Annotated in this window: 47 protein-coding genes, 1 tRNA gene and 1 riboswitch (2 of these 49 cut by a window edge); of the genes, 22 read left to right on the top strand and 26 right to left on the bottom strand. The window is 63.7% G+C overall.

Features of this window, described 5'->3' with window-relative positions:
* Positions 1-929 carry the 3' portion of a ubiquinone biosynthesis hydroxylase gene (locus ACQR1W_RS11010; protein ID WP_434850789.1) on the top strand. It extends 292 nt beyond the left edge of the window, so the window shows 929 of its 1,221 coding nt (coding positions 293-1,221); its start codon lies beyond the left edge, outside the window; it ends in the stop codon at positions 927-929.
* Between the two features lie 3 nt (positions 930-932).
* On the opposite strand, the gene ACQR1W_RS11005 is transcribed toward ACQR1W_RS11010, so the two are convergent.
* The 3 genes from ACQR1W_RS11005 to ACQR1W_RS10995 form a co-directional block, all read right to left on the bottom strand.
* Positions 933-1,865: an alpha/beta hydrolase gene (locus ACQR1W_RS11005; protein WP_434850788.1), complete on the bottom strand. Its 933-nt coding sequence runs from the start codon at positions 1,863-1,865 to the stop codon at positions 933-935.
* A gap of 2 nt (positions 1,866-1,867) precedes the next feature.
* On the bottom strand, positions 1,868-2,062 hold the full coding sequence (locus ACQR1W_RS11000) for a Trm112 family protein (protein WP_434850787.1): 195 nt from the start codon (positions 2,060-2,062) through the stop codon (positions 1,868-1,870).
* 64 nt (positions 2,063-2,126) lie between these two features.
* Entirely contained in the window at positions 2,127-2,669 is a 543-nt protein-coding gene (locus tag ACQR1W_RS10995; protein WP_434850786.1) for a TetR/AcrR family transcriptional regulator, read from the bottom strand.
* A 93-nt stretch (positions 2,670-2,762) separates the two neighbouring features.
* On the opposite strand from ACQR1W_RS10995, the gene ACQR1W_RS10990 reads away from it, so the two are divergent.
* The 3 genes from ACQR1W_RS10990 (at position 2,763) to ACQR1W_RS10980 (ending at position 4,514) form a co-directional block, all read left to right on the top strand.
* The gene (locus ACQR1W_RS10990) at positions 2,763-3,113 is read left to right on the top strand and encodes a hypothetical protein (protein ID WP_434850785.1); all 351 of its coding nucleotides are present in this window, start codon (positions 2,763-2,765) and stop codon (positions 3,111-3,113) included.
* Between the two features lie 216 nt (positions 3,114-3,329).
* Entirely contained in the window at positions 3,330-3,671 is a 342-nt protein-coding gene (locus ACQR1W_RS10985) for a cupredoxin domain-containing protein (RefSeq protein WP_434850784.1), read from the top strand.
* A 9-nt stretch (positions 3,672-3,680) separates the two neighbouring features.
* Entirely contained in the window at positions 3,681-4,514 is an 834-nt protein-coding gene (locus ACQR1W_RS10980) for an FTR1 family iron permease (protein WP_434850783.1), read from the top strand.
* On the opposite strand, the gene ACQR1W_RS10975 is transcribed toward ACQR1W_RS10980, so the two are convergent.
* Both ACQR1W_RS10975 and trxA read right to left on the bottom strand, forming a co-directional pair.
* Entirely contained in the window at positions 4,515-5,189 is a 675-nt protein-coding gene (locus tag ACQR1W_RS10975) for an LON peptidase substrate-binding domain-containing protein (RefSeq protein ID WP_434850782.1), read from the bottom strand.
* Positions 5,190-5,232: 43 nt separating this feature from the next.
* The gene (trxA, locus tag ACQR1W_RS10970; RefSeq protein ID WP_434850781.1) at positions 5,233-6,153 is read right to left on the bottom strand and encodes a thioredoxin; all 921 of its coding nucleotides are present in this window, start codon (positions 6,151-6,153) and stop codon (positions 5,233-5,235) included.
* A gap of 207 nt (positions 6,154-6,360) precedes the next feature.
* Between trxA and ACQR1W_RS10965 the strand changes: the two genes are divergently transcribed.
* Both ACQR1W_RS10965 and ACQR1W_RS10960 read left to right on the top strand, forming a co-directional pair.
* Positions 6,361-6,831 (top strand): SRPBCC family protein, encoded by a 471-nt coding sequence (locus ACQR1W_RS10965; RefSeq protein WP_434850780.1) that lies wholly within the window; start codon positions 6,361-6,363, stop codon positions 6,829-6,831.
* A gap of 215 nt (positions 6,832-7,046) precedes the next feature.
* A tRNA-Gly gene (locus ACQR1W_RS10960) sits at positions 7,047-7,121 on the top strand.
* 42 nt (positions 7,122-7,163) lie between these two features.
* Here the strand turns inward: ACQR1W_RS10960 and ACQR1W_RS10955 are convergent.
* The 6 genes from ACQR1W_RS10955 to ACQR1W_RS10930 all read right to left on the bottom strand — a co-directional run bounded on the left by ACQR1W_RS10955 (position 7,164) and on the right by ACQR1W_RS10930 (position 14,045).
* Positions 7,164-8,564, bottom strand: coding sequence for a caspase family protein (locus ACQR1W_RS10955; RefSeq protein ID WP_434850779.1), 1,401 nt, complete (start codon positions 8,562-8,564; stop codon positions 7,164-7,166).
* 80 nt (positions 8,565-8,644) lie between these two features.
* The gene (gene pncB / locus ACQR1W_RS10950) at positions 8,645-9,949 is read right to left on the bottom strand and encodes a nicotinate phosphoribosyltransferase (RefSeq protein ID WP_434850778.1); all 1,305 of its coding nucleotides are present in this window, start codon (positions 9,947-9,949) and stop codon (positions 8,645-8,647) included.
* A gap of 62 nt (positions 9,950-10,011) precedes the next feature.
* Positions 10,012-11,349 (bottom strand): amidase, encoded by a 1,338-nt coding sequence (locus tag ACQR1W_RS10945; RefSeq protein WP_434850777.1) that lies wholly within the window; start codon positions 11,347-11,349, stop codon positions 10,012-10,014.
* A 69-nt stretch (positions 11,350-11,418) separates the two neighbouring features.
* Positions 11,419-12,387 (bottom strand): ABC transporter substrate-binding protein, encoded by a 969-nt coding sequence (locus tag ACQR1W_RS10940; protein ID WP_434850776.1) that lies wholly within the window; start codon positions 12,385-12,387, stop codon positions 11,419-11,421.
* 27 nt (positions 12,388-12,414) lie between these two features.
* The gene (locus ACQR1W_RS10935) at positions 12,415-13,266 is read right to left on the bottom strand and encodes an ABC transporter permease (RefSeq protein ID WP_434850775.1); all 852 of its coding nucleotides are present in this window, start codon (positions 13,264-13,266) and stop codon (positions 12,415-12,417) included.
* Complete coding sequence (locus ACQR1W_RS10930; RefSeq protein ID WP_434850774.1) at positions 13,263-14,045, bottom strand: ABC transporter ATP-binding protein; 783 nt, start codon at positions 14,043-14,045, stop codon at positions 13,263-13,265. Before ACQR1W_RS10930 ends, ACQR1W_RS10935 begins: the two co-directional genes overlap by 4 nt.
* A gap of 406 nt (positions 14,046-14,451) precedes the next feature.
* Between ACQR1W_RS10930 and ACQR1W_RS10925 the strand changes: the two genes are divergently transcribed.
* Positions 14,452-15,729 (top strand): PQQ-dependent sugar dehydrogenase, encoded by a 1,278-nt coding sequence (locus ACQR1W_RS10925; RefSeq protein WP_434850773.1) that lies wholly within the window; start codon positions 14,452-14,454, stop codon positions 15,727-15,729.
* Between the two features lie 300 nt (positions 15,730-16,029).
* Positions 16,030-16,617 (top strand): c-type cytochrome, encoded by a 588-nt coding sequence (locus tag ACQR1W_RS10920; protein ID WP_434850772.1) that lies wholly within the window; start codon positions 16,030-16,032, stop codon positions 16,615-16,617.
* Between the two features lie 56 nt (positions 16,618-16,673).
* Here the strand turns inward: ACQR1W_RS10920 and panE are convergent, their stop codons facing one another.
* The 5 genes from panE to ACQR1W_RS10895 all read right to left on the bottom strand — a co-directional run bounded on the left by panE (position 16,674) and on the right by ACQR1W_RS10895 (position 21,264).
* Complete coding sequence (panE, locus tag ACQR1W_RS10915) at positions 16,674-17,597, bottom strand: 2-dehydropantoate 2-reductase (RefSeq protein WP_434850771.1); 924 nt, start codon at positions 17,595-17,597, stop codon at positions 16,674-16,676.
* A gap of 110 nt (positions 17,598-17,707) precedes the next feature.
* Positions 17,708-18,445: an SDR family oxidoreductase gene (locus ACQR1W_RS10910; protein ID WP_434850770.1), complete on the bottom strand. Its 738-nt coding sequence runs from the start codon at positions 18,443-18,445 to the stop codon at positions 17,708-17,710.
* A 104-nt stretch (positions 18,446-18,549) separates the two neighbouring features.
* Positions 18,550-19,158, bottom strand: a complete 609-nt coding sequence (locus ACQR1W_RS10905; protein WP_434850769.1) for a 2-hydroxychromene-2-carboxylate isomerase — start codon at positions 19,156-19,158, stop codon at positions 18,550-18,552.
* 105 nt (positions 19,159-19,263) lie between these two features.
* Positions 19,264-20,562: an MATE family efflux transporter gene (locus ACQR1W_RS10900; RefSeq protein ID WP_434851144.1), complete on the bottom strand. Its 1,299-nt coding sequence runs from the start codon at positions 20,560-20,562 to the stop codon at positions 19,264-19,266.
* 126 nt (positions 20,563-20,688) lie between these two features.
* Positions 20,689-21,264, bottom strand: coding sequence for a DUF2239 family protein (locus ACQR1W_RS10895; protein WP_434850768.1), 576 nt, complete (start codon positions 21,262-21,264; stop codon positions 20,689-20,691).
* A 183-nt stretch (positions 21,265-21,447) separates the two neighbouring features.
* Here ACQR1W_RS10895 and ACQR1W_RS10890 point away from each other — a divergent pair, with 183 nt between their 5' ends.
* Positions 21,448-22,113, top strand: a complete 666-nt coding sequence (locus ACQR1W_RS10890; protein ID WP_008971585.1) for a glutathione S-transferase family protein — start codon at positions 21,448-21,450, stop codon at positions 22,111-22,113.
* 43 nt (positions 22,114-22,156) lie between these two features.
* Here the strand turns inward: ACQR1W_RS10890 and ggt are convergent, their stop codons facing one another.
* On the bottom strand, positions 22,157-23,911 hold the full coding sequence (gene ggt, locus ACQR1W_RS10885) for a gamma-glutamyltransferase (protein ID WP_434850767.1): 1,755 nt from the start codon (positions 23,909-23,911) through the stop codon (positions 22,157-22,159).
* Between the two features lie 101 nt (positions 23,912-24,012).
* Between ggt and ACQR1W_RS10880 the strand changes: the two genes are divergently transcribed.
* Positions 24,013-25,416: an MFS transporter gene (locus tag ACQR1W_RS10880; RefSeq protein ID WP_434850766.1), complete on the top strand. Its 1,404-nt coding sequence runs from the start codon at positions 24,013-24,015 to the stop codon at positions 25,414-25,416.
* A gap of 118 nt (positions 25,417-25,534) precedes the next feature.
* Here ACQR1W_RS10880 and purH read toward each other — a convergent pair whose 3' ends face one another.
* From purH to ACQR1W_RS10865, 3 genes are all read right to left on the bottom strand, one after another.
* A complete protein-coding gene (purH, locus tag ACQR1W_RS10875; RefSeq protein WP_434850765.1) occupies positions 25,535-27,127 on the bottom strand; it encodes a bifunctional phosphoribosylaminoimidazolecarboxamide formyltransferase/IMP cyclohydrolase in 1,593 nt (530 codons plus the stop codon).
* A gap of 38 nt (positions 27,128-27,165) precedes the next feature.
* Positions 27,166-27,246, bottom strand: a riboswitch (ZMP/ZTP riboswitch).
* A 66-nt stretch (positions 27,247-27,312) separates the two neighbouring features.
* Positions 27,313-29,004 (bottom strand): heparinase II/III family protein, encoded by a 1,692-nt coding sequence (locus ACQR1W_RS10870; protein ID WP_434851143.1) that lies wholly within the window; start codon positions 29,002-29,004, stop codon positions 27,313-27,315.
* Between the two features lie 263 nt (positions 29,005-29,267).
* Positions 29,268-30,617, bottom strand: coding sequence for an RsmB/NOP family class I SAM-dependent RNA methyltransferase (locus tag ACQR1W_RS10865; RefSeq protein WP_434850764.1), 1,350 nt, complete (start codon positions 30,615-30,617; stop codon positions 29,268-29,270).
* 184 nt (positions 30,618-30,801) lie between these two features.
* Here ACQR1W_RS10865 and ACQR1W_RS10860 point away from each other — a divergent pair, with 184 nt between their 5' ends.
* Positions 30,802-31,020: a DUF1674 domain-containing protein gene (locus ACQR1W_RS10860; protein WP_434850763.1), complete on the top strand. Its 219-nt coding sequence runs from the start codon at positions 30,802-30,804 to the stop codon at positions 31,018-31,020.
* A gap of 34 nt (positions 31,021-31,054) precedes the next feature.
* Here the strand turns inward: ACQR1W_RS10860 and ACQR1W_RS10855 are convergent, their stop codons facing one another.
* Positions 31,055-31,567 (bottom strand): L,D-transpeptidase, encoded by a 513-nt coding sequence (locus ACQR1W_RS10855; protein ID WP_434850762.1) that lies wholly within the window; start codon positions 31,565-31,567, stop codon positions 31,055-31,057.
* Between the two features lie 133 nt (positions 31,568-31,700).
* A complete protein-coding gene (gene acs, locus ACQR1W_RS10850; RefSeq protein WP_434850761.1) occupies positions 31,701-33,653 on the bottom strand; it encodes an acetate--CoA ligase in 1,953 nt (650 codons plus the stop codon).
* A 405-nt stretch (positions 33,654-34,058) separates the two neighbouring features.
* Between acs and ACQR1W_RS10845 the strand changes: the two genes are divergently transcribed.
* A complete protein-coding gene (locus ACQR1W_RS10845) occupies positions 34,059-35,237 on the top strand; it encodes a DNA topoisomerase IB (RefSeq protein WP_434850760.1) in 1,179 nt (392 codons plus the stop codon).
* A 1,054-nt stretch (positions 35,238-36,291) separates the two neighbouring features.
* Here ACQR1W_RS10845 and bamA read toward each other — a convergent pair.
* On the bottom strand, positions 36,292-38,808 hold the full coding sequence (gene bamA / locus ACQR1W_RS10840; protein WP_434850759.1) for an outer membrane protein assembly factor BamA: 2,517 nt from the start codon (positions 38,806-38,808) through the stop codon (positions 36,292-36,294).
* Between the two features lie 987 nt (positions 38,809-39,795).
* On the opposite strand from bamA, the gene ACQR1W_RS10835 reads away from it, so the two are divergent.
* The 4 genes from ACQR1W_RS10835 (at position 39,796) to ACQR1W_RS10820 (ending at position 45,414) form a co-directional block, all read left to right on the top strand.
* Positions 39,796-41,010 carry an aminotransferase class I/II-fold pyridoxal phosphate-dependent enzyme gene (locus ACQR1W_RS10835; protein WP_434850758.1) on the top strand — a complete coding sequence of 405 codons (1,215 nt, stop codon included), beginning with the start codon at positions 39,796-39,798 and terminating at the stop codon, positions 41,008-41,010.
* Between the two features lie 13 nt (positions 41,011-41,023).
* On the top strand, positions 41,024-43,486 hold the full coding sequence (locus ACQR1W_RS10830) for a DNA translocase FtsK (protein WP_434850757.1): 2,463 nt from the start codon (positions 41,024-41,026) through the stop codon (positions 43,484-43,486).
* A gap of 179 nt (positions 43,487-43,665) precedes the next feature.
* Complete coding sequence (locus ACQR1W_RS10825; protein ID WP_434851142.1) at positions 43,666-44,448, top strand: outer membrane lipoprotein carrier protein LolA; 783 nt, start codon at positions 43,666-43,668, stop codon at positions 44,446-44,448.
* 150 nt (positions 44,449-44,598) lie between these two features.
* On the top strand, positions 44,599-45,414 hold the full coding sequence (locus tag ACQR1W_RS10820; protein ID WP_434850756.1) for an exodeoxyribonuclease III: 816 nt from the start codon (positions 44,599-44,601) through the stop codon (positions 45,412-45,414).
* On the opposite strand, the gene ACQR1W_RS10815 is transcribed toward ACQR1W_RS10820, so the two are convergent.
* Positions 45,411-46,019 (bottom strand): cytochrome b, encoded by a 609-nt coding sequence (locus tag ACQR1W_RS10815; RefSeq protein ID WP_008969294.1) that lies wholly within the window; start codon positions 46,017-46,019, stop codon positions 45,411-45,413. The genes ACQR1W_RS10820 and ACQR1W_RS10815 overlap by 4 nt on opposite strands.
* Before the next feature lie 143 nt (positions 46,020-46,162).
* Between ACQR1W_RS10815 and ACQR1W_RS10810 the strand changes: the two genes are divergently transcribed.
* The 6 genes from ACQR1W_RS10810 to ACQR1W_RS10785 all read left to right on the top strand — a co-directional run bounded on the left by ACQR1W_RS10810 (position 46,163) and on the right by ACQR1W_RS10785 (position 55,018).
* Complete coding sequence (locus tag ACQR1W_RS10810; RefSeq protein WP_434850755.1) at positions 46,163-47,227, top strand: AI-2E family transporter; 1,065 nt, start codon at positions 46,163-46,165, stop codon at positions 47,225-47,227.
* Positions 47,228-47,363: 136 nt separating this feature from the next.
* Positions 47,364-48,023 carry an ABC transporter ATP-binding protein gene (locus ACQR1W_RS10805; RefSeq protein WP_434851141.1) on the top strand — a complete coding sequence of 220 codons (660 nt, stop codon included), beginning with the start codon at positions 47,364-47,366 and terminating at the stop codon, positions 48,021-48,023.
* Positions 48,020-50,383, top strand: coding sequence for an ABC transporter permease (locus ACQR1W_RS10800; protein WP_434850754.1), 2,364 nt, complete (start codon positions 48,020-48,022; stop codon positions 50,381-50,383). The genes ACQR1W_RS10805 and ACQR1W_RS10800 overlap by 4 nt, the downstream gene beginning before the upstream one ends.
* A 2-nt stretch (positions 50,384-50,385) precedes the next feature.
* Complete coding sequence (locus ACQR1W_RS10795) at positions 50,386-51,600, top strand: efflux RND transporter periplasmic adaptor subunit (RefSeq protein ID WP_434851140.1); 1,215 nt, start codon at positions 50,386-50,388, stop codon at positions 51,598-51,600.
* Between the two features lie 33 nt (positions 51,601-51,633).
* Entirely contained in the window at positions 51,634-54,216 is a 2,583-nt protein-coding gene (locus ACQR1W_RS10790) for a cation-translocating P-type ATPase (RefSeq protein ID WP_434850753.1), read from the top strand.
* A 214-nt stretch (positions 54,217-54,430) separates the two neighbouring features.
* Complete coding sequence (locus ACQR1W_RS10785; RefSeq protein ID WP_434850752.1) at positions 54,431-55,018, top strand: tetratricopeptide repeat protein; 588 nt, start codon at positions 54,431-54,433, stop codon at positions 55,016-55,018.
* A 45-nt stretch (positions 55,019-55,063) separates the two neighbouring features.
* Here the strand turns inward: ACQR1W_RS10785 and ACQR1W_RS10780 are convergent, their stop codons facing one another.
* Both ACQR1W_RS10780 and ACQR1W_RS10775 read right to left on the bottom strand, forming a co-directional pair.
* Positions 55,064-55,387: a DUF3240 family protein gene (locus tag ACQR1W_RS10780; RefSeq protein WP_434850751.1), complete on the bottom strand. Its 324-nt coding sequence runs from the start codon at positions 55,385-55,387 to the stop codon at positions 55,064-55,066.
* Positions 55,384-57,297, bottom strand: partial view of an efflux RND transporter permease subunit gene (locus ACQR1W_RS10775; RefSeq protein ID WP_434850750.1) — the 3' portion only. It continues 1,164 nt past the right edge of the window; only the last 1,914 of its 3,078 coding nucleotides appear in the window; its start codon lies off the right edge, out of view; it ends in the stop codon at positions 55,384-55,386. Before ACQR1W_RS10775 ends, ACQR1W_RS10780 begins: the two co-directional genes overlap by 4 nt.

Below are 57,297 nucleotides of genomic sequence, written 5' to 3'. Positions count from 1 at the left end.
TTGGCGGCCAGGTCGAGCCCGGCGAGCCCTTCGCCCATATGGTCGAGAACAGGCGTCTGATCGATGCCTTGGTGGCCCGCGCGGAAGCCGAGGGCATCGTGCTCAAACCGACCGCGGTGACGAATTTTACCACCCAGGACGACGGCATCGAGGTGGTGCTGGCCGATGGCAGCCAGATTGCCGCCAGCCTCCTGGTCGCCGCCGACGGAGCGCGATCGCGCTTACGCGAGCGCGCCGGCATCGTCACCCATGGCTGGGACTACAATCAATCCGGCATCGTCGTGACCGTGGGTCACGAGCGCGACCATAACGGGCGCGCGGAGGAGCATTTCCTGCCCGCGGGCCCGTTCGCGATGCTGCCCCTCACGGGCAAGCGCTCCTCGCTGGTCTGGACCGAACGCCGCACTGAGGCCCAGCGTCTCGTCGCCTTGAGCGCCGACGAATTCCACTCCGAGCTGGAAAAGCGCGCCGGCCTGCATCTCGGCGAATTGAAGGTGCTGGACCAGCCGCGGGCGTTTCCGCTGTCCTATTTCGTGGCGCGCTCCTTCATCGCGCCGCGGCTGGCGCTGGTCGGCGATGCCGCGCATGTGATCCATCCGATCGCCGGCCAGGGTCTCAATATGGGCCTGAAGGATGTCGCGGCGCTGGCCGAAGTGGTGGTCGATGCGGCCAGGCTCGGCATCGATCCGGGCCAGGTCGACGTGCTCGAGCGTTACCAGCGCTGGCGGCGCTTCGATACGATGGCGATGGGGCTTGCGACCAACTCGCTCAATTTCCTGTTCTCCAACAAGTCGACGCTGTTGCGCACGGTGCGCGACATCGGGCTCGGCCTGGTCGACCGCACGCCGCCGTTGAAGGAGCTGTTCATCCGTCAGGCCGCCGGCCTGACCGGCGAGATCCCGCGGCTTCTCAAGGGCGAGGCGCTGTGAGGGCTAACGCGCGTCAGCACCGGCGATGAAGGCGGCAACCGCATCCACCATATCGGGGTCCAGCGGCCGGTCGGGATCGCCATAGGATTTCAGGTTGGCATCGTCATCCGCGACGTCGACCAGCACGTGGTTCATCTCGGGCAGCCAGAGCGTCTTGGCGGCTGGAGCGGCGGCCGAGAGCGCGAGAAGGTCGACCCGGGCGAGCTGGAGGTCGCGGCCACCGCCGACGATCAAAGTGGGGATGATGATCTGCTTCAGCGGATCGATCGGATCCTCGGTGAAGGCGGACGCGATGCTCGGCTGCATGGCCGGAGGGATCGGCAGCGCCTGCGGCGGCGGATCGACGATCTGGCCGGCCATGATGCCGTCGATCGCCTTCGCGACCTCCGCGAACTTGTCCGGCGGCAGCTTCTTCTCCAGCTGCGCCTTGAGGAGATCGCCCTGCCGCCGCGCCGTGGCCGCGAGCAGCACCAACCGGTCGACCGGCACGCGGCGGACGGTCAGGATCGCAACCAGCCCGCCTTCGCTGTGGCCGACCAGCACGACGCGGGCAAACTTGCCGCGCAGGAACGTCACCAGCGAGGCCGCATCGTCGACATAGTCCTTGAAGCGGAAATCCTCCGGCCGGCCGAATTCAGCCTTCCAGCCGCGCGCCCCGCGCTTGTCGTAGCGCAGGCTGGCGATGCCGCGGGCGGCGAGTTGTTCGGCGAGCTTCTTCAACGTCGCGGGCTTGAGCTGCGGCCCGTTGCCGTCGCGATCGATCGAGCCGGAACCGGCGATCAGGAGCGCGACAGGCGGCCGGTCGACACCGGACGGCATCGTCAGCACCGCATCCAGCGCGCCGACCCGGATGTTGCTCTCTTCGGCGGATGCAAACGGGGCCAGCGTGATCGAGACGAGCAGCGCGAACGCCGGCAGGCATGCACGGATGCGCATGGTCAGTCGATCTTTCGCGCTTCCTCGGGCAGCATGATCGGAATGCCGTCGCGAATGGGATAAGCGAGCCTGGCAGAGCGCGAGATCAACTCCTGCCTGGCCGCATCATATTCCAGCGGCCCCTTGGTCATCGGGCACACCAGGATCTCCAGGAGTTTTGGATCGACCGTGGGTTCGGGGCGCTCAGACGCTGTCATAAGGAGAATCTCTTCAGGCTGCTTCTGCGCCTGTGTAGCACAGGCGCAAGGCCACTGTCGTCCATCACGGCTTGGCAAGCGCGATGCGGATGAGCTCCGTGATGACAACCTCATGTCGGGCTTTTGGAAGCTGCTGGTCCGAAAACGCGAACCCGAGAAACGTCCAGTAAAGAATCTGCGCGCGCGTCTGTGCAAGCTCCGGCGCAAACCCCTCGGAGGCGAGCAGGCTCGCGACATAGTCGAGGCGCCGCCGGTCGATCGCCTGCACGGCGTTGCGGGCAAGCGGGTCGGAAGCAGCCCAGCTCCGCACCGCCCGCTCCAGCGCCAGCCTGGTCGAGAACGTGCGGCGCAGCAGGACCGCAATGAGAGGCTCCGCGGCGGCGCTCGATTCCACGCCCATGATGATCCGTTCGGCCGCAATCTCGCGCCAATATTTCAGGAGCTCGGCGTGGAATGTGCCCACGTCGGCGAAATGCCAGTAGAAGCTGCCCCGTGACACCCCCAACGCCTTCGCCAGCGGCTCGGCCTTGAGCGCAGTGAATCCCTTGCTCGTCAGAACCTTCAGGCCCTGATCGAGCCAATCCCGGGCGGACAGCTGATCAATCATCCGACTTCCATACACCAGTGTATTGACACGGGCCACCCCGTCGGACACGATCCATACATAACTGTATGGTCCACAAGACCTTGGAGAGAGCCGATGCGCGACGTCTTGTTGCAATGTGCCGGCGTGGCCGCGATCGCCGCCGCGCTGATCCACGGCGTGCTGGGCGAGACAAAAATTTTCCCGCGCCTGACGATCGCGCCAGAGCGCTTGCGCACCCTGTTGCGCGTGGTCTGGCAGGCCAGCACCGTCGCGTGGATCGGCGGCGGCGTGCTGCTCATCGCCGCGCCAAGCATGGCCTCGGATGTTGCGCGGCATTGGACCGTGGTCACGCTGGCTGTCGTGTTCGCCCTCGCTGCGATTGGCAACGCGCTTGCCACCCGCGGCCGGCACTTCGGCTGGCTGATGCTCACCGGCGTCGTCATGCTTGCGGCTGCGGGCTATTGACGAGCCCAGCCCAGCTGCTGCGGCAGGTTGCCGCGTCTCACATGGCTGACCGTGCCGGTTCGCCTGGAATCATTCCAGTTTAGAGCGAGTCTCTTTGCGGCTTGAGCGTCTCCCCGCTTAGCTGCACCTCTTATGAGGTGGTGATGGCGCAAGTCGAACCCGACTGCGCTGCATATGTCCCATTGTGATTTGGCTCAAGAGGGGGAGAGCTGATCGATGTTGACTGTGAGCTTGCGGAAACTGACCCTTGCAGTGGTCTCGAATGCCGTCCTGACGCTGGTACCGGTTCATGCGGAAGACGCGGAAATTCAATTCGCCTATGCCAACGGGCAGTTCGAGCCGAAGGAAGCGACTGCGCCGGCCGACAAATCATTCGTGATCCGTGTCAAGAACATGGAAGCCAAGGCGATGGAGTTCGAAAGCAAGGCGCTGAAGGTCGAGAAAGTGGTCGCGGCCAAGAGCGAAGCCGTCCTCAAGGTGCGCGCGATGAAGCCGGGCCGCTATGAATTCTACGACGAGTTCAACGAGAAGGCCCGCGGCATCGTGAACGTTCAATAGGTCGCCAACATGCTCGCCGCGCTGATCATCGTCTTCCGCGAAGTGTTCGAGGCTGGTCTGATCGTCGGCATCGTACTCGCAGTGACCAGCACAGTGCCGCACCGACTGCGCTGGATCGGCGGCGGTCTTCTTGCGGGCATTGCCGGGGCCTGCATCGTCGCTGCTTTCGCCGGCGCGTTGTCGCAGCTGTTCGAGGGCATGGGGCAGGAGCTGTTCAACGCGGCCATTCTGGGCACCGCTGTTGTCATGCTGACCTGGCATAATGTCTGGATGGCCCGTCATGGTCGCGAGATGGCCAACGACCTGCGTGCGGTCGGGCAGGCGGTCGCGGAGGGATCCAGGCCGCTCATCGCGCTCGCGATCGTGGTCGCAGTGGCCGTGCTGCGCGAGGGCAGCGAGGTCGCGCTGTTTCTCTACGGTGTTGCTGCGTCCGGCGACAATTCAGGGCCGGCGCTGCTCGGTGGCGGTGCGCTCGGCCTGGCGTTAGGCATGGCGGTGTGTCTTGCGACCTATTTCGGCCTGATGCGGATTCCGCCGAAGGCGCTGTTTGCCACGACGACGTGGCTGATCACTTTGTTGGCGGCGGGCATGGCCGCACAGGCGGTCGCCTTTCTAGCACGTGCCAATTGGCTGACCAGCCTCGACCAGATCGTGTGGGATTCGAGCTCGGTTCTACCCGAAGACAGCCTGCTCGGCCGCACCCTGCACACCTTGATCGGCTATACCGATCAGCCGACCGCAATGCAGCTGATCGTCTATCTTGCCGTGATCGCGCTGACGTTCATTCTGATGCGACTGACGGCACCGTCGACGCCACCGGCTCGTGCCGTTGCGGCCGAATGATCATTGCAGCGGCGGATCGCCGGAGGTTCGCTTCTTGGCCAGATCCATCTCGGTAACGGCGATCAGGATCTCCGCCCGGGTTTTGAGATCGGGCGCTTCCAGCATCGCCTGCTTTTCCGCCGAACCATAAGGCGACATCATCGCCAGCGCATTGACCAGCGCCTCGTTCGGTGCCGCTTCGATCCCTTCCCAATCGGCCTTGAGATTATTGGCCTTCAGGAAGTCGGTGAGCACGGCAAGCAGGGCCTCGCGATCGACCTCCTCCTCACCCTTGCGGGCGGTGAAATCGTCGATGAACGGAAAGTAGTCGACCTTGCATTGCCGATACGGCGTCAGCACGGTCATCTCCTCGACCACCTTGAAGCGCGAGACACCGGTGAGTTCGAGGATATAGCGACCATCGCCGGTTTCGGCCAATTGGGTAATGCGACCGACACAGCCGACCTGGAACAACACCGGCCGTGCCTCGCTCGGCGAGTGAGTCACGTCAGGCTGAATCATGCCGATCAGGCGATGGCCGTCGCGGAACGCATCGTCGACCATCGCCAGATAGCGCGGCTCAAAAATGTTGAGCGGCATCTGGCCGCGCGGCAACAGCAGCGCGCCCGCGAGCGGGAAGACCGGAATGATTTCCGGCAGCTCGGCGGGACCGAGATATTCCGCATTGATCGGCATGAGCTGCCTCGTGTCGGCTATGCGCTGCCTGGCGCTGTTCGCTTTACGAAAACAGGATGGTCGACAGCCGCTTGCGGCCCTCGATAGTGGCCTCGTCCGCGCCACCCCAGGCCTCGAAGAACTGTACGAGCTGCTTGCGCGCACCATCCTCGTTCCATTTGCGATCACGCTTGACGATTTCGAGCAGCTGGTCGGTGGCTTCCTTGCGCTTGCCGGCGGCGTTCAACGCGGTCGCGAGATCGAAACGCGCCTGGTGGTCGAGCGGATCAGCGGCGACCTTCTGCTCGAGCTCACCGACCGGTCCGAGTGACTGCGCCTGTTCGGCCAGCTCGACCGCGGCTTGCACCGCAGAAACTGCAGCGTCATTGCGCTTGGACTCCGGCACCATCGCGAGCGTCTGCTTCGCCTGCTCGATCGCGCCGGTCTCGACATAGCACTTCGCAAGTCCGGCCAGAGCCGGGATGTTGGTGGCATCGATCGACAAGACCTCGGCGTAGATTTGCGCCGCGCCGGCCGGATCGCCTTCGGCGAGCACGGCCTCCGCCTCCTTGATGATCTCGCCGATGTCGGGCTCGCCGACTCCGGGTACGCCCTTGGTGAGCTTCTCGATGAAGGCGCTGACCTGGCTTTCGGGAACGGCGCCCATGAATCCATCCGCCGGTCGGCCACCGACAAAGGCGATGACAGCTGGAATCGATTGGATCCCCATCTGGCCCGGAATCGCCGGATGCTCGTCGATGTTCATCTTGACCAGCTTGACCTTGCCCTTGGCGGCCCGAACGGCCTTCTCCAGAATGGGGGTCAGCTGGCGGCAGGGACCGCACCACGGCGCCCAGAAATCGATCAGCACCGGCTGGCGCTTCGACTCCTCGATGACGTCCTTCACAAAAGTCTGGGTGGTGGTTTCCTTGATCAGATCCGGCACCTGCGGCGTCGCTCCGCCGCCCTGCTCTACAATCGTCACGGGATCCTCGTCCGAAAAGCTGAAAGGGAAAGCGGGCCAGAACGGCCTGCCGTTGCGCCTCAATACACGGTTTCCGACACCTTAAGTGGCGGCCGACCGGGAAATTTCAATCGGTTCCCGCAACTTGCATGGCCGGTCGGAGACCGGGTGGCCGGCGAGGAGCAGGACGACCGATCATGGGCTGCCATGTCACCCTGGAGAGCCCCGATGCCTAAAGCCTATTACAGCACCGTGTTCACGCAATCCGCGCCCCAGATCTGGCAAATCATCCGCGATTTCAACAACTACCCGGTCTGGATCGATGGCGCCGGGTCCAGCGAGATCGAGGACGGCAAATCCGGCGATACCGTTGGAGCGATCCGACATGCGAGCTATCGCGACCGGCACATTCGTCAACGCCTGCTCGCGCTCTCCGACGTCGAGCGGTTTCAAACTTACGAATTCTGCGGTCCGGCGTCCCTGCCCATCAGCGAATTCCAGGCGACGTTGCGGGTGACGCCGATCATCGATGGGGACCGCGCCTTCGTCGAGTGGTGGGCGACATTCGATTGCGAGCCAAGCGCGCGTGAGGCACTGGCTGCGACGCTTCGGACCTGGTTCGGCGAATGGCTGGAATCGCTCCGGCGGACCTTGACACACCCAAGCCCAAAGAATCCGACACCAGGGCATCGCGGTTGATCCGCAGGCCAGTCGCCGCCCCGGCGGGCGGGTCAAGGACGTCAAACGCGCCAGCGCGATCGGAATCGGCCCAATATCACCCTGCTCCGGCCGATTCGGCTTGGAACCGGCAAATATTGTTCGATTTCAAGTGTCGCAGACCTGTTGCATTCCGCGGCGGCATTTGGCATAGGTCTCCCCGTTGCCGCCGGGACCGGCTGCAGCACTTTCCGGATGCGGGTGTAGCTCAGTGGTAGAGCACGACCTTGCCAAGGTCGGGGTCGAGGGTTCGAACCCCTTCGCCCGCTCCAAAGCCCCGCCTCGATCTTTCGGCTGATCTTTCCAAGCAAGCTTCAGTGCTCATCCCAGTCCGCGAAGGCGCGGTCGCCTGATGCGCCTTTGCCGATCGCCAGGATGCCGCGCCGGCTGTTGTCGTAGACGAGCGGAATGTCGATCCACGACCGCTGCTGCAAGAGCTGCAGATTGCGCTGCCGATCGGCATCGACATTCGACAAGCCGACCAGAAAGCTCCCGTTCGTCACCTTCACCGCCAGCCCGGCGAGCGGGGTACCGCGCGCCTGCTCGCTGGACTTCATCAGCATGCCCGGCACATTCCCGATCCCGCCGCCTGCAAAGTCCGGCGGCACGGAAAAGGTCAGCTCGGCGAGGTGGCTCGCCGGCATCGACGGGTCGCTGTTTCGACGCAAGACCAGGACCAGCCTCAGCTTCCGCTCGGGGATTTCGATGTCGGCGCGCAGCACGCGATTGGCGGCCTGCGTGCTGCTGGCCTTGGACTCCTCCGTACGCCAGACCACGGTGCCTTCATAATGCTTGCCTTTTGGATCCGTGACGTCCTCATCATAGAGCACCGCTCGTTCCCGCGGCAGCGTACTCGGTGGGCTCGCAACGGCGGTGCTGGCGCGCGCAGCTGGTGCGGCGGCGACAAATACGAAACGGCCGCTGATCGGTGAGAACTGCACGAACGGCTGCTGTGCACCGGCTGTCCTGCGCTTCACCGCCAAGCCGAGTTCGTTGAAGACGGTTAAGACATCGGCACCCGGGCGCTGGATCGTTTGCGCCAAGGTCATCGCGAACAGATTGTTTGCATCCGACGTGGCCGGCACAGCCATATCCGGCTGCGCGGCAAAGGACACCAACGTGTTCGCAGGCGTATGGACCGGCGCCAAGCCTGGCTCGAGCCCATCCAGGCCATGGCCCTCGAACGGATTGCTGTGGCAGGCATCGAGCACAAGAATATTCAGCCGGCTTGCCGAGCTCTCCAGCTGCTGCAGCAGGAGCCCGACATGCAACGTCTGGGACTCGAGATCAGCTTCCTTGCTCACCGCGGCATCGACCGGCACCAGGAAGCTCGAGCCGTGAAATTGCACGGCATGGCCCGCATAATAGACGAAGGCGACATCCGCGTCGGCACTGTCGCGGCCGAACTGTTGGATGGCGCGATCCAGACCCGATCGATCGAGATCAACCAGCGCCGCGCCTCCGGACAGCGTGAAACCGACCGTCTGCAGCGCGGCAGCGACGATCCGAACGTCCTCCAACGAACTGCCCAGTGGCGTCGCATGCTGATAGGCCGCATTGCCGATGACGAGCGCCACGCGCTTGTCGGCCATCGCCGGACCGGCCGGTACGAACAGGGTGACGAAAATCAGGAACGCGATGGTGCACCAACCGGTGAGCTCGCCGAGGTGCCGCAACGCACGCATCCGTCTCGTGAGCCCAACATATGCGCGCATGCACCGCCCCTGCTTCCCAGAACGGTTACATTGTAGGGACGGCGCAACCTTGGCGCAATCGGCGCACGCGACGCGCGGCCTCAGACGACCACCGGCATCCGCACCCGCCCTTCATCGCCGAACACACGCAGGTAGCGGGCGATCTCAGTGGGATCGCCGGTCGCCTTCTCCGGATTATCGGAGAGTTTCACGGCCGGCCGGCCGTCAACCGAGGTGACCTTGCAGACCAGAGAGATCGGGTCGAGATCGACCGAGCCATCCGGCGAGCAGCCGACGAAATCATTGGTGAGGTTGGTGCCCCAACCGAAGGACAGCCGGACCCGGCCGGCAAAGCGCTGATGAATCGCCTCGATCGACTCGACATCCATCGCATCGGAGAACACCAGCAGCTTCTGCTTGGGATCGCGGCCCTTGGCCTTCCACCAGGCGACGATCTCCTCGCCGGCTTCGATCGGCGGCGCGCTGTCGGGACGAAAGCCGGTCCAGTCGGCGACCCAGTCCGGCGCATCGCGCAGGAAGGCCTTGGTGCCGAACGCGTCGGGCAGCGCGATCAGCAGATTGCCGGCATAGGTCTGCCGCCATTGGTCGAGGATGCGATAGGGCGCAAAGCGCAACTCATGGTCGTCCTTGGCGAGCGCCGCGGCCACCATCGGCAACTCATGAGCATTGGTGCCGATCGCTTCGAGATCGTTGTCCATGGCGAGCAGCACGTTCGACGTGCCGGTGAAGGAAGAGCCAAGACCTTCCTTGACCGCTTCGACGCACCAGCGCTGCCACAGAAACCCATGACGCCGGCGCGTGCCAAAGTCGGACAACCGCAACCCTTCGATTTTCCGCAGCCGCTCGACCTTGGTCCACAGCTTGGCCTTGGCGCGGGCGAACAACACGTCGAGCGCGAACCGCCGCTGGCCTTTCATCGCCTGCCGCGAACGCAACTCGTTGACGATGGCAAGCGCCGGGATCTCCCACATCGTGGTGTGGGTCCATGGCCCGTGGAAATGCAGCTCGTATTGGCCGTCCGCCTTGCGCAGCTCATATTCGGGCAGCCGAAACTCGGCGAGCCAGGCGATGAACTCCGGCGAGAACATATGGGTCTTGCCGTAGAACGTATTACCGGCGAGCCAGATCAGCTCTTTCTTGCTGAAACGGATGGTGCGGGCATGATCGAGCTGGGCCCGCAACTCGCCCTCATCAATGATGTCGGCGAGCCGTACCCGCTTGGTCCGGTTGATGACCGAAAAGGTCACCTTCTGAGTCGGGTAAAACTCCCGAATCATCTGTAGCATCAATAGCTTGTAGAAATCGGTATCGAGCAGGCTGCGCACGATCGGGTCGAGGCGCCAGCCGTGATTGTAGGTTCTGCTCGCAATATCTGTAACGGTCATTGCGGCGTTGTACCGCGGCTCCGGAACGGCAGCCAGTAGGTTTCGCCGAGGGGACCGATGCGCTAACCCGCGACCGGCGGCAGGCCGGGATCGAAGGCCAAGACCGCTTCGACCCATTTGGCAGCGCCAAGAACCCTGACATCATCGCGGTACCGCCCGGTGACCTGAACCCCGAGCGGCAGGCCGTTCCTGCCGAAGCCAGCGGGCAGCGACACTGCGGGTGCGCCGACGAAGGTCCAAGGCGCGCAGTACTCGGCATCACCGGTCCACTGCAGCCCGCGCGGTGCCTCGCCGAAAGCAGGCAGCGTCAGCACTGCATCGAAGCCGTTCAGTTCGGCGGTCAAGGCAGCCCGCCGCTGCTCCTGCGCCGCTTTCGCGGCCAGATACTCCATGGCGGATCTGCTCTTGCCGCTCTCGACATGAGATTTCATCACATCGCTGACCCGATCGGGATAGCGCGCGATGAGACCATCGAAGATTACGGTCGCCTCGCTCAGCATAATGGTGTTGATCGCGCTCCAGTTGATCGCATCGAGTGCGGCCAGTTCGAGCTCTTCCAGCACCGCACCGGCGCTGCGCAGCTTGTTGATGACCGCTTCGAACAGCGCCCGCTGCTCGGGCTCCGCGCGCTCCCATTTCGCAAAGCGCACGACCGCGAGCCGCGGCTTGTCCAGCTGTGCAACGGCGCTATCGATCTCGAATGGCGGCAGCGGCCGGCCATGCAAATCGGCGTCGCTGGTGCCGGCGAGCAGCGAGAGCGCCAACGCGACGTCATCGACCCGGCGCGCGAAAAAGCCGACATGGTCGAGCGATGGGCTCAACGGGTGCACGCCGACGCGCGGGATCGCGCCGAAGCTCGGCTTGAGACCGACCACGCCATTGAAGGCGGCAGGGCGGATCACCGAACCCAAGGTCTGTGATCCCAGCGCCAGCGGCACGAGCCCTGCCGCGACCGCCGCCGCCGAACCGGACGAGGATCCGCCCGGCGTGTGCTCCGGATTCCAGGGATTGACGGTCGGACCGGGATGCCGCCAGGCAAATTCGGTCGAAACCGTCTTGCCGAAAATCGTGGCGCCGAGATTACGCAGACGCTCGACCACCCAGGCGTCCGCTGCGGGAATATGATCCCGGTAGATCGGCGAACCGTTGGTGGTCGGCATGTCGTGGGTTGCGATGATGTCCTTGATCGCGACCGGAATTCCGCCAAGCGGCCCACTGCGCGGCGCGACATCCGTCGGCAGATATTCGAACGCTTTCAGCCGCGGCTCGACCGCTTTGGTTCGCGCCAGGCAGTCTGCTGCATATGCGGCAGCAGCCGATGGATCCACCTTGAACTGACGCAGGAGGTCGAGAACGCCGGCACCGGCCTTGGGCGCGGGCAAAGAGCTGGGCTCGGTCATGCCAATTTCCACCGGACGTTCGAGATGGCGCAGCATCGCACATCACGATGTGCCGCCAAGCAAGTCTCCTTACTTCATCGACAACGCCGGTTCGATATATTTCCGCACCACGAAGCTCTTGTAGTCGGGCTGACCGGCGAGATTGCCGAGCGCAATTTGCGTGTCCATCGAGACCTTCAGCGCGTCGGCCGTGATGTCGACACTCGGCGGATAGACGCCGTCGGCCAGCATGCGCTTGACCGCGGCTTCCACCACCGCCGGCTCCAGCGACGGGAACTCCTTCTTGGCGATCTCCACCGTCTTGGCTTCGTTGGTGGCCATGAAGCGCATCGCCATCTCCATCGCATTGACGACACGCTGCGCCACATCAGGGTCGACGTCGTTGCGCGCGGTCACCGCTGAGAAAGCATAGGCGCCATAGGCCTTCGGGAAGCCGAACACGACCTTCATGCCCTTGGCGACGACCTGGTCGAGGCCCGGCTCATACATCACGGCGACATTGGCCTGCTTGGCGATGAACGGGCCAGGCTCGGTGCCGATCGCGACCGGGATCATCTCGACGTCGGTCTTGGCGTCCATGCCGTTCTCCTTCAACAGCTTCATGAACAACGAGGTCGAGGTGGTCGGCATCAAGCCGGTGACGACCTTCTGGCCCTTGATGTCCTTGATACTGTCGAACTTGAAATCCGGCGTGGTGGCGATCCACACCGCCGCGCCATTGACGACGTTGGCGATGATGCCGACCGGAGCACCTTTGGAAGCCGCGATCGCGGTCCATTCCGGGCCGTGGATCGAGAATTGCGCGCTGCCGGAGATGACGGCTGAGAGCGCGACCGTCGGCGCACCGGCGGTTTCCTTGGTCAGGTCCAGCCCCTGCTGGGTGAAGAAGCCTTCGTCGATCGCGACATAGAGCGGAAGGTAGAGCATCGATTGGAACGCCTGGCTCAGCACCACCTTCTTGTTGTCGGCGGCCGCCGGCGAGGTCAGCAGCAGCAACATCACAGCAGCCGCTCCAGCGGCACGCGTCAGCAACGACATCGACGTACTCCATTCATTTCTGATAATTCAAACCTGCACCTGCTGCGTCGTACTCGCCTGCTTCCACGGCAGGCTGGTGCGTTCGATCAAATCGATCACGTAGTAGAGCAGGAAACCCACAATCATCAGCGTGAACAACCCGACCCAGACCGTATTGAGGTCGTAAAGGCTCGAAGCGGTGTAGATCAGATGTCCGAGCCCGCGCTGCGACGAGATGAACTCGCCAACCACGGCACCGACCAGTCCGAAGCCGATATTGATGCGGAAAGTCGCGATGATCGCCGGCAAGGTCGACGGCACCACAGCTTTGAAAAATACCTGGTGCTTGTCGGCGCCCATCGAGATCATCAGCGACTGCAGATCGGGATCGGCATCCTTGGCGGCCTGATAGGCCGCGATCAGCGCAACGATCGCGGTGAGCGACACCGACAGCGCCACCTTCGAGACAAGACCGGTTCCGAACCATAGCACCACAATCGGCGCCAGCGCGATCTTGGGCACGCTGTTGATGGCGACGATGAACGGCTCGACGAGGCGGGCGACGAACACGGAGTACCAGAGCGCCAGACCCAGCAGTGAGCCGATGATCGTTCCGATCACAAAGCCGAGCAGGGCTTCGAACAACGTGGTCCAGGTGTCGGAGATCAGCTCGCCGCTGAAAAGCATGCGGAAGGCATTTTGGAAGATGCCAAGCGGCGAGCCGACCAGGAACGCCGATACAACGCCGAGGCGAACGCCAACCTCCCACACGACAAAGAAAGCGATCACCGCCAGCGCCTGCAGGAAGGCGCGGCCAAGCGCTGTATCGAAGGTGGCGCGGCGGCGCGCACGCGCACGCGATTTCACCGCCGAAGGGGCACTGGGGAGAGTCAAGGTCACGCTGTCTTCTCGGTCTGGATGTCGAGCTCTGCGCAGAGTTGATGGAAATAGTCGGAGAAACGGTGGTCAGCGCGCGCCGCGATCGGTGAATGCGCCGCAATGTCGATGTCGTGTACGACCTTGACCCGCGCCGGCCGTCCGCTGAGCACGACCACCCGCTTCGACAGCGCCACCGCCTCGTCGATATCGTGTGTCACCAGGATGACGGTCTTGTGATAGGTCTCGACCGCCTCCTTCAGCACGCCCTCGAGATACAGCCTGGTCTGGTAGTCGAGCGCCGAGAACGGCTCGTCGAGCAGCAAGATGTCGGGATCCATGATCAGCGTGCGGATCAAGGCCACCCGCTGCCGCATGCCGCCTGACAACGTCTTGGGATAGACGTTCTCGAAGCCGGTGAGACCGAAGGATTTCAAATACTGCCGCGCCTTGGCTTCTGCGGCGTCGCGGCCGACGCCGCGCGTCTCCAGGCCGAGCAGCACGTTGCCGAGCACGGTGCGCCACGGAAACAGCAAGTCCTTCTGCATCATGTAGCCGACGCGTCCACGCAGGCTTCCGATCGGCTCGCCGTGATGCTGCATGGTGCCGGCATCGGCCTCGATCAGACCGGCGATGATGTTGAAGATCGTGGTCTTGCCGCAGCCCGATGGACCGATGATGCTGACGAAGTCGCGCTGGTGGATATCAAAGGAGAGATCGTCCAGCACACGAACTTCTCCGGCCTTGCCGTAGAAGGACTTGCTGACGTTGCGGACGCTGAGCTGAATGGCGGTTGCGGACATGCCGCCCGTTACGCAACTTACATGCCAGAGACGAATCCGCGATGATTCCCTCGTCGGGACTGACCGTTTGGCGGAAAATGCATCTTCGCATGGAGAGCGCTGGCGTCTCTTTGGGCAGACCGATCAGATCGGCGCCCACGCGTCGTGTGAAGAGCGCGTGATCGCGATATCTGACCCGCAGGTTGCGATTTAGTTTTTTGCGATGCGAAGCCGTTGATGCTGGCGCTTTGCACACGGTCTCAAATTCCGTCGTGCAAAAGCTGAAGTGGAAGCGCGTCGCTTCTCACTCGCCGAAGATGTGCTAACATTTTGTCGTCGCACCGCTTGAGGTGACGACCAACGAACGGCTCGAAACGTCCGACGAATAAATGCGCAGCCTTCAGAGCTGCTTGATGGGAGTGAAGCGATGATATCGGGTTTCCACCGAAGCATTCTTGCGTTTGCCACGATTGGTCTTCTCGCCGGAACAAGCATTGCCGGCGCGCAGCAGGCGGCCGACCAGAACCGCGGGCTGAAGAAATACGAATCCGGAACCAAGGAATTCTGGACCCATCCGCCAGATGACTGGTTCCTCGGCGACGAGACCGAGGCGCAGAAGGGGTTGGCCCCGCCGTCCGGGCCGCCGACCGGCGCGTCCGAGGCAGAACTCGCCAGCATCGTCAAGAAGATCAAACTGCCGGATGGCTTCAAGATCGAAGTCTGGGCGCCGGGCGTGCTGGCCGCGCGCCAGATGGCCTGGGGCGACAAGGGCACCCTGTTCGTCGGCTCGTTCGGCCTCGGTAACGTCTATGCGATCACCGACAAAGGCGGCAAGCGCGAGGTCAAGACAGTCCTGAAGGGACTGAACATGCCGACCGGCGTCGCCTTCCAGGACGGCGCGCTGTATGTCATCGCGGTCGACAAGCTGATCAAATATGAGAATGCCGAAGCCAATCTCGACAATCTCGGGCAGGGCAAGGTCGTCTATGACGACATGCCCTCTTATGCCGCGCATGGCTGGAAATATATCGCGGTCGACAAGGACGGCTGGTTCTACATCCCGTTCGGCCCGCCCTTCAACATCGGCATTCCGCCGACCAGCGTGTCGCAGATCCGCCGTGTCGATCCGCGCACCGGAAATGCCGAGATCTGGGCGCTCGGCGTACGCAACAGCGTCGGCGGCGATGTCGATCCGCGCACCGGCAAATATTGGTTCACCGAAAACGCCCGTGACTGGGTCAGCGACGATCTGCCGAGCGACAAGCTCAACATGATCGCCAAGATCGGCGAGCATTTCGGCTATCCCTATTGCCACCAGGGTGACATGCCGGATCCGAAATTCGCCATGGGCCATCAATGCTCGGAGTTCACCCCGCCCGCGCTCAATCTCGGTGGTCACGTCGCGCCGCTCGGCATGAAGTTCTACACCGGCGACCAGTTCCCGGCCGAGTACAAGAACAACATCCTGATCGCCGAGCACGGCTCCTGGAACCGTCACAAGTACCAGGGCGCACGCATCATGCGGGTCACCGCCGATCCTGACGGCAAGAACGCCAAGCAGGACGTGTTCGCGTCGGGCTGGATCGAAGGCGACCAGGGCTATCTCGGCCGTCCCGCTGACATCGTCCTCGCCAAGGACGGATCGATCCTGGTGGCGGATGACTGGGCCGGTGCGATCTATCGCATCAGCTACGAGAAGAAGTGATCGCTAGAGCATGATCCGGAAAAGTGGAAACGGGTTTTCCGAAAGGATCATGCTCAATCAAAGAGATGAGATCATGATGCAATTTTTTCTAATCGCATCATGATCGAGAGATGAGGGGGCTGCGGCTGCCTTACGGCGGCCGCAGCCTTTTGTTTCTAACGTCAATCATCAAGCCTCATCGCCGGGCGCGAGCCGGCGATCCATCGAACAGCCGCATCACCATCGATGGATGCCCAACGAGCCCGGGTCGTAGCCGGGACAGCTTCCAGGGCATGAGCCGCGGAGAGGAAACAACAAGAGATGTATAAGACCAGCCTCGGAATCCTGCTCGCTGCTGCGGCCTTGCTGAGCGAGTTCTCCGTCACCCATGCTGCCGATCTCGAGGCGGGCAAGGCGAAGGCCGAGCTCTGCGTCGGTTGTCACGGCGAGAACGGCCTCTCCCAGACCGAGAACATTCCGTCGCTTGCGGGCCAGCAGGACCAGTTCATCCAGTGGCAGCTCGTGTTCTTTCGCGCCGGTACGCGCAAGAACGAAGCGATGCAGCCGATCATCGAACAGCTCAACAACGAGGATATCCGCAATCTCGGCGCCTATTTCGCCTCCCTCACCCCGCCAAAGGCGCCGCCGGATGACAATCCTGAGCTGTCGCAGAAGGGCGCTCAGGCGGCCGCGGGTCGTCGCTGCGCCTCATGCCATACCGACAGCTATGCCGGTACCAAGGGAGTCGCGCGCATCGCCGATCAACGGGAGGAATATCTGGTCAAGGCGCTGCATGATTATAAGAGTGGCCAGCGCGTCGGCGGCAGCCAGGCGGCGATGACGGACGTCGCCTATCCCTTGAGCAACGAAGAGATCGAAGCGCTCGCGCATTATCTCGCGCATTTGTAGTGCGATACGAAGCCGCTGTTCCGGCGAACGCCGGACCACGGAGACGGCATGGATCGTCAGCCGCCCCGCTGTGCCTCGTACACCTTCAGATGCGTGTAGGCGATGCGCAGCTTTGGCACCGGCACTTTCGCCGCATCGGCGCGCGTGACGAGATCGCCGATCACGTGGTCGGCCTCGACCGGAAGCCCGGCCCTGAGATCGCGGAACATCGACGCCGTCATCGGCGATCCCTCGGTGGTCAGCATACCGGACACACGCTGGAAAAATGGACCACCCGGTGCGTAGCCGGCAGCGGCCGCCACCGAGCTGCATTCGTCAAGCATCCCCAACAAAAACTCCTTACCATCGGGCGCGGCGAGGATGACTCCGACCGGAGCGCGCATCAGCGTGGTCGACGCGGCGAGCGAGGCCAGGAACACCCATTTCTCCCACATCTCCTGCATGATGTTTTCGCTCGCGGACGCATTGAAATTGCCGCGTTTGAAGACGTCGAAAATGGCCTGTACACGGTCTGACGATCCGCCGGCGCGCTCCCCGAAGGTAAGCGATTGCATTGGCTGCAGCTGCACCACTTCGCGCTTGTCGTTCAACGTCACGGCAATCGCGCAGAGCCCGCCGAGCACGGGCTCGCGGCCGAATTTCGCATCGAGCACATCGAGGTGGCGCATGCCGTTGAGCAGGGGAATGATCGCGGTCTGCGGCCCGACCGCCGGAGCGAACGAGGCGACCGCGTCCTGCAGATCGTAGGCCTTGCAGCTCAACAGCACGACGTCGAAGTGCTCCTTGAGCGCATCGGCCTGCACGGTCGGAGGATTGGGCAAGGTGACGTCGCCGGTCGGGCTCCGGATCACGAGACCGGCCGAGGCCAGCTCGGCGGCGCGTCGTGGCCGCACCAGGAAAGTAATATCGCCGCCGGCCTGCAACAGGCGGCCGCCGAAATAGCCGCCGATGGCGCCGGCGCCGACCACGAGAATACGCATGGGTGTGTCCTTCTCTCAGGAGCCCCGCATAATGCAGAGGCGAATAAGGAATGGCGAGTAGCGAATCAGGATGGTCCCTATTCGCTATTCGCTACTCCCTGTTCGCCCCTCTACCACTTTTCGCCAAACGGCCGGATCTCCATCTCGAACGTCCAGGCGCTCTTCGGCTGCTGATAGAGCTGCCAATACGCACCGGCCACGGAGGCCGGCGGCATCAACAGATCAGGATTGTCGAGCGCGGCCTCGCCCCAGATCTGCGCCCGTCGTTCACGCACCCAGGCGGTGTCGACCCCGGAATCGATGATCAGATGCGCGACATGGATGTTCTTCGGCATCAATTCGCGCGCCATCGACTGCGCCACTGCGCGCAGACCGAACTTGGCCGATGCGAATGCCGCATATCCCGAGCCGCCGCGCAAGGACGCGGTGGCGCCGGTGAAGAAGATGTTGCCCTGCCCGCGCGGCAGCATCAGCCGTGCGGCTTCCCGCCCGGTCACGAAGCCGGCCCAGCAGGCCATTTCCCAGACTTTGCGGAACACCCGGTCCGTCGTTTCCAGGATCGGAAAATTGACATTGGCCCCGACGTTGAAGATCACGACCTCCAGCGGAGCATGCTTGTCGGCGTCGTTGAGGAACGCGATCGTCTCCTCTTCCTTCCGCGCATCGAGCGAGCGGCCGAAGATGGTGCCGCCGGCGGCTTCGACCTCTTTCACGAGCGGTTCGAGCTTCTCGCCATTGCGGCGCCCGGCAAACACGGTGAAGCCTTCCGCGGCGAATTTCTTGACGATCTCGGCGCCGATATAGTCGCCGGCACCGACCACGGCGGCGGTTGCGTTGCGCTTTTGCATGTCGTGCTCCTGTCATTCAGGGGCGCTCGTCAGAGCGAACCCGGAACCTCCTGCCTCACCTCGGGATTCCGGGTTCATCGCTCCGCGGTGCCCGGAACGACGGCTCACTTCTCCAGAATCATCTCCTCGACGTCGCGCAGCTGCTCCTTGCCGAAGAACATTTCGTCGCCGACGAAGAAGGTGGGCGATCCGAAGGCGCCGCGCTCGACCGCCCGCTGGGTGTTCTCGAGCAGCGTCGCCTTGACCTGTGGCTCCTGCGCGCGCGCAAACAGCTTTGCGCCATCGAGCCCGGACGAGGTGATCGCTGAGATCGCGACCTCCGGATCATCCATCTTCTTTGGCTCCCGCCACATGTGGAAGAACGCCGCATCCACATAGGGACCGAACACGCCTTCGAGCTGCGCGGCAATGGCCGCCCGCATCAGGTTCAGCGTGTTGACCGGAAAGAACGGATTGAAGACATAGGGCTCGACTTGAAAGCGCTTCACGAACCGGCGCGTTTCGATCTCGTGGAACTCACGCTTGTTCTTGATCCCGGCGAGCGTCTCCGCGGGGGATCTGTTGTTGGTGGCCTTGAAGATGCCGCCGAGCAGCACGGGCACGTACTCAAACCTGGTGCCGATCCGCCGCTCGACGGCGGGAATCGCCAAATGGCTGAGATAGGCGTTGGGGCTGCCGAAATCGAACAGGAACTGCGGCGCGGACGGGCTCATGGACGGTTTCCCCAGACCTGGATGTTGGGCCCATCTTGGTCCAGCCGCAGCCTGACGTCCAGCGTTTTATGATGGTCATCATATTGATGACCATCTGCGGGCAGGTCAGACCAGACGGGTGATGGTGCGTTTCCGCCAGACGAGAAAATAGAAGCTCATTTGCAGCACGAACATCGCACTGAAGGTGATCGGATACGCCAGCCACACGCCGTCGAGACCCAGCAGGGAGTTCAGCACGACCGCCGACGGGACCTCGATCAGGGCAATGGAGAGCATGGAGATCAACAGCGGCATCCACACAGTGCCGCTAGCGCGCATGGCGGCCGAGAATGCCGTTGCCATTCCGAACAGCACCGAGCTCCACAGCACGATGTGCAGCGAGCGTTGCGCGAGTTCGATCACGGGCGGGTCCGTGATGAAAAAGCCCATCAGCGTGCGTGAAAACAGATAGGCAATGGCGACCAGGCCACCGGTCAGCACCACGTTCATCTCAAGCCCGGTGCGCACGATGCGGCCGATCTCTCCGGCGCTACCGCGGCCGATCGCCTGGGCGCCGAAAATCGAGACCGAAATCGCGATCGAGATCGCCGGAAACTGCACGTAGGCCAGGACCTGATTGACGGCACCGTAGGCCGCGGTCGCGTCCGAGCCGTGACTGTTGACCAGCCCAAGCAACACCATCTCGGCAAGCGACATCACGATCATATTCATGGCAGCAGGAATGCCGAGCCGCAGCACGAGCCGTAGCAGGCTCGGATCCACCGACATTCCGCGCCGGAAACTCGCATCAAAGGCCAGGGGATGCTTGCGCCGCCGCAGACGGGTGTCGAGCCAGATCAGCGTGAGCAAGCTCGAGATCGCGGACGCGCAGGCCGCGCTCGCCACCCCGAGCTGCGGCAGCCCAAACGGGCCGCGGATCAGCATGGGCGTGAGTGCAAGCCCTATGACGGTCGACACCGCTAGCGCGATCAGAGGCGTCATCGTGTCACCGACACCCCGCATCAGGGCCGTGATCAGGATGAAAGTAAAGGTCAGCGGCATTGCGATCATCATGATGCGCGCGTAAGTGACGGCCGCATCGAGAATGTTCGCGGGCGTCGCAAGCGCAACCAACAGCGGCCTCGCGAACAGCCCGCCGAGCACTGCGATCAGCGCCGCGAGCACCAGGGACACGCTCAACGTGGTGCCGGCGATCGTCTTCACCTTGGCGGTTTCGCCCGCGCCCCAGGCCTGCCCGATCAGCACGCCGGCGCCCGCGCCCAGGCCGATGACGAAGGAGATGAAGAAGAACATCGCGGGAAAGAACACCGACACGGCCGCCAGCGCGTCGACGCCGATCATCTGCCCGAGATAGACGTTGTTGATGGTGCCGAACAGCGCCTGCAGGATGTTGCTGAGCATCATCGGCGCGAGAAAGACCAGAAAAGATTTCCGGAGCGAAGGAGGATTCGACACAAAGATATCCTGCAGATGAATTGAAAATGCCACGGTGAAATCAAGTCGGCCGGATCGGCAATCGAGCGTGCAACCTTAGGACGCGAGATCCCGATAAGCGAGAGTGATGGCGTGATCGCGGACATCGGATGGCCAATCCGCGATCAGCTCGCCGAAACGGCGGCGATCGTCAGCAAAGAGAGCGCGGGACGCCTCCTCAAAATGGGGGAAGTTCCCGGCCATGGCCGACATGAAATGATAAGCCGCCTCTCGCGCTTGACGCGCGCGATCCCGGTCGCCATTGGCGCGTCGCGCCTCATCGACCAGCTTGCGCAGAGCCACGGACGCGCCGCCCGGCTGCGCGTTCAGCCATTCCCAATGACGGGGCAGCAAGGTCACCTCCCGGGCAACCACGCCGAGCTTTGGCCGGCCGCGGCCGCGCGGCTCAACGGCTGCGGGCTCGGATGGCTCGACCGACTTCACAGGCAGGCGCGAGGTGATCTCGGCATCGCTGCCGCGAAGATCGAGATCGATCGAACGGCCGGTCCGGTCGTCGAAAATCAGGATCGGCGCGGGCGTCGCTCCAATGCGTTTGACGCTGAGGGCGACCTCGCCGAGCGGACCTGTGGCCAGGCGGCGGGGCCCTTGGAAGGCGGTAAAGGTCTCGTCCATTGGGTGCACCTCGTCTGAAGCACCGTGCTTCTAGATCGGCTAGGCATCTATTTACGCCCGGATAAAATATATGTCAATATTACCCGGGTGATTATTCGACAGAGGATCAGGACAAACCCGATCGTCGAATTGCGCTCCGCCTGCTACGGAGTTGCGACACACCTGAAGGCCGGGGGAATCACGATGCTCATCGTTCACCACCTCAACAATTCCCGTTCGCAGCGCGTGCTGTGGCTGCTCGAAGAGCTCGGCGTGCCCTACGAGATCATCCGCTACGAGCGCCAGCCCGACATGCGGGCACCGAAGGAGCTGCGCGCGATCCATCCCCTTGGGAAGTCGCCGGTCATTACGGACGGGGGCAATACAGTCGCGGAATCCGGCGCGATCATCGAATATCTGGTCGATACCTATGGCGATGGCCGCTTCAGTCCACCGCCGAAGACCCCGGAACGGCTGCGCTATAGCTACTGGATGCATTATGCCGAAGGCTCGGCCATGCCGCTGCTGCTGTTGAAGCTGCTGTTCAACGTGATGCCCAAGCGCGCCCCGGCGCTGCTGCGTCCGCTGGTGCGCAAGGTGGCGAACCAGGCGCTGACAACGCTGGTCAATCCGCAACTCAAGCAGCACATGGCATTCTGGGAAAGCGAGCTGCAGAAGAGCGAGTGGTTCGCCGGCAACGAGTTCACGGCCGCCGACATCCAGATGAGCTTTCCGCTGCAGGCTGCCGCGGCCCGCGGTGGCCTCGAGCAGGGACATCCACGGGCAATGGATTTTCTCACCCGCATCGAGGCGCGCCCGGCCTACCAGCGAGCGCTGGAGAAGGGCGGCCCTTATACGGTGGGCAGGTAGCTCCGCGGCGCTGGGGTGTAAGCCGGCCCGCGGGGCGTCATCGCTACCGGCCGGCAGCGGTTGCGCCGCGGCTCCGGGGATCCGGCGCACCTATCAGCCCGTCGGCCGTCACCAGGATCGAGTTGGCGGAGGTATAGCCGAGCCCCTCCACGACCCGGTGACCTTTCGCCTTCAGTTCCGCCACCACGTCGGCAGGGAAGCCGTACTCCATGCGCACCTCGTCCGGCATCCATTGGTGATGCAAGCGCGGCGCGGCAACAGCAGCGGCGACATCCATGTGATAGTCGAGCACGTCGACAATCACCTGCAGCACGGTCGTGATGATGCGGCTGCCGCCGGGCGAGCCCGTCACCAGCACGGGCTTGCCGTCCTTCAGCACGATGGTCGGCGACATCGATGACAGCGGCCGTTTGCCCGGCCCCGGCAGATTAGCCTCAAACCCCACCAGGCCGAACGCATTGGAAGCGCCGGGCGCTGCGGTGAAATCGTCAAGTTCGTTGTTGAGCAGCACGCCCGTGCCGTCCGCCACGAGGCCGACGCCGTAGGGGAAGTTCAGCGTGTAGGTGTTGCTGACCGCATTGCCGTCATTGTCGACCACCGAGAAATGCGTGGTGTTGCTGCCTTCGCGGAGCGGCGTGACCTTGAGGGCGTCGGCCGGCGTCGCACGATCAGGATCGATGCTGGCGCGCAGCTTCGCGGCATAGTCCTTCGACAGCATCACTGGGACCGGCGCATTGATGAAAGCGGGATCGCCGAGATAGCGGGCGCGATCGGCATAGGCCCGTTTCATCGCCTCGATCAGAACATGCAGGGAGGCCGCCGAACCCTGTTTCAATTGATCGAGCTGAAAACCTTCGAGGATGTTGAGGGTCTCGATCAGGACCGTGCCGCCGGAGGACGACAGCGGCATTGAGGCGATGTCGTAGCCGCGATAGGTCCCTCGGACAGGTTTGCGGATCAGCGGCTGGTAGGATTTCAGATCGTCGGCCGTCATGATGCCGCCGGCGTCCTGCACCCCTTTCGCCAGTTTCTCGGCAACCGTTCCTTCGTAGAAACCACGCGGTCCCTGTTCGGCAAGCGCCGTCAACGTTGCAGCCAGATCGGTCTGGACGAGCTTTTGGCCTTCGTGCAGAGGCGCGCCATCGGCCGTCGCAAAGATCTTGGCCGACGCCGGCCATTTCCGGAGCCGCAAATAATATGTCGGCAGCGTATCTGCGACGTGATCCTCGATCGTGATGCCCTCGCGCGCGAGCACGATGGCAGGATGGACGAGCTGCGCCAGCGTGAATTTGCCCGAGCCATATTTGTCCAACGCAAGCGCCAGGCCCGCGACGGTTCCGGGCACACCGATCGACATCGCTGAATCGCGCGACTTTGCATTGTCAGGCTTGCCGTCAGCGCCGAGGAACATCTCGCGCGTGGCGCTGCCCGGCGCGGTTTCGCGATAGTCGATCGCGATGTCTTCGCCGCGGTCCTTCAGATGGATGACCATGAAACCGCCGCCGCCGATATTGCCAGCAACGGGATAGGTCACCGCCAGCGCGAATCCGGTCGCCACCGCCGCATCGACGGCATTGCCGCCAAGCGCAAGCACGCCCTGGCCGACCCGAGCTGCGATCTTTTCCTGCGCCACCACCATGCCGTGCGCAGGCGGTTCTGCTGGGGCGGTCGCGCCCGGCAGCAGCGGCGCAGGCAGGCTGTAATCCCGAGCATCCAGCGCTGCCGCGGGCACTATCCCCGCGAGGAGCAGGCCGATGCCCGCAAGGACTGTTCGTCGATTGATTGTGAAAGGAATCATCAAAATTCCGCCGCGGCTGACATCCAGTGAACGCCGCGAATGCTATAGGCCCTGAGACCGGGCGCAAAACGCGAGGTCGTGATCGTGAAGGACATTTTGGAATGGCTGTGACCACGATTTCGTCAGGCGAGGATACCGTGCGGCGCGCCTATCCGCCGCGCACCGCCGTCATCAGCTGGATCTTCTTCGATTGGGCCGCACAGCCCTATTTCACACTGATCACAACCTTCGTCTTTGCGCCTTATTTCGCCGCCCATGTCGCACCCAATGCCGCAAGCGGGCAGGCAATGTGGGGCTTTGCCACCGCCGCCGCCGGCATCGTCATCGCAATTCTGTCACCCGTGCTCGGCGCCATCGCCGACGCCACCGGCCGGCGCAAGCCGTGGATCGCGGCCTTTGGCGCCATGCTCGTGGTCGGCTCCGCCCTGATGTGGATCGGCCGGCCGCACGCGCCGGAGCTGATCACGCCGCTCCTGGTCGCTTATGTGATCGCAACGATCGGCGTCGAATTCGCGACCGTGTTCAACAATGCGATGATGCCGACCTTGGTGCCCCCAGAGCGGATCGGACGCCTTTCGGGCACCGGCTGGGCCACCGGCTATATCGGCGGAATCTTTTCCCTCATCCTCGTGCTCGGGTTTCTCGCCGCCAATCCCGACAGCGGCCGGACCCTGTTCGGCTTCACGCCGCTGTTCGGCCTCGATCCGGTCAGCCATCAGGGTGATCGCATCTCGGGCCCCCTCACCGGCATCTGGTTCATCGTCTTCGTGCTGCCGATGTTCCTGTTCACGCCGGATTATCCCGCGCGCCACCGGCTCGGTGCAGCGCTGCGCGAGGGGCTGGCCGAGCTGCGGGAAACGCTGGGTTCGCTGCCGAAGCAGCGTCCGCTCGCGCTGTTCCTGATCGCGAACATGATCTACACCGACGGCCTGGTATCGCTGTTCGCCTTCGGCGGGATCTACGCCGCCGGCACCTTTGGCTGGAACACGATCCAGATCGGCACCTTCGGTATCATCCTGGCGATTGCAGGCACGTTCGGCGGCTGGATGGGCGGCAAGCTCGACGATGCGTTCGGCCCGAAGAGCGTCATCATGGGCAGCATGACGTTGCTGCTCGCGGCCATCGTCGCCATCCTCTCGGTCAGCAAGGATTCGATCTTGTTCATCCCGGTTGCGCCACCCGAGCCGGGCGGCGCGCTGTTCGCATCCGCGCCCGAGCGCGCCTATCTCCTTTTGGGCTGCGTGATCGGCGCCTGCGGGGCGCCGCTGCAGGCGGCGTCGCGTTCGCTTCTGATCCGGATGGCGCCGAAGGAGCGCATCGCGCAATATTTCGGACTGTTCGCACTGACGGGAAAGGTGACGTCGTTCATCGGCCCGCTGCTGATCGGCATCGTGACCGCGGCGACCGCCAGCCAAAAGGCGGGCATGGCGGTCCTGGTGATGTTCTTCGCGATCGGATTGGTGCTGCTGGCGCGGGTGAACCCCGCCGGTCATGCCCGGGCTTGACCCGCCTGCGGGGCCGAAGCCCCTTCGGCGCGGCGGAGGCTCGGGCGTGCATCCCACTTGGCAAGGACTTGATCCGAGACGATGGATTGCCGGGTCAACCCCGGCAAATGACGACGGCTCAATGCCGGAAATGCCTGACGCCGCTGAACACCATTGCGATGCCGTGCTCGTCGGCCGCCTTGATCACCTCGTCGTCCCGCATCGAGCCGCCAGGCTGGATCACGGCGGTCGCACCGGCCTCGATACAGGCGAGCATGCCGTCGGCAAACGGGAAGAAGGCGTCTGAGGCCACGACCGAGCCCTTGGTCAAGGGCTCTGCAAGCTTCAGCTCGCTGGCTGCATCGAGCGCCTTGCGCGCGGCAATGCGCGCGGAGTCGACCCGGCTCATCTGACCTGCGCCGATGCCGACCGTGGCGGAGTCCTTGGCGTAGACGATGGTGTTGGACTTCACGTGCTTGGCGACGCGGAAGGCGAAGCACAGGTCGCGCATTTCAGGCTCGGTCGGCGCGCGCTTGGTGACGACCTTCAGCTGCATATCGTCGACCACGGCATTGTCGCGGCTCTGGACCAGAAGGCCGCCAGCGACCGTCTTCGCGGTCAGTCCAGGCGCGCGCGGATCCGGCAGGCCGCCGGCCAACAGCAATCGCAGATTTTTCCGACCGGCGATGATCGCAATGGCCTCCTCAGTGGCGTCGGGCGCGATGATGACCTCGGTGAAGATGCCGGTGATGGCCCCGGCCGTCTCCGCATCCAGCTTCCGGTTCAGCGCGATGATGCCGCCATAAGCCGAGGTGGAATCGCAGGCCAAAGCCTTTTGATAGGCGCTAACAAGGTCGGAGCCCTCGGCGACACCACACGGATTGGCGTGCTTGACGATGACACAGGCCGCCGTGCGCGCCGGATCGAACTCCGCGATGCATTCATAGGCGGCGTCGGTGTCGTTGATGTTATTGTAGGACAGCTCCTTGCCCTGGAGTTGTCGCGCAGTGGCGACACCGGGTCGGCGGCCGGGCAGAGCGTAGAAGGCGGCGTTTTGATGCGGGTTCTCGCCATAGCGAAGCGCCTGGATCAGCCGCCCGCCAAAGGCTCGATAATCCGGCGCGTCGTTTTGAATCGTAGCGTTGAACCAGTTGGAAATCGCGGCGTCATAGGCGGCCGTCCGCGCATAAGCCTTCGCCGCCAGCTTCCGCCGTAACAGCAGCGTGGTCTGGCCGTCATGCCTGGCGAGATCATCGAGTACCGCCTGATAATCGTTCACATCGACAACGACAGTGACATCGTCGTGGTTCTTGGCCGCTGCGCGGATCATCGCGGGACCGCCAATGTCGATGTTCTCGATGCAGTCGGTGAAGTCGGCGCCCTTCTCGACCGTGGCCTCGAACGGATAGAGATTGACGACCAGAAGATCGATCGGCGCGATGTCGTGCGTCTTCATCGCATGCGCGTGTTCGACATTGTCGCGGATGGCAAGCAGGCCGCCATGCACTTTCGGGTGCAGGGTCTTGACCCGTCCATCCATCATCTCGGGGAAGCCGGTGAGGTCGGAGACGTCGGTCACCTTCAGGCCGGCTGCGGCAATCGCCTTGGCGGTGCCGCCGGTCGAGACCAGCTCGATGCCACGGACGGCAAGCGAGCGGGCAAAATCGACGAGGCCGGACTTGTCGGAAACGGAAATCAGTGCACGGTTAACGCGACGAAGCTGGTTGGTCATGGGCAGAGTCCTCTATTCAGAGAAACTGATCAGGGGGAAGCTGATGCCCAGGCGCACGGCAAACACTCCCGCGCTCCCTGATGGTGCTCCATCCAAAGTCGCCAGTCGCGCGAGAAGCGGCTGATTAGCAGCTTTTGGCCCCGTCGACAACAAGAGGACTCGCCACCCTCAGAGACGACAGACGGCTACAGCGGCAATTCTGGTTCGCGCCGGGCGTTCCGCCGCGCATTGGTCTCGGCCGGCGACGCGGATGAGCGCACGAAGCTCCAGCGGATCGATGCGGCCTGGCGCGCGTCCTGCCGAATCACGATCTGCGTGGTCCGGCGTGGGCCGTCATTGCCGGCCAGGAACACGCTGTCTTCGAGATCAATACGGTCGTCGACGGTCTCGAAGGTCCAGACCTCGCGGTTGGGCAGCACCAGCATCGCACCGCGGCCGTCGCTGAGCCGGCTTGCCTTGACGGCGGGATGCAGGTGGAAACGCAGCGCATAGTCGGAGCCGTTGCCGCGCAGGCGCGCGCCCTGTGCCGGCGTCATCGTATCCTCGCCATCAAGCCGCGATCCGTCGTTGGCAACGACCAGGACGCGGCGATGGACCATTCCGAACTTTGCGGCGTAACCGTTGTGCGAGGTCGACAGCACGGTGCCGTCGGCAACGATTTCGCGAAAATTTTCCACCCGGGTCGGCCCCGATACGATCGGCGCGCCGTGCAGGAGCCGCTTCACCGCCGACATCTCGACGAACTGACAGGATGAGGTGTTGTGATAGGTCAGCGTCGAATGCGCGACAGTGCTGCGGGCAAAGGCCCGCCAGTTGTCGCGACCGTTGGAGGGCATGCCGCAATTGATGACGATGCGACAGATGCCGGACGACAATTCGAAAGCGAGGCAGCCGGCATGGGCATCCTGGCTGAGATGCGGTGGCGGCGGCGGCCCGGTGTCGACGATCACCGTCATGGCGCCCGCATCCAGTCGCTGGAAGCCGGAATGCGGCATGCTTGCCATCGGCGTGCCATGGGTGTCGTCATAGGCCAGGAGCGTTGCCAGCAGATCGGACGGCGTTCCTCCCATGCCGTTGAACAAGGCCATGTTGCCGTCGCCATGGCGAAAGAAGCGCAGCATCGGCATCATGCGGTCGATCGCATTCAAGAGCGCCGGCGGCGGCGCGATGTTGCGGGCGGCAAAGGTCTGCCGCAGCGGCAAGAGATCGATCAAAAGCTCGATCAGCGCGCCGGGGTTGCGCGAGACGTGACCGCCATCGGGCAGTATCTGCCGCTGCAACTCGTCCGACAGTTTGCGACTGGCCGTGCGGATATGCTTGGCTTGATTGGCGAGGCACAAGGCCGCGTAACACAGCGCGATCAGCACCTGCAGCCGCGGCGCCCCGTCCGGGATGTCGATCATCGCATAGCGAAGATAGCGGATCTCGCGGGTCAGGCCCCGCAGGTAGCGGCGATAGAACTTGCCGTCGGAATCGGCGAGCACCAGCGGCGCCTGCGACAGCAGCGAAATCACCCGGCGCGCCTGCACGTCGGCGCGGCGGCTGACCGGGTGCCGGCCGATCTGGTTGGTGATCCAGTCGTCCACCAAGGCGCGGGCATTGGCGCGCGTCAGCGCGGTGTCGGCGGCCCGCAAGTGCCGCAGCCAGCCGAACCCGAGCAGCGCCACTTCCCAATCTTCCGACGGGGGCTCCAGGTCGAAGATCGAGCGGCCGTGGCAGGTGACGATCTTGCCTGCGAATACGAAACGGCCGGCATAGATCTCGGCGGCGCGCGTCGCGTCGGCCGTGCGGAGATCATGCGGCGCGATGATGAGCCGGTCGGCGCGGCCCGGCCACAACCCAGACAGAGACACCGTCAGGCCGCTGACATGCGCCATCAGGCTGCGCGCGAAGCGGCCCAATACCAGCGTCGATATACGTCTCGTCTGAGCGGCGGACACGCCTTGCCTTGAGGTGATGGGAATTCGTCAGCGCAGTCTTACTAAAGCGGAAATGTGGCTGATGCACCATTTTAGGCTCCATCGAAAGCCATGGGTCAGCGCAAAATCTGGTGCAAAATCAGGAATTAACCAATAACCCGATCCTAGCACCCTCACATTGATACCGCCAGTTTGCCGCACGCCTTATTTTACCGCATCGATTAGCTCCGGCGCTGCAGCCGCGCCGCGTAGAAGCCGTCCAGCCCGCCGAGTCGGGGATCCTGATGCGGCAGATGGCAGGGCAAGGTGCGCAGGTCGCCGGCCGGCGTCACGATCTCGCTCAATCCCGCCACCTCACCCGGCATCACCGGAATGCGGCGAAGCTCATCCTCGCTGGCGAGGACACTCTCGATGATCTGCTCGCCTTCTTCCGGCTCCAGCGAACAGGTACAATAGACCAGCGTCCCGCCCGGCTTCAGCAGGCTCACAGCCTTCTGCACCAGGCGTTTCTGCAGGCTGGACAGTGCGGCGATCTCCGCCTCCTGGCGGAGCCAGCCCACATCCGGATGCCGCCGGATCGTGCCGGTGGACGTACAGGGCGCATCGACCAGGATTGCATCGAAGCTGCCATTCGCAGGCTGCCACTCCGCCGCATCGGCGACGACCGGTTCGATCTCGAGCTGCAGCCTGGTCATGTTGTCCTTGAGGCGCGCCATGCGGCCAGCGGACCTGTCGACCGCCGTCACCCTGGCGCCCGCATGCGCGAGCTGAGCGGTCTTGCCGCCCGGCGCGGCGCAGAGGTCGGCGACGCTCTTGCCGGCAACATCGCTAAACAGGCGAGCGGGCAAGGCTGCCGCAGCGTCCTGCACCCACCACTGACCCTCGGCAAAGCCCGGCAGCACCGTCACCGAACCGTGCAGCAGCGTTCTGACCGTCGCGGTCGGCAGCACCTCGCCATGTAGCCGCGCTGCCCATTGTTCCGGTTCCGATTTGACGGTGAGGTCAAGCGAGGGCTCGTGGCCGAGCGCGACCGCAATGTCCTTTGCTGTGGCCTCGCCATAATGGGCGATCCAGCGCTTCAATAGCCAAGGCGCAACGTCGAGCGCCTGGCCTTTCACCTCCTCGACGATGCCTGCGCCTTCGCGGGCACATCGCCGCAACACCGCGTTCACAAGGCCCGCATATTTCGCCGCGCGTCGGTCGGCCTGGACCAGCCGGACGGAGAGATCGACCGCCGCATGATCCGGCACGTCCATCCAAAGAATCTGGGCGGCCCCGATCAGCAACGCGCTCTGCGCCCGCGGCGCATCTGTCGGGATCCCGCGATCCAGCAGACGCGACAGCAAATGGCCAAGCGTGCCCAGCCGGCGCAAGGTGGTGGCCACCAGCCGCCGCATCAACGCGCGATCCCGGTCGGCGAGCTGCTTCAAACCCGGATGCGCGCCGGCTCCGTCCAGCTGGTCATCCAGCGTGCGATGTTTATGTAAAACCCCGTCGACGACATCTGCTGCGATTCGCCGTGCGGCCAGGCCCGGCACTTCGGTTGGGGTCGCAAATCGCGGTGGAGGCATGCTGGCGCGTCACTCGCAGAAGAAGAAGGCAGTTCCGCGACGATCCGGCGCATGCCATGAGAGCTCGGCACCTCTGCCACGGGAATGTGCCAGATATAAGAATCGGCTCCGCATTTTTTAGCCCTGTCGGAGACAATCCGGGCACACGATATGATGAGAGCTGAGCGAATGGTGGAATGGTGTGATGAGCGATGATCTCTCGAAACTGGGGCCGCCGGCCGGCGAGCCTCCGCAGAAGCCGCTGACGCCTGCCGCCCAACGCGCCCTTGCCGAGGCCGAGGAGCGGCGACGGCTGGCCGCCGAGCATGCCAAGGCGATGCCCAGGGAACTGCAAGGTCCCAAGGGGCCGGAGCCGACCCGCTACGGTGATTGGGAGCGCAAAGGGATCGCGTCCGATTTTTGATCCCGGTGCGAGAGCACCTTGTTCCGGCGTCCGGTCAGCGCGTGACCACGACCGTCGCTCCGATCGAGACGCGATCGTAGAGATCGGTGATGTCGGGGTTCAGCATCCGGATGCAACCATAGGACACGAAGCCGCCGACCGAGTTCGGCACGTTGGTACCGTGGATCGCATATTCGCCGCCGGCCAAGGTCATGGCCGCGACGCCCATCGGATTCTGCGGCGAGCCGCCGGGAATCACGTCGGGAATGTTCGGCTTGTCGCGCTTGACTTCAGCAGGCGGCGCCCAGGCGGGATAGCGATATTTGCCGTCGATCGTCGTGGTGCCCGCCCATTGCTTGCCGGCCTTGCCAACACCGACCGGGTAACGCATCGCGTGCTCGCCGTCGAGAACCAGATAGAGATGGCGTTCGTGGGTCCTGATCACGATGGTGCCCGGCGAATATTGGCCGCTCATCCCGACCAGCTCCGGCCGCGCCTCGGCTGCAGCCGTCATTGCAAGTCCTGCCCCGATGGTGACGGCCAGCGTCACCGCAATCCGCTCCAACATCGACTCGCCCCTCTTGCCTCGGTAGCGCCCTCCCACAGGTTGGAAAACTCCTGCGCAAAGTAAATGACTTGAAAACAACACTCGCGCGGAAATTGCCGCGCGAGGCCACACTCGTTAAGGAGCCGCTCGGGCCTTAAGCCTGCTTCTCCTTGCGGTTCTGCCGGTGCGCGACCAGGTCGTCGACCACGGCGGGATCGGCCAGGGTCGAGGTATCCCCGAGCGCACCCGGTTCGTCCTCGGCGATCTTGCGCAGGATGCGGCGCATGATCTTGCCGGAGCGCGTCTTCGGCAGGCTGGGGGCGAACTGGATCTGGTCCGGCGAGGCGATCGGCCCGATCTCCTTGCGCACCCAGGCGACCAGTTCCTTGCGCAACTCCTCGCTCGGCTGCTCGCCGGCCATCAGGGTCACATAGGCGTAGATGCCCTGGCCCTTGATGTCATGGGGATAGCCGACCACGGCGGCCTCCGACACCTTGGCGTGCGCCACCAGCGCGCTCTCGACCTCGGCAGTGCCCATGCGATGGCCGGAGACGTTGATGACATCGTCGACGCGGCCGGTGATCCAGTAATAGCCATCGGCATCGCGCCGGCAGCCGTCGCCGGTGAAGTACTTGCCCTTGTAGGTCGAGAAATAGGTCATCTCGAAGCGGGCGTGGTCGCCATAGACGGTGCGCATCTGGCCCGGCCAGGAGCGGGTCAGACAGAGATTGCCGGTCGCCTCGCCTTCGAGTGTCTTGCCATCGGCATCGACGATCTCCGGCACCACGCCGAAGAACGGCAAGGTCGCCGAGCCCGGCTTCAATTTGATCGCGCCCGGCAGCGGCGTGATCAGGATGCCGCCGGTCTCGGTCTGCCACCAGGTATCGACGATCGGGCAGCGGTCGTCGCCGACCACGCGGTGATACCACTCCCAAGCCTCCGGATTGATCGGCTCGCCAACCGAGCCGAGCAGCCGCAACGAGGCGCGCGAGGTCTTCTTCACCGGCTCGTCGCCGCCCTGCATCAGCGCGCGGATCGCGGTCGGCGCGGTGTAGAAGATGTTGACCTTGTGCTTGTCGATGACATTCCAGAACCGCGAATTGTCGGGATAGTTCGGCACGCCCTCGAACATCAGCGTGGTGGCGCCATTCGCCAGCGGTCCATAGAGAATGTAGCTGTGGCCGGTGACCCAGCCGACGTCGGCCGTGCACCAATAGACGTCACCATCGTGATAATCGAAGACGTATTGATGCGTCATCGAGGCGTAGACCAGATAGCCGCCGGTGGTGTGCAGCACGCCCTTCGGCTGGCCGGTCGAGCCTGACGTATAGAGAATGAACAGCGGGTCCTCGGCATGCATGTGCTCGCACTTGCACTCCGTGGTCACCACCTTTGCGGCCTCGTGGTACCAGAAGTCGCGGCTCGGCTTCATCTCGACATTGCCGCCGGTCCGCTTGACCACGATCACCCAGTCGACACCCTCGACCTTGTTCAGGGCGGCGTCGACGTTGGCCTTCAGCGGCACCTTCCTGCCGCCGCGCAGGCCTTCGTCGGCGGTGATGACGACCTTGGACTGGCAGTCCTGGATACGCTGGGCGAGTGAGTCCGGGGAGAAACCCGCGAACACCACCGAATGGATCGCGCCGATACGGGCGCAGGCCAGCATCGCATAGGCGGCTTCCGGGATCATCGGCAGATAGATCGTGACCCGGTCGCCCTTGCCGACATTGCGGTTGCGCAGGATGTTGGCCATCTTGCAGACTTCGTCGTGCAGCTCGCGATAGGTAATGTGCCGGCTCTGCGAGGGATCGTCGCCCTCCCAGATGATTGCGGTCTGGTCGCCGCGAGTGGCGAGATGCCGATCGATGCAGTTGTAGGCGGCGTTCAGCACGCCATCCTCGAACCATTTGATGGAGATGTGGCCGGGCGCGAACGAGCAATTCTCGATCTTGTGCGGCGGCTTGTACCAGTCGACGCGCCTGGCCTGCTCGGCCCAGAACCCGTTCGGATCGGAGACAGAGCGGGCGTACATCTCGCGGTATTTCGCCTCGTCGACCAAGGCGCGTTTCGCCCACTCGGCAGGCACGTCGTAGATCTTCTCGGACATTTCATCCTCCACACATGCGGCTTGCAGATCGGCGCTGCGCAAGCCGTCGTTGTTCCCACTATGCGTCCGCGTAACCGCGCCCGACAAGCAAAGACAAGTAGAACCTTCGGCGGGGCCGTCGGCCATGCGCCTGATCAAAGAATTGTGCGCGGAGGTTGCGGGCGAGTTGGGCGGATCTGAGGTTCGCGGCCCGCGGCCGCCCCCGACGCTTGCCACTGAATTCGTCAAGGTTACCCCGAATGGCAGCCATGAACGGTAAATTTGAACCGTTCTGCCTAAATTTCTGGACTCGCTATCCGTGCAAGAACCTCCTAGATCGCAAATTGGGTGTGGATAACCCGACCGGAACAAAACCGGCGGCAGGGGCATTAAGCGGATAAAGAGGCGAACAAGGCGTCTAAGGCGATGATGGATCAGCAGAATTTGGATGGGCTCCGGTCCCGTGCCGCCGATCCTGATGTCGCGCTTGCCAAGGCCCTCGGCCAATGGCCGCCGAAGCCGCCGCGCCGCAAACTGACCCTGAAGGATCTTTCCAAGGCCAACGCCGCGGAGAACGCCAAAACTTCGGTCGAGGAGCTGGCCAAACAGCTTGGCCTGAACCTCGGCGACCAGAACGAGCTGACCATCCGCCGGGTCAAGCGCGGCAAGGGATACAGCTTCGTCCGCGCCAACGGCTCGACGGTCCGCGACTCCAGCACCATCCGTCGCCTGCACGCGATGGCGATGCCGCCGGCCTATCGCGACGTCCGCTATTCGCCCGATCCCAACTCGCATCTGCAGGCGGTGGGCATCGATGCCGCCGGCCGGCTGCAATACCGCTACCATGCCGATTGGACCAAGGTGCGCGAGCACCGCAAGGCGCATCGGCTGGCCAAGCTGGTCGGCGCGCTGCCAAAGATCCGCCGCGCCGTGACCAAGCATCTCGCCGGCGACGAGCCGACCCGGGAGTTCGCGCTGGCGTCCGTGATCGAGCTGATCGCGCGCACCGCCATCCGTCCGGGCAATGAATCCTACGCGAAGCTGAACGGCACGCGGGGCGCCACCACGCTGCTCAAGTCCAACGTCATCCTGGAAGAGGGTGGCTTCGTGCTGACCTTCAAGGCCAAGGGCGGCAAGGCCGTGCGCAAGGAATGCGACGCGGCGAAGCTGGTGCGCGCGGTTCGCACGCTGCGCCAGCTGCCGGGCCGGCGCATGTTCCAGTATCGCGACGCCCAAGGCATCGTGCGCGCGGTTTCGACCACCCAAGTCAATGCGTTCCTGCGCGAGATCGCCGGCATCAAGATCTCGCTGAAGGATTTTCGCACGCTGATGGCCTCGGCGGTCGCGCTCGAGACCTTGTCGCGGATCACGCCCGCCTCGAGTGCCCGCGGCCGCAAGAAGCAGGTGCTGGAAGCCGTGCGCGCCGCGGCCGACGAGCTCGCCAACACGCCCGCGATCTGCCGCAAGAGCTATGTGCACGACACCATCGTCACCGCCTTCGAGGACGGCATCCTTGAGCGCTTCGCCGCGACGTTGAAAGGCCAGCGCTCGCAGAGCCGGCGCGAGCAGCTGCTGGCGCAGGTGGTGGTGGCGGCCGCGGCGTAATCGGCCGTCAGGATCGCAACGCATCCGCCGCAAGCTTGGTGGCGTCCCCGCGCAGGCAGGGACCTTTCTTTTTGCTGCAGCTTTGCCGCAAGTCGTGAGAGCCGATCGCTCGTCAAATCTCCGGCGTCGTCCCCGCGAACGCGGGGACCCATACCGCGTGATTTCCGAAATAGGCTTGCCGCGAGTACAGCGCACACAACTGAGTTCTGTGGTTATGGGTCCGGGGTCGCGCTTCGCTTGCCCGGGACGACACCTGTGAGTGGCTTGCGCAACGTTGCATCCCATAAGTAGCTCGAACGCGTACAATCTCGTTCTCGCGGTACGAGCTGCACCCGAGTTGTTCAAGAATTTCACCCTCCCGAAATACAGAGGGCGCAGGGAAGGCCGGGAGCTTGCCGCCCCCATGGCCCGCCTGCGGAAAAAATGCAGGCGGCAGGTACCACAGGTTTGGCCAAGACATCCCGGCCTTCCCTGCGCGATGGTCTTAACGGCTGCTTCGCGTTCTCCCCGGTGCGCCGGGCTTTCTGGCCACCGTTACTCGCGCGACGCGTGAACGTCGTCGCAAGCGTAATCCTAGCGTCGGAGGATCAGGACCGCGCGACTTGACCGTGCGTGACTACGCCGTTCGTCCGCGAACTAACAGCTCGCTGCGACGCGCTCACGCCCACCGCATCTCACCGCCTACGTCCGTGACGACCGCGATACGCCCCTCATGTGGCGGCGAGACGGGCCGAATGATCGTTGTGATTTGCCCGACATGGCAAGGCCGCACGCCTGCGGCAAACTAACACGACGGGCAATCTGCGCATGACGTGTATGCGAGCCGCAAATATCTCCGTCATCATTCCGGAGCATCGCAAAGCGATGAGCCCGGAATCCATAGCCACAGGCCGGAGTTTGTTGCCCTAACGTCTGCTATCCAGCCGTATCACATCGGCCTGTGGCTATGGATCCCGGGTTCGTGCTTCGCACGCCCCGGGATGACAACGGAGAGAACTACGAGCAGTCCGCCCAGATGCTCAACGGGCACTGCGGATCGACGAGTCAACTAGCCTCAGAACGACGTGCCGCCGCCGAACCGGAACTCCTGCACGATGTCGTATTTGCCCTTGGTCAGCGGCACTGCGTAGTCGAAGCGCAGCGGGCCGAAGGGGGAGGCCCAGATCAGGCCGACGCCGACGGAGGTGCGCACCACTTTGCTGTCGTCGTATTGCAGGCCGCATTTGCAGGCGGCCGAATTGACCTCGCCGGTGGCGGCCCAGGAGGTCGGGCCCTGATAGCCCCAGAGTGAGCCGGCATCGGCATAGACCGCGCCCTTTAGGCCCACTTCTTTCGGCAGGAACCAGAACGGCATCTGCAGCTCGGCTGAGGCGCCCCAATATTTGGTGCCGCCAAGCGAATCGCCGGTGGCGCCGAAATTGATATAGGTCATGTCACGCGGCCCGATGCCGTTGGAGGCGAAGCCGCGCACCAGGTTCGCGCCCATCTGGAAATGGTCGAGCATGCGCAGGTCCTTGTCGCCGACCTTGTTCAGGATGCCGCCCTGCAGATGGATCAGGCCGACGATCTCCGAGACCAGCGGCGTGAAGTATTTCGCATCGACCGCCGTCTTGAGATAGCTGACATTGCCGCCGACGCCGGCGAGATCCTGCTTCCAGTCGACCATCAGACCGTCGGTCGGGTTCTTGTTGTTGTCGAGCGTGTTGTAGGAGAGCGTGTAGCCGATCGCCGAGGTCAGCGCCGCGCCATCGGAGAGCTCCTTGCGGACCGGCAGGGTGGATTCGCCGTCGGCGAAACAACCCCAGCCATAATAGCCGGAGCTGGTCGAATTGGTCGGATCGACCCCGCCGAGCACGTTGGCGATATAGGCCGGCGTTGGGTTGAAGGCGAGCAGGGTGTTGTTCGGATTGTTGTTGCAGTTCTGATAGTACGACGGCAGCGAGATTTCCTGGCGATACAGCGAATAGCGCAGCTGTAGCGAGAGATCCTCGCGCAGCTGGAAGCCGAGCCGCGGGCTGAAGCCGATCGTGGTGACGCCGTAGCTGGTATAGCTGTTGGCGAGCTGCTGCTTGTAGTACACGTCGAGACCCAGGGCGATCCGGTAGTCGAGCAGATAGGGCTCGACGAAGGACAGCGACACGCCGCGGCTGTATTGGCCATAAGAGACCGACGCCTTGGCGAACAGGCCGCGGCCAAGGAAGTTGCGCTCGGAAATCGAAACCTCGGCCAGCGCGCCATCCGTGGTCGAATAGCCGCCCGAGACCGAGAAGTCGCCGGTCGATTTCTCCTCAAGATCGACCACCAGGATCACGCGATCGCTGGACGAGCCCGGCTCGGTCGTAATCTTGACGTTCTTGAAGAAGTCCAGATTCTTCAGCCGCCGCTCGGCGCGGTCGACCAGCGCGCGGTTATAGGCATCGCCTTCCGCGATGTCGAACTCGCGCCGGATCACATAATCCCGCGTGCGGGTGTTGCCGCGAATGGTGATGCGCTCGATATAGGTGCGCGGCCCTTCGTCGACCGTGAACACGATCGACACGGTGTGCGCCTCGAAATTGCGGTCGCCACGCGGACGCACCACGGCAAAGGCGAAGCCGCGTCGCGAGGCCTCGATCTGCATCTCCTCGACCGATTTCTCGACCTGCTCGACATTATAGAGCGAGCCGATGCTGACGCGCGACAGGCTGCGCAGCGAGTTGCCGTCGAGCGCGGCAATCGAGGACTGAAACTGAACCGAGCCGACCCGGTATTGCTGACCCTCGTCGATCTTGAAGCTGACCAGGAACCCCTTCTGCTCCGGGTCATACTCGGTCAGCGCAGCCACCACCTGCACGTCGGCATAGCCGTTCTTCAAATAGAAGCGGCGGATCAGGTCACGGTCGGCCTCGACGCGGTCCGGATCATAGATGTCGTTGCCGCCAAGGAAGCTGAGCCAGTTGGTCTCGTGAGTCTTGATCACGTCGCGCAGCCGTGCCGCGGAGAACGCATTGTTGCCGACGAAGTTGACCGACTTGACGGCGGTCTTGCCGCCCTCCTCGATCGTGAACACCAGATCGACCCGATTGTTCGGCTGCTCGATAATTTCAGGCGTGACGCGCACGTCGTAACGGCCGGAATGGCGGTAGATCTCGGAGATGCGCTGTGCGTCCGACTGCACCATCGGCCGTGAGAAGGTGCCGCGCGGCTTCGACTGCACCTCGGCCGAGAGCTGCTCGTCCTTGATCTTCTTGTTGCCCTCGAAGGCGACGCGGCCGATCACCGCGTTCTCGACCACGCTGACAACGAGATGGCCGCCCTGGCGATTGATCTTCACGTCCTGGAACAGGCCGGTTTCGATCAGCGCCTTCAGGCCGTCGTCGACCTGGCCGGCATCAAGCGTTCCGTTCGGTCCCGCCTTGAAATAGGAACGAATGGTCTCGGCCTCGACGCGCCGGTTGCCCTCCACCGTGATCGAGGCCACGGTCTGCGCTGCGGCGGGCCCGGAGGCTGCGATTGCTGCGAGCGGTGCAACCACCGGCATGGCGAACATGATCAGGGCGAGCACGCCCCCCCGCAGTGTCAGACCAGTCATCGAGGCTCTTTCGCATTCTCAATCCGTGAGCGGATGCGACGCGATCTGCGCCGGCACACGCCTTCGGAATCGGTGATGCAATGGAAAGATGGTCAGTATGCGCCGAGTTGATTTCGCGAAATTTCGGATGATACCGAGCGTGACTAAGTGTTTCTCATCAGAAACCTTCGGCAGGCGAGAACGGCGCCGGCTTGTAGATGTGTCGGTGGCGGCCCGCACAAACCTGCGGCACATCGCCGGAGACATCTCGATTAAGCAATTAGACCCGGCTCGGCGCATTTGCAGGCTTTGGAAATCAATCTCTATAAATCTTAGAATGCCGGCAACACGCCGGAAAAACTGTGGTGCTAGGGTCTCGTCATCCGAACTAGCGCCCCCAAGTAGTTCGGGTAGGCCCGGTGCGCACTGATTCCCATTCATTCCGGCGCACCGGGCCGCCGTTTATTCAACGATTGCCGACGCTAGCGACACGGGCCTTCCGTCCTGCTGATAGGACTATAAGCGCAGGCGCGGTTTCTTATTCACGTGCACGACGCCGAGCAGCTGACCACGCTCGTGCTTCAGTCGAACGTATTTCGCCGCGGAGCACGTGATTGCAACCGCTCTCTCCTCGAGTGACGGCGAGCTCCCTCTCCCCGTTCTTACGGGGCCGCGACGAGCGGGGGCGAGGTGAGCACGGTGCGTGCGGCTAGCGATGTGCCCACACTTGCCGTCCACGAGATGAATACGGGGCCAGCCCGACATGTGACGTCCGAGGCACGATCCAAGATTTTTGCCGCGAGAGCCGGCGCCTTCCGTTCAGCCGCCGTCACAATGTCGGCCGCTGTTGCGAAAAAACCTCTGGATCGGACCGGCAAAAGCGAGCAAAACCACGGTTGGCTCCGATGGTTAATCGCGTCTTAACCTCGCCTTATCTATGGTGATTCCATCCGCTCCAATAGTGAACGGGGGCGATCGGCGGCTTCAACAGTATTGGCGCGTTGACGTATGGCAATGACCGCTTCATCCCCCGCGCCCGTGGGCGCCGGCCATTCGGAGAGCGAACGCTCGCCGTTTGTGCGGCTGACCGAACTCCTATCGCCCTATAGTCCGGGCAAGCCTTTGATTACGCTCGCTGTCGGTGAGCCGCAGCATCCGGTTCCGGATTTTGTCGGCCCGGTGCTGGCGCAGCATATCGCAGCCTTCGGCCGCTACCCGGCCGCCAAGGGCATCGAGCCGTTCCGCCGGGCCGCTTCGCAATGGCTGTCGCGCCGCTTTGTGCTGCCGCGGCCGCTTGATCCCGAGAGCGAAGTCCTGGTGCTCAACGGCAGCCGCGAAGGTCTGTTCTTCGCCGCTCACGCCGCGCTTCGCCATGTCGGCCCGCGCCGCGGCCGGCCGGCGATCCTGATGCCGAATCCGTTCTACCCGGTCTATGGCGTCGGCGCGCGCACCGCGGGCTGCGAGCCGATCTATCTGCCGACCACGCCCGAGACCGGATTCCTGCCGGACCTCGATGCGCTCGATGACGCCGTGCTTGCGCGCACCGTGGCGTTCTACATCGCCTCGCCCGCCAATCCGCAAGGCGCGGTGGCGACACCGGATTACTTCCGCAAGCTGAAACGGCTCGCCGATCGCTTCGGCTTCATGATCTTCAGCGACGAATGCTATTCGGAGATCTATACGCTGACGGCGCCGGGCAGCGTGCTCGAACAGGCCGGCCCTGATTACAGCAACGTGATCGCCTTCCAGTCGCTGTCGAAGCGCTCCAACGTGCCGGGCATGCGGATCGGCTTCGCTGCCGGCGACAAGCGCTTTCTCGGCGTCTTTCACGAGTTGCGCAATGTCGCGGCGCCCCAGGTGCCGGTGCCGCTGCAGCATGTCGCGGTCGCAGCCTATGGCGACGAGGCGCATGTCGAGGAGAACCGCCGGCTGTATCGCCTCAAGTTCGATCTCGCCGATCAGATTCTCGGCAACCGTTATGGCTACAAGCGTCCGGCCGGCGGCTTCTGTGTCTGGCTGGATGTCTCCGATCGCGGTGGCGATATCACCTCGGCGGTGAAACTCTATCGCGACGCCGGAGTTCGGGTCGTGCCCGGCAGCTATCTGGCGCAGCCGCAGGCCGATGGTTTCAACCCTGGCAACGGCTATATCCGGCTGGCGCTGGTGGCCGACAGCGAATCCACCGGCGAGGCCTTGCACCGGCTGGTCGAGGTTCTGGGTTAGGTCTGCGGGGCAGATGAGCATGCCGGCGATCGAACGAGTCATTCCCCTTGTCAATCACCTGCCGACGTCGATCCGCGACGCGCTGGTGCGGCGGCTGCGCGAGCTCATCGGCCTGGTGTTGATCGCGATCTCCGGCGTCGCCACCGCGGCGCTGATGACCTGGTCGGTGCAGGACCCGAGCCTCAGCCACGCCACCTCGCGGCCGATCCGCAACATCGTCGGCTATCCCGGCGCGATCGGGGCTGATCTTTTGATGCAGATCCTCGGCCTGGGCGCCATCATGGTGATCCTGCCGCTCGCGATCCGCGGCTGGCGGATGCTGACCCACCGGCCGTTCGATCGGGAAGCGCTGCGCTTCGGCGCCTGGATTCTCTGTGTGGTGATCGCGGCCGGCTTTGCGAGCTGCTGGTCGCGCTCGGCTGCCTGGCCGCTGCCGACCGGACTTGGCGGCGTCGTCGGCGATGCGCTGGTGCGGGCGCCTGCGGTCGTGTTCGGTCCGCCCGGCCTGGTCTATCGCCTGGTGCTCGGCAGCCTTTTTGGCCTTGCGATGCTCACCGCGCTGCTGGTCGCCGGCGGCCTGGGGGCGCGGCAAAGCGAGGATGAGCTGGGCGCGGATGAGGAAGACGACACGCCTCTGGCCGATCCGGACGAGGAGGACGACAAGGGCGCCGTTCGGCTCGGCTTCGTCTTCCACGCCATCATGAGCGCGAAAGCGCGGATCGTCTGGTTCCTGGCCACCGCCTATCGCGCCTTCGTCTCGAGCGGGCCGCAGGCCCGCGCCGGGATCAAACGCAACGAGCCCAAGCTTGGCGGCCGCAGCCAGGCGAGCCTGGCGCCGAAAATGGCGGACGAGGACGACGAGGAGGAGATCGAGGACGAGGAGGAGGAAGAAGAGGAGGAGGCGCCGGCCGCGCGCGCCCCACGCAAGAAGCCTGCGCCGAAGCCCAGCCGCAAGTCCGAGAAATACGAGCTGCCCTCGGTCTCGATGCTCGCGGCGCCGAAGGCCGCCGACCGTCAGCCGCTCTCGAAGAGCGAGCTGGAAGCCAATTCGCGCGCGCTCGAAGGCGTGCTGCAGGATTTCGGCGTGCGCGGCGAGATCGTCAAAGCCAATCCGGGCCCGGTGGTCACGCTCTACGAACTTGAACCGGCGCCCGGCATCAAATCGTCCCGCGTCATTGGTCTCGCCGACGATATCGCCCGCTCGATGAGCGCGCTGTCGGCGCGCGTCGCGGTGGTGCCGGGCCGCAATGCGATCGGCATCGAGCTGCCGAACGCGCATCGCGAAAAGGTTTACTTGCGCGAGCTGCTGGTGGCGAAGGAAGCCACCGAGAGCGTTGCCAAGCTGCCGCTGTGCCTCGGCAAGAATATCGGCGGCGACTCCATCATCATCGATCTCGCCCGCACGCCGCATATGCTGATTGCCGGTACCACCGGCTCGGGCAAATCGGTCGCCATCAACACCATGATCCTGAGCCTGGTCTACCGTCTGCGGCCCGACCAGTGCCGCCTGATCATGGTCGACCCGAAGATGCTCGAGCTCTCGGTCTATGACGGCATCCCGCATCTGCTGACGCCGGTCGTCACCGATCCGAAGAAGGCCGTCGTCGCCCTGAAATGGGCGGTGCGCGAGATGGAAGAGCGCTACAAGAAGATGGCCAAGCTCGGCGTGCGCAACATCGACGGCTACAATGCGCGGCTTGCGGAGGCCCGCAACAAGGGCGAAGAGATCACGCGCACGGTGCACACCGGCTTCGACAAGGAGAGCGGCAAGGCGATCTACGAGGAAGAGAAGCTCGATCTCGATCCGCTGCCCTATATCGTCATCATCGTCGACGAGATGGCCGACCTGATGATGGTCGCCGGCAAGGACATCGAAGGCGCGGTGCAGCGGCTGGCGCAGATGGCGCGCGCCGCCGGCCTGCATGTGATCCTGGCGACGCAGCGGCCGTCGGTCGACGTCATCACCGGCACCATCAAGGCCAACTTCCCGACCCGCATCTCCTTCCAGGTCACCTCCAAGATCGACAGCCGCACCATCCTGGGCGAAATGGGCGCCGAGCAGCTGCTCGGCCAGGGCGACATGCTCTATATGGCCGGCGGCGGCCGCATCAGCCGCGTCCATGGTCCGTTCTGCTCCGACGAGGAGGTCGAGAAGGTCGTCCGCCATCTCAAGACGCAGGGTTCGCCGGAATATCTCGAGGCGGTCACCGCGGAAGAGCCGAGCGAGGAGGACGGCGCCGTGTTCGACGCCACCGGCATGGGCGGTGGCGGCGGCGACGACCTGTTCACCCAGGCCGTGGCCATCGTCAAACGCGATCGCAAGGCCTCCACCAGCTACATTCAACGGCGGCTGCAGATCGGGTATAATAAGGCCGCTTCGCTGATGGAGCGGATGGAACAAGAGGGAATCGTCGGCCAGGCCAACCACGCCGGCAAGCGCGAGATCCTGGTGCCGGAGGAAGAGGGCGGATTCTAGCGTGGCGGCCCCAACCTAGCCTCATGAGTCCCTTATTCTTCACGCAATTACGATCACGCGGCGCACCCGAACCGAGCTAGAAACGCGGAAAACCTCAGGACGTCGTTTTGAACAGCCCAGTCTCGAACAACTCAATTCCGTCGCCATCCGCGGTGCGCATCGCGCCAAGCCCCGCCGGCATGACGCTCGTGGCGCTCCTCGTTGCCGCCCTGACGAGCGCCGCCGGCCATTGCGCCGCGCAGTCGGTTCCAACCCCGAAGGCCGCGCCGAAGGGGCGCGATGGAACCCAGCTGAGCGCGTCCGAGGGCCAGCGCGGTCCGCAGACCACCGGCACCACGCAGACCGTGCCGCCGAACCCGGTCATTCCCGATCCGCGGCGCAACGTTCCGGCCAGCATCTTCACCACCTTCGATGCCAACCAGAAGGCGCAGGCCGCAAGGGTCAGTGCCTATCTGTCCTCGCTGCAGACCCTGGTGGGGAATTTCGTCCAGGTCGGGCCCGACGGCAGCAAGGTGAAGGGCGATTTCTACATCCAGAAGCCGGGCAAGGTGCGCTTCGAATATGATCCGCCGACGCCGATCGACATCATCGCCGACGGCTCCTCGCTCGTGGTGCGCGACCGCAACCTCGCAACCCAGGACGTCTATCCGCTGTCGCAGACGCCGCTGCGCTATCTGCTCTCTGATCGCATCGACCTGTTGAAGGACACCAACGTGATCGCGGTCTCGGCCGACGACATGTACATCAGCATCACGATCGAGGAGAAGCAGGCGCTGATCGGGACCAGCCGGCTGCTGCTGATGATCGGCGCCAAGGACGGCCAGTTGAAGCAGTGGACCGTCACCGACCCGCAGGGCTATGACACCACGGTTGCGGTCTACAATCTCGACGCGACCAAGAAGCTCGATCCGGGCATGTTCAAGATCGACTTCACCACTTATCCGTCCACGCCGCCGGGCTGATCCGCGGGCGCCAACCTGTCCGCTCGGTCAACCGACCTGTGAAGAATTGGGGATAAGCGGCGCGCCGCCTCGCCGCGGCCGTCTCTGTCCGCCTGCGCGTCGCTTAAGGAGGGCAGACTCCGCCATATTCCATGCTATGACGCCCCTCCCATGCGTCTCGTCCTCACCACCTGGAATATCAATTCGGTGCGCCTGCGCATCGATCTGGTCGCCAAATTCATCAAGTCAGTCAGGCCCGATGTGCTCTGCCTGCAGGAGACCAAGTGCATCGATGACGCCTTTCCGCTGAAGCGCTTCCGCCGGCTCGGCTATGAGCACATCGCGTTGAACGGGCAGAAGGGCTATCACGGCGTCGCGGTGATCTCGAGATGGCCGTTCGAGAGCACCGATGTCAGGACCTTCTGCGACAAGATCGACTCGCGCCACATCTCCGTATCCTTCGGAGAAAAGGCGCAGCTTGCGAAGCCCGTGGTGCTGCACAATTTCTATGTGCCCGCCGGCGGCGACATTCCCGATCCCGCGCTCAATCCGAAATTCGAGCACAAGCTGCAATTTCTCGACGAGATGAAGGCCTGCGAGCCGTTGCATCCGCGCGGCGACGACCGCCACATCCTGGTCGGCGACCTCAACGTGGCGCCGTATGAGAACGACGTCTGGTCGCACAAGCAGCTCCTGAAGGTGGTGTCGCACACCCCGATCGAATGCGAGAAGCTGCTGGCAGCGCAGGCACAAGGCGAATGGTTCGACGTGGCGCGCGAGCGCATCCCACAATCGGAAAAGGTCTATACGTGGTGGAGCTATCGCGCGGCGGATTGGACCGTGGGCGACCGCGGCCGCCGGCTCGACCACATCTGGGTGTCGCGCGCGCTGAAAGATCAGGTCAGCGACTTCCGCATCCTGCGTGACGCGCGCAGCTGGGAACGGCCGTCGGACCACGTCCCGGTGACGGTGACACTGGACGTTTAGCGCGGCTCCCCTTGTACGTTGCGCAGATGCGGCAGCATACGCCGCAGGGTATCGTCGCCGAAGACAACATGATGGACGACAGCCGCGGCCATATGGAAGGCTGCCAAGGCCAAAAGAACATTGGCCAAGATTTCGTGCGCCTCCTTGACCGTATGAGCGAATGCCTTGTCGGCGAGCCAGGGCGACGGAATTTCGACGAGCCCAAAAATCGGAAGGGCATGCCCCTTTGCAAATTGCAGCGCGATTCCGCAGATCGGGACCGCAATCAGCAACGCATAGAGCGCATAATGCATGACGCGCGAGACCGGGTCAGTCCATTCGATGAGCCACCTTCCGAATTCCGTCGGAGTGACCTTCGGAGGCGGATTTGCCATGCGCCACGGGATCCGCACTGCGGCGATCAGGAGAATAACCAACCCGATCCACATGTGAGCGAGCAGTCCCGTATCCCGCACACTCCCCCGAGGAAGCTCGTCGCCAAACGTCCCCAAAGCCCAGACCACGGCGACAAAGGCGACGGTGGTCCAATGCAACAGCTTTGCGACCGGGCCGTACTCATGGCCTGGTTCATGGCTTAGTTCTTGGCTTGCTCCTTGAGAATCCATGTTCTGGTCCTCCTGCGGGGAAAATAGATCGCGCTGCGGGCGGAGGTTTGATCCGCGTCAAGCGACAATTCCCATTTGTTGGTTTCTCACGTGGGACGAGTGCGATGCTGCGAACAGCATGGAACAAGTGAGGAAGTGCCCTGTTGCGCGACGAAATGGAGCAGACCGCTTCGGATAGCTTTGCCCGCCGGCTCCTTCTGGTGTGCCTTGCCGGCGCATCGCTGATCGCCATCTGGAAACTGTCGGAGGTCGTGGTCCTGGCTTTCGGCGCCGCGCTGCTGGCGCTCCTGCTGCGAGGCTTGGCGCATGAACTCGGCCGCAGGACCGGCTTGCCGGACCATTGGGCGGTGCTGCCGGTCGTCACTGCGCTCGCCGGATCCGTCGGGGCGATCGGCTGGCTGTTCGGAGCGCAGATCTCGGCGCAATTCAGCGTGCTGGCCAAGGATCTGCCGCAGAGCCTCTCGGAGATCGCCCGCGAGTTTGGTTCGAGCTCTCTGGGCATCTGGCTGCTCGGCCGTGTGCAGGATGTGAATCTCGGCACCGCAACCGGGCAGGCCGCTGGCTATATCGCGGCTCTCTTCGGCTCGGTTTTCCGGGCGGGCGCCTATGCCGCCGTGTTGCTGTTCGCTGCGATTTACCTGGCGATCCAGCCGATGCGGTATGTCGAGGCCCTGTTGCGGCTGGTCCCGGCGAAGAATCGCGAGCGGAGCCGCGATGTCCTCGATCTTCTGGGAACGACTCTACGGCGATGGCTGGTTGGCCAGTCGGTCACGATGGCGGTGGTTGGCACGTTGACCACCATCGGCCTCTTCGCGCTCGGCGTTGCCGCGCCGATCGCACTCGGGATGATCTCCGGTCTATTTGCCTTCATTCCCTATGTCGGGCCGATCCTGGCGTCGGTGTCCGCCATCCTCATGGCCGCGATGCAGGGGCCGATGCTGGCCGCCTACGTCATCGCGCTCTACGCCGGAATTCATTTCATCGAAGGCAATCTCATTACGCCGTTGGTGCAGGCAGAAGCCGTCGAGCTGCCGCCGGTCCTTACCCTGTTCGCGACCCTCGTTTTCGGGCTGCTACTGGGTCCGTTCGGCGTGCTGCTAGCAGCCCCGCTCGCGGTAGTGCTGCTGGTTCTGGTCAATACGGTCTACATCGAGGGGTTGCTCGGGGAACGCCGCGTGTGGCCGTCAACCCCAAAGCCACCGCGCTGACGTGAGGCTCATGGGAACCACGTACATGGGAACCACGGACAAGCCAGGCCAATGCGCGATCGGATCGGCCGTAGCTGGCGAGTCGCTGGCCGCAACGCCAGTCTTCCGCGCTCGGCGCCTCTCAAAGACCTATCACATGGGCGACGTCGATGTGCACGCCTTGCGGGACGTCGACCTCGATATCTTCGAACGCGAATTCGTCGTGCTGCTTGGACCATCGGGCTCAGGAAAATCGACGCTGCTGAACATCCTTGGCGGCCTGGACAGCCCGACCTCGGGCGATGCGCACTGGCGCGATCACGATCTGGTCGGGGCAGATGATGCCGAACTGACACGGTATCGGCGCGAACATGTCGGCTTCGTCTTTCAATTCTATAATCTGATTCCGAGCCTCACCGTGCAGGAGAACGTCGCGCTGGTGAAAGAGATCGCCGAAAGGCCGCTCGATCCGCTCGAGGTGATCAAGCTGGTCGGTCTCGAGCACCGCATCGACCACTTTCCGTCTCAACTGTCCGGCGGCGAGCAGCAGCGCGTTGCCGTCGCCCGCGCGATCGTGAAATCGCCGGACGTGCTGCTCTGCGACGAGCCGACGGGCGCGCTGGACTACGAGACGGGCAAAGTAGTTCTGGCGGCAATCGCACGCGCAAATGAGAGGTTTGGCACCACGATCATCATCATCACCCATAACGCCGCCATTGCCGGCATGGCCGACCGCGTGCTCCGGCTCGGCGGTGGACGGATCGTGGGCGAGGAGCGCAATGCGCGCCGGCTCTCTGCCGACGAGGTGCACTGGTGAGCCTGCTGGACCGCAAACTGTGGCGCGACATCAGCGCCATGCGCGGTCAAGTGCTGACGATCGCGCTGCTCGTCGCAGCCGGCGTGGCGGTCTTTGTCGGTTCGGTCTCGACCTACGTGTCCTTGCGTTCTGCTTGCGAGCAGTTCTACGCGTCCGCCCGATTTCCGGAGATTTTCGTGACGCTCAAGCGCGCACCATTGTCGATCGTGCCGCGGCTCAGCGCCATTCCGGGCGTTGTTGCCGTCGAGCCGCGTATCGTGCGCGAAGTCATCATCGATTGGCCGGCTGCATCACAGCCCGTGTCGGCGCGGATGGTGTCTCTGAACCAAGCCGGTGACGAACAGCTGGCGCGGCTATATTTTCGCAGCGGCACGGCGCCTGAACCGGGCTCGCCAAGGGACGCGGTCATCAACGAGGCCTTTGCCGAGGCGAACGGCGTGAAGCCGGGCGACGAGGTCCGCGTGCTGCTCAACGGCAAGATCCAGAGCTTTCGTGTCTCAGGAATCGCGCTGTCGCCGGAATATATCTACGCGGTCAAACCGGGGCTGCCCATTCCGGACGACCGTCTTTACGCGATCCTTTGGGTCGAGCGCCGCGCGGCCGAGGCGGCTTTTGACATGAAGGCGGCCTTCAATGACGCGGTCATTTCCCTGGCACCCGACGTCAATCCCCAGCCGGTGATCGAAGAGCTGGACCGGCTGCTTGATCCCTATGGCTCGGTCGGGGCCATCGGGCGCCGGGATCAGCCCTCCAATCGCTTCCTTCAGGACGAACTGAACCAGCAGAGGGTGATGTCCATCACCATCCCGTTTATTTTCTTTGGTGTCGCGGCATTCCTTCTGAACAGCGCGCTCGGCAGATTGGTCGGTGCTCAGCGCGAGCAAATCGCGGCATTGAAGGCTCTGGGCTTTCCGACCATCACGCTGGCGCTGCATTATCTGAAGCTCGTCCTGGTCATTGTGCTGATCGGATCGGTGCTCGGCACCGCGGCCGGCCTGGGCTTCGGGGAAGCGATGATGGCGAGCTATCACGGCTTTTTCCGGCTGCCAGATCTCCCATTCAGACTGACGCTCTGGTCCATTGTTGCAGGCGTCGCGATCAGTCTCGCCGCAGGGTCGCTGGGCGTTCTGACGGCTTTACGCGATGTCGTCGGCCTGGCCCCGGCGGTTGCGATGCGGCCGGCCATGCCGCTTGGATTTCGCCGCTCTCTCATCGAGGCGCTTCTGCCGGATAAGGCGATGACTGCCCGCTGGATAATGATGCTGCGGAATATGGCCGGACGGCCGTTCCGATCGCTGCTGACTGTGATCGGGGTTGCTTTTGCCGTCCCCATGATGGTGCTTGGCATCTTCTGGCGCGACGCCATCGACCAAATGATCGATCTTCAGTTCAACCTGATCGAACGCGGCAATGTTGGCATCACGTTTCCGCATCCCATGGACCGGGTCATCCTCCGCGATCTGGCGCGCCTGCCCGGCGTTCTGACCGTCGAAGGACAACGCATTGTCCCGGTGCGGCTGCGGGCCGGACAGCACAGCTATCTGACCTCGGTGATCGGTCTATCGGCCGCCGACCAGCTGCGCCGGCCGCACGACGCGGCGCTGCGACCGATTGCCGCTGCCCCTGATGGGATTACCCTGACGCGGCGGCTGGCCGAACGACTCGCGGTGACGCCAGGTGACGTGATCACCGTCGAGACCATGGAAGGCCGCCGCCTGAAGCGCGACCTACCGGTCAGCGCGACGGTCGATGAATCGATCGGGATGGCATCCTACATGGATATCGGCACGCTCAACCACTTGACCGTTGAAGGGGCCACAGTGTCCGCCGCCAGCCTGTATGTCGAGCCGACCGCGCTGCCGGCCTTGGGGCGAAGATTGAAGCAACTCCCCACGATCGAATCCGTATCGATGAAGGGCTCCGTACTGTCGTCATTCCTGGAGAAGATCGCGGGACTGGTCTTCGTCAGCGCCGGCATTCTCACCGTCTTCGCCGGGATCATCACGGTGGGCGTGGTTTACAATAGCGCCCGGATCAGCCTGCAGGAACGCGCCTGGGAGCTTGCGAGCCTGCGCGTGCTCGGCTTCAGTCGCGGCGAGGTCGCAAGCATGCTGTTCGTCGAATTCGCCGCCGAGATCGCGCTCGCGATTCCGATCGGGCTCGCACTGTCACATGAGATCATCGCGTTGATTGCCCGCTTCCATTCCAACGAAAGCTTCCAGATACCCCCGGTCATCGAACCTCGGACGTATCTGATCGCAGCCGGCGTCGTCCTCGTTGCTGCCGCGGCAAGTGCAGCTATCGTCCGCAGGCGCGTCGACCAGCTCGACCTGGTCGCAGCCCTCAAGACAAGGGAATGAGCATGCACGTGGCCGTCCGACGCATCGCGATCGCCGGGACCTTCATCGCGGTGGCGGCGCTGGTCGCCTGGGCGGTGATGCCGGGCGCGATACCGGTCGAGACGGCGGTCGTCGCCAAGGGCCGGTTTGTCGCCACCGTCGATGAAGACGGCAAGACCCGGGTTCGCGAGCGCTACGTAGTGGCAGCACCGCTCGCCGGCCGGCTTGGACGTATCCACTTCAAGGCTGGAGACCAGATCAAGTCTGATGATGCCGTTGCGACCATCACGCCTTCGCCCGCACCGCTGATGGATCCCCGCACCCGTCACGAAGTCGAGGAGCGGCTTGGCACGGCGGAGGCCAATGAGGGGCGTGCCAAGGCGGTTGTCGAGCGGGCGCGCGCCCAGAGCGACCAGGCGAACGCAGACCTGGCGCGGACGCGGACGCTGGCGGGGCGCGGTGCTGCGACGACTCAGGCACTGGAGCATGCCGAGCTCACTGTGCGGACAGCGGACCGGGACCTGCGCGCCGCGGAGCTTCTCGACCATGCTGCCGAACACGAGCTGAGCCAGATGCGCGCCTTGTTGGCCCGGTATGCAAGCAACACCAATCTGAATGAGGCTCCGGAGAGCTGGAGCGTCACGGCGCCGATTGCCGGAGTGGTTCTGAAGGTGGCACAGGAAAGCGAAACGATCGTCCAGCCGGGAACACCGCTCCTGGAGGTCGGCGATCCGCACGATCTCGAAATCGTGGTGGATGTCCTGAGCACGGACGCCGTCGAGATCCGACCCGGGGCGGAAGTGACGATCATTCATTGGGGCCGGCCGGAGCCGCTGTCCGGACGTGTCCGCCGGGTCGAGCCGGCAGCCTTCACCAAGATCTCGACTCTCGGCGTCGAAGAACAACGGGTCAACGTCCTGGTCGACATCATCTCACCTGCGGAGCAGTGGGCACGGCTCGGCGATGCCTACCAGGTCGACACGCAGATCGTTGTGTTCGCGAGGGATGACGCGACCATCGTTCCGGCCGGAGCCCTGTTTCGCCGCGGCGATCAATGGAGCGTCTACGCCGTCAAAAGCGGCCATGCCGAGCTCCGCAGCGTCGAGGTGCTTCGCCGCTCGGGTCGGTTTGCAGCGATCACCTCCGGATTGACCCAAGGCGAAACCGTCATTGTCTATCCCAGCGACCGTGTCACCTCAGGCGTGCGCGTGGCACCGCGATCGCAAACCGCACCGTAGCTGTGCCCGGCCGACCTCCGAAATGGTAGTAAGATGAAGAATGATGACCGTTCACTGATCCACCTGGCCGGTCTCAGCGAAAGCGAAGCCCAGGCGCGGCTTGCCGCCGAAGGCCCCAACGAACTGCCTCAGACGGAGCGTCGGACGCCGCTCCGTATCGTGCTCGAAGTGCTTCGGGAGCCGATGTTCGCGCTCCTGATCGGTGGCGGCGCCATCTATCTCCTGCTCGGAGACGTCAAGGAGGCGCTGATCCTGCTTGTCTTCGCGATGCTGTCGATCGTGATTACCGTGGTTCAGGAGAGCAGGACCGAGCGGGTGCTCGATGCGCTGCGCAACCTGGCAAGCCCGCGCGCATTGGTGATCCGCGATGGCGTGCGCAAGCGCATCGCAGGACGCGACGTGGTCCGCGGCGATCTCATCCTTCTGACCGAGGGCGACCGGGTTCCGGCGGACGCATTGCTGCTCGAGGCGCGGGATCTGCAAACCGATGAATCCTTGCTGACCGGAGAGTCCGTTCCGGTCGGCAAGCGCGTGTCGCCACACGCAGCGCGAACGATGCCCGCTCCGGGCGGCGAGGATTCGCCCTACGTCTATTCGGGCTCGCTCGTGGTGCGCGGCAGCGGCACCGCTGAGATCCTGGCCACCGGCGCCAACAGCCAGATGGGCAGGATCGGACAGCTCCTCCACGGGCTCGCGCCCGAGCCACCGCGTTTGCAGACCGAGACCCGCAATCTGGTCCGGTTGGCTGCGATGGGTGGTGGTGCGATCAGCCTGGTGGTCATGGTCCTTTACGGACTGTTCCGCGGCGGCTGGCTGGAAGCGCTGTTAGCGGGCATTACGATCGGCATGTCGATGTTGCCGGAAGAGTTTCCGGTGGTGCTCACAGTGTTCATGGCGATGGGCGCCTGGCGCATTTCCCGCGCACGGGTGCTGACCCGCCGCTCAACGGCGATCGAAGCGCTGGGATCGGCGACCGTACTGTGCACGGACAAGACCGGAACGCTGACCGAAAATCGAATGTCCGTGGTCGAACTGCGAACGGGCGATGGCGCATGGCGGTCCGGCGATCCTGGCCCGGCCAAGCAAAGCTTTCAGCAACTCGTGGCCTATGGCGTGCTGGCGAGCGCGCCGGAGGCCTTCGATCCGATGGAAAGGGCACTCCACGCGCTTTCAAACGACCTCTCTGGGCAAGAAGGTCATTCGCCACCCTCCGACGCAAGGCTGGTGAAGGCCTATGGCCTGCGACCGGAGCTTCTGGCGGTCACACAGATTTGGACGTCGACAGACGGCGAGCCGATGATCGTGGCCGCGAAGGGTGCTCCCGAAGCTATTGGCCGGCTGTGCCGGCGCTCGAAGAGCGAAAGCGCTGAACTCGAGGCTGCAGTCGAGAGCATGGCCGCGGACGGCATGCGTGTCCTCGCTGTCGCGCAGGCCGAGCATGCCGGAGCAGAGCTGCCCGACACACCCGCCGACTTCGCGTTCAGACTGCTCGGGCTGGTCGGCTTTGCCGACCCACTGCGCGCAAGCGTTCCAGCCGCCGTGCAGCAATGTCAGGCGGCCGGCATCAGGATCGTGATGATCACGGGCGACTATCCGGCAACGGCTGTTGCGATCGCGCGCCAGGCCGGCATTGCCGCGAACGAGGCTGTGACCGGTGAAATGATCGACAGGCAGGACGCGACGGCGCTGGTCCCGCGCGTGCGGAGCGCGACCATATTTGCCCGGATCGTGCCCGAACAAAAGCTGCGCATCGTGGAGGCGCTGAAAGCAGATGGGCAAATCGTCGCCATGACCGGCGATGGCGTCAACGATGCGCCGTCGCTGAAGGCGGCCCATATCGGCATCGCCATGGGCGGACGCGGCACCGATGTCGCCCGCGAGGCCTCCTCCATTGTGCTGCTGGACGACGATTTCGGATCGATCGTCACGGCAATCCGACTAGGGCGCCGCATTTACGACAATCTGCGCAAGGCAATGAGCTTCATCGTCGCGGTGCATGTGCCCATCGCAGGCCTCGCTCTGCTGCCGCTGCTGCTCGGATTGCCGATCATTTTCAGTCCTATCCACATCGCCTTTCTCGAGTTGGTCATCGACCCCGTCTGCTCTCTGGTCTTCGAAGCTGAAACAGAGGAGGAGGATGTGATGCGCCGGCCGCCGCGCTCGCCGACCGCACGGCTGTTGCCGCTTCCGTTGATGGCATGGGGAGCACTGCAGGGCGCCCTCGTGTTTGGGATGGCTGGAGCCATGTTCATCTTTGCATCGAGGAACGGCATGCCCGACGACGAGGTACGGGCGCTCACATTTGTTGCTTTGATTGCCGGCATTTTCAGCCTGATCCTGGTGAACCGCTCGTTCAGCTCGTCTCTCAGGCTCGCCTTGCTTCGCCCCAACCTGGCGCTGCTCTCGATCCTGCTTGGCGTTTGCGTCATCCTCGGCCTTTGTCTCAGCGTTCCCGCCTTGCGGGAGCTGTTCCGGTTCGGTGCGCTGCATCTCGACGATCTCGGGATCGCGATTGCCTCGGCCGTGCTGATTCTTTTCGCGTTGGAGCTGCTCAAGCCCTACTGGCGAACGAAGCTGACGGGCCGCCGCTTTCAGCTCGGGGATGAGACGCGCTGACAGGAAGCCGTTGCCTCATATCAGCCAGCTGTCAGCTCCGACCTGTCATAATGCCTACCGATTCAAAACGAGCTGTGTTTTCCGGAGTATCGCTTTGTCCACGTCTGCCGCGGTCGCGCCAGCCGCAATCGGCAGGGCGCCGGCTCTGACACCATCGAGAACGGAGCGAACGGATCGCAGAAGACCGCCCCGGTCTGCTCTGGCTGGAGCGATCATGGCGGCTGCAATCGTCGTTGCTTGTGCGCCGGCCGCATTGGCCGTGAACGAAGACGACTGGGATTCCTGCGCGCGGGCCGCAGAACTGTCCTCGGACCGTCCGATCCGGGGCTGCACCGCAGTGATCAAGGCGGGCGAGCGAATGCTCGCCCATCTCGTCGCGGCCTACAACAATCGGGGCTTGGCCTTCAGGTCGAACGGCGAGGTCGACCGCGCGATCGCGGACTATGATCAGGCCATCCGCCTGATGCCGGACTATCATGTGGCAATCAATAATCGCGGCGTGGCGCTGATGGCCAAGGGCGAGTTTGATCGTGCCATCGCAGATTTCGATCGCGCCATTCAGCTCAGACCGGACTATCTCGCGGCGTTTGGTGCACGCGCCGCGGCTTATGCTCGCAAGGGCCAGTTCGATCGCGCGATTGCCGACCTCGACGTGATCATCAAGGTTGATCCGAAGAATCCGCTGTTGATCCGCGAGCGCGGAGCCATGAAGGCGAAACTTGGCGACCAGATCGGCGCCGACGCCGATTTTCGCCGGGCCGAAGCCCTTGTCTCCCGCGAGGTTCAACAACGCCCGAGATGAATCCCACTCGGAGGCCAACCGTGACCACCGCCGGTCAGCAAGAGCTTAGCTAGAACCGACGTCGATCACGCCGAATTCCAAGACAGGAATGACCCAATAGATAATTCTGGATCCGGCGAAGGCCGTCTTCAATCGCGCCAGCAACTGCATGGCGTCTTGCGCCGGAAGGATCGTCCGCACCATCAGCTCATCGGCGTGGCCTCTCACCCGCTCGGCCGCACTCTGCAATTGCACCTCGGGACCGTGTCCGGCCGCATCGCTTGCGGTGAAGCCGGATACGAGATCGCCTTGCTCGCTGAGATAATCGAACAGCTCGCTGCGAAGCGAACGCGCAGCGATCAGCGTGAGGCAAACGCGTTCGGCGCTCATTTGGCTTCCTTCGCGACGCCGCCGAAGCGGCGATAGAGGATCGGCAAGAGGATCAGCGTCAACGCGGTCGAGGAGACGAGCCCGCCGATGACCACGATGGCCAACGGTCGCTGAATCTCCGATCCCGGACCGGTCGCAAACAGCAGGGGGATGAGTCCGAGCGCCGTGATGCTCGCCGTCATCAGGACCGGCCTGAGTCGGCGCTTGGCGCCCTCGATGACAATCTGCCCTTCGGGTACGCCGCGGGCGCGCAGCTGATTGAAATAAGAGACCAGCACGACGCCGTTGAGCACCGCGATACCGAGCAGCGCAATGAAACCGACCGAGGCCGGCACCGAGAGATACTCACGCGTCAGGACCAGCGCAAAGACGCCGCCGATCACGGCAAAGGGGATGTTGACCAACACCAGCAGCGCCTGGCGGATCGAGCCGAAAGTCGTGAACAGCAGGACAAAGATCAGGCCGATCGCAACCGGCACCACGATCGACAGGCGCGCCGCGGCGCGTTGCTGATTTTCGAATTGGCCACCCCAGCTCACCCGATAACCCTGCGGCAGCGGGATCTCCGCTGCGACCTTCTGCTGCGCGGCCTGGACGAAGCCGACCATGTCGCGTCCTCGCACATTGGCGCGGACGACACTCATGCGGAATCCGTTCTCCCGGTTGACCACGACAGGACCGTCGACCCGCCGGATGCGGGCCACTTGCGACAGCGCGACATGCTGGCCGGACGCCAGCGTCAGCGGCAGACTTGCGAGCAGGGTCGGTGTCTCCCGGGTCATCTCGCTGCCGCGGACCAGGATCGGCGTGCGCCGTCCTTCTTCGAGCACCGTTCCGATCGTGCGACCTTCGATCTGGGTGCGCAGCGAATTGGCGATCGCATCGACGCTCAGGCCGAGGCGTCCCGCTTCTGTCCGATTCACCGCGATCGTGTAGTATTGCGCACCCTCGTTGAGCGTGGTGTAGACGTCGTCGGCGCCGTCGATGCTGGACAGAACGGCCGAGAGCCTGCTCGCAATCTCGTTGAGCTTGGCGATATCAGGCCCGAAGATCTTCACTGCGACGTCACCGCGGACGCCGCTGATCATCTCCTGCACACGCATGTCGATCGGCTGGGTGAAGCTGAGCGACAATCCGGGAAAATTGGCCAGCACATGCCGCAGCTGCTCGAGCAAGGCCGATTTGTCGGCTGCCTTCCGCTGCTCTGCCGGCTTCAGGACCAGGAATGTATCGGTCTGATTCGGCCCCATCGGATCCAGGCCGAGCTCGTCGGAACCGGTCCGCGCCACGATTCCCTCGACGTCGGGCACGTGAGCGAGAATAGCCGATTGGAGCCTGGTGTTGATGGCAACCATTTCGTCGAGATTGATGGAGGGAAGTGCCTCGACGCTGATGATGGTGTCGCCTTCATCCATCGTCGGCATGAACGTCTTGCCGAGGTGAGTGTAGGCATAGGCGGCGGCCACCAGAGCCGCCAATGCCGCAATGACGACCTTGCGCTCGTTGCCCAGCGCCCAGCTGAGAGCAGGTGCGTAGAGCCGCGAGGCGGTCCGGACCAGCCATGGCTCGTGATGGGACGCACTCTTGAGGAAGAGCGAGGTCGCAACCGGGATGACGGTGAGCGCGAGCAGCAGCGAACCGGCCAGCGCAAAGATGATCGCGAGCGCAACGGGAATGAACAGTTTTCCTTCCAGCCCCTGGAGCGTCAACAGCGGAACGAAGACGATGATGATGATCAGCACGCCCGAGGCCACCGGTTGCAGCACCTCGGAGACCGAGCGGAAAATGACATGGACGAGCGGCGCAGCCGTCCCCTCCCGCTCCTGGCTGAGATGTCCGACGACGTTCTCGACCACGACCACCAGCGCGTCGATCAGCATTCCGATCGCGATGGCAAGCCCGCCCAGACT

Origin of the sequence: Bradyrhizobium sp. HKCCYLS1011, assembly GCF_051167795.1 — a bacterium.
Lineage (GTDB): Bacteria > Pseudomonadota > Alphaproteobacteria > Rhizobiales > Xanthobacteraceae > Bradyrhizobium.
The sequence above is the reverse complement of the archived record's forward strand: the minus strand, read 5'-3'. Positions and strand labels throughout refer to the sequence as shown.

Excerpts from the sequence above, each read along its gene's own strand:
- panE (WP_434850771.1), bottom strand. The coding sequence starts at position 17,597 with ATGCGTATTCTCGTGGTCGGCGCCGGCGCCATCGGCGGCTATTTCGGC.
- ACQR1W_RS10815 (WP_008969294.1), bottom strand. The coding sequence starts at position 46,019 with ATGGATTCTCAAGGAGCAAGCCAAGAACTAAGCCATGAACCAGGCCAT.
- ACQR1W_RS10995 (WP_434850786.1), bottom strand. The coding sequence starts at position 2,669 with ATGATTGATCAGCTGTCCGCCCGGGATTGGCTCGATCAGGGCCTGAAG.
- ACQR1W_RS10910 (WP_434850770.1), bottom strand. The coding sequence starts at position 18,445 with ATGCAAAAGCGCAACGCAACCGCCGCCGTGGTCGGTGCCGGCGACTAT.
- ACQR1W_RS11000 (WP_434850787.1), bottom strand. The coding sequence starts at position 2,062 with ATGACAGCGTCTGAGCGCCCCGAACCCACGGTCGATCCAAAACTCCTG.
- ACQR1W_RS10975 (WP_434850782.1), bottom strand. The coding sequence starts at position 5,189 with ATGCCGATCAATGCGGAATATCTCGGTCCCGCCGAGCTGCCGGAAATC.
- ACQR1W_RS10925 (WP_434850773.1), top strand. The coding sequence starts at position 14,452 with ATGATATCGGGTTTCCACCGAAGCATTCTTGCGTTTGCCACGATTGGT.
- ACQR1W_RS11005 (WP_434850788.1), bottom strand. The coding sequence starts at position 1,865 with ATGCGCATCCGTGCATGCCTGCCGGCGTTCGCGCTGCTCGTCTCGATC.
- ACQR1W_RS10845 (WP_434850760.1), top strand. The coding sequence starts at position 34,059 with ATGATGGATCAGCAGAATTTGGATGGGCTCCGGTCCCGTGCCGCCGAT.
- ACQR1W_RS10990 (WP_434850785.1), top strand. The coding sequence starts at position 2,763 with ATGCGCGACGTCTTGTTGCAATGTGCCGGCGTGGCCGCGATCGCCGCC.
- ACQR1W_RS10855 (WP_434850762.1), bottom strand. The coding sequence starts at position 31,567 with ATGTTGGAGCGGATTGCGGTGACGCTGGCCGTCACCATCGGGGCAGGA.
- purH (WP_434850765.1), bottom strand. The coding sequence starts at position 27,127 with ATGACCAACCAGCTTCGTCGCGTTAACCGTGCACTGATTTCCGTTTCC.
- ACQR1W_RS10830 (WP_434850757.1), top strand. The coding sequence starts at position 41,024 with ATGAGCATGCCGGCGATCGAACGAGTCATTCCCCTTGTCAATCACCTG.
- ACQR1W_RS10825 (WP_434851142.1), top strand. The coding sequence starts at position 43,666 with ATGACGCTCGTGGCGCTCCTCGTTGCCGCCCTGACGAGCGCCGCCGGC.
- ACQR1W_RS10860 (WP_434850763.1), top strand. The coding sequence starts at position 30,802 with ATGAGCGATGATCTCTCGAAACTGGGGCCGCCGGCCGGCGAGCCTCCG.
- ACQR1W_RS10980 (WP_434850783.1), top strand. The coding sequence starts at position 3,681 with ATGCTCGCCGCGCTGATCATCGTCTTCCGCGAAGTGTTCGAGGCTGGT.
- ACQR1W_RS10790 (WP_434850753.1), top strand. The coding sequence starts at position 51,634 with ATGAAGAATGATGACCGTTCACTGATCCACCTGGCCGGTCTCAGCGAA.
- ACQR1W_RS10865 (WP_434850764.1), bottom strand. The coding sequence starts at position 30,617 with ATGCCTCCACCGCGATTTGCGACCCCAACCGAAGTGCCGGGCCTGGCC.
- ACQR1W_RS10940 (WP_434850776.1), bottom strand. The coding sequence starts at position 12,387 with ATGTCGTTGCTGACGCGTGCCGCTGGAGCGGCTGCTGTGATGTTGCTG.
- ACQR1W_RS10835 (WP_434850758.1), top strand. The coding sequence starts at position 39,796 with ATGGCAATGACCGCTTCATCCCCCGCGCCCGTGGGCGCCGGCCATTCG.
- ACQR1W_RS10955 (WP_434850779.1), bottom strand. The coding sequence starts at position 8,564 with ATGCGCGCATATGTTGGGCTCACGAGACGGATGCGTGCGTTGCGGCAC.
- ACQR1W_RS10920 (WP_434850772.1), top strand. The coding sequence starts at position 16,030 with ATGTATAAGACCAGCCTCGGAATCCTGCTCGCTGCTGCGGCCTTGCTG.
- ACQR1W_RS10905 (WP_434850769.1), bottom strand. The coding sequence starts at position 19,158 with ATGAGCCCGTCCGCGCCGCAGTTCCTGTTCGATTTCGGCAGCCCCAAC.
- ACQR1W_RS10930 (WP_434850774.1), bottom strand. The coding sequence starts at position 14,045 with ATGTCCGCAACCGCCATTCAGCTCAGCGTCCGCAACGTCAGCAAGTCC.
- ACQR1W_RS10945 (WP_434850777.1), bottom strand. The coding sequence starts at position 11,349 with ATGACCGAGCCCAGCTCTTTGCCCGCGCCCAAGGCCGGTGCCGGCGTT.
- ACQR1W_RS10880 (WP_434850766.1), top strand. The coding sequence starts at position 24,013 with ATGGCTGTGACCACGATTTCGTCAGGCGAGGATACCGTGCGGCGCGCC.
- pncB (WP_434850778.1), bottom strand. The coding sequence starts at position 9,949 with ATGACCGTTACAGATATTGCGAGCAGAACCTACAATCACGGCTGGCGC.
- ACQR1W_RS10795 (WP_434851140.1), top strand. The coding sequence starts at position 50,386 with ATGCACGTGGCCGTCCGACGCATCGCGATCGCCGGGACCTTCATCGCG.
- ACQR1W_RS10780 (WP_434850751.1), bottom strand. The coding sequence starts at position 55,387 with ATGAGCGCCGAACGCGTTTGCCTCACGCTGATCGCTGCGCGTTCGCTT.
- ACQR1W_RS10805 (WP_434851141.1), top strand. The coding sequence starts at position 47,364 with ATGGGCGACGTCGATGTGCACGCCTTGCGGGACGTCGACCTCGATATC.
- ACQR1W_RS10895 (WP_434850768.1), bottom strand. The coding sequence starts at position 21,264 with ATGGACGAGACCTTTACCGCCTTCCAAGGGCCCCGCCGCCTGGCCACA.
- ACQR1W_RS10785 (WP_434850752.1), top strand. The coding sequence starts at position 54,431 with ATGGCGGCTGCAATCGTCGTTGCTTGTGCGCCGGCCGCATTGGCCGTG.
- ACQR1W_RS10870 (WP_434851143.1), bottom strand. The coding sequence starts at position 29,004 with ATGGCGCATGTCAGCGGCCTGACGGTGTCTCTGTCTGGGTTGTGGCCG.
- ACQR1W_RS10890 (WP_008971585.1), top strand. The coding sequence starts at position 21,448 with ATGCTCATCGTTCACCACCTCAACAATTCCCGTTCGCAGCGCGTGCTG.
- ggt (WP_434850767.1), bottom strand. The coding sequence starts at position 23,911 with ATGATTCCTTTCACAATCAATCGACGAACAGTCCTTGCGGGCATCGGC.
- acs (WP_434850761.1), bottom strand. The coding sequence starts at position 33,653 with ATGTCCGAGAAGATCTACGACGTGCCTGCCGAGTGGGCGAAACGCGCC.
- bamA (WP_434850759.1), bottom strand. The coding sequence starts at position 38,808 with ATGACTGGTCTGACACTGCGGGGGGGCGTGCTCGCCCTGATCATGTTC.
- ACQR1W_RS10900 (WP_434851144.1), bottom strand. The coding sequence starts at position 20,562 with ATGATGCTCAGCAACATCCTGCAGGCGCTGTTCGGCACCATCAACAAC.
- ACQR1W_RS10820 (WP_434850756.1), top strand. The coding sequence starts at position 44,599 with ATGCGTCTCGTCCTCACCACCTGGAATATCAATTCGGTGCGCCTGCGC.
- ACQR1W_RS10985 (WP_434850784.1), top strand. The coding sequence starts at position 3,330 with ATGTTGACTGTGAGCTTGCGGAAACTGACCCTTGCAGTGGTCTCGAAT.
- ACQR1W_RS10965 (WP_434850780.1), top strand. The coding sequence starts at position 6,361 with ATGCCTAAAGCCTATTACAGCACCGTGTTCACGCAATCCGCGCCCCAG.